Annotated in this window: 53 protein-coding genes (1 of these 53 cut by a window edge); 30 read left to right on the plus strand and 23 right to left on the minus strand. The window is 61.5% G+C overall.

Features of this window, described 5'->3' with window-relative positions; all coding sequences use genetic code 11:
- Positions 1–213 precede the first annotated feature (213 nt).
- The 3 genes from rpmE to KGA88_RS13865 all read left to right on the plus strand — a co-directional run bounded on the left by rpmE (position 214) and on the right by KGA88_RS13865 (position 2,707).
- Positions 214–432, plus strand: coding sequence for a 50S ribosomal protein L31 (gene rpmE, locus KGA88_RS13855; RefSeq protein WP_007989302.1), 219 nt, complete (start codon positions 214–216; stop codon positions 430–432).
- A gap of 35 nt (positions 433–467) precedes the next feature.
- Positions 468–1,259, plus strand: a complete 792-nt coding sequence (locus tag KGA88_RS13860; RefSeq protein WP_110659698.1) for a thermonuclease family protein — start codon at positions 468–470, stop codon at positions 1,257–1,259.
- Between the two features lie 179 nt (positions 1,260–1,438).
- Positions 1,439–2,707 (plus strand): malic enzyme-like NAD(P)-binding protein, encoded by a 1,269-nt coding sequence (locus KGA88_RS13865; RefSeq protein WP_110659699.1) that lies wholly within the window; start codon positions 1,439–1,441, stop codon positions 2,705–2,707.
- A gap of 238 nt (positions 2,708–2,945) precedes the next feature.
- On the opposite strand, the gene KGA88_RS13870 is transcribed toward KGA88_RS13865, so the two are convergent.
- On the minus strand, positions 2,946–5,387 hold the full coding sequence (locus KGA88_RS13870) for a penicillin-binding protein 1A (RefSeq protein ID WP_411740845.1): 2,442 nt from the start codon (positions 5,385–5,387) through the stop codon (positions 2,946–2,948).
- Positions 5,388–5,603: 216 nt separating this feature from the next.
- Between KGA88_RS13870 and KGA88_RS13875 the strand changes: the two genes are divergently transcribed.
- From KGA88_RS13875 to gspM, 23 genes are all read left to right on the plus strand, one after another.
- Positions 5,604–6,668: a pilus assembly protein PilM gene (locus KGA88_RS13875; protein WP_223591712.1), complete on the plus strand. Its 1,065-nt coding sequence runs from the start codon at positions 5,604–5,606 to the stop codon at positions 6,666–6,668.
- The gene (locus KGA88_RS13880) at positions 6,668–7,234 is read left to right on the plus strand and encodes a PilN domain-containing protein (protein ID WP_110659702.1); all 567 of its coding nucleotides are present in this window, start codon (positions 6,668–6,670) and stop codon (positions 7,232–7,234) included. The genes KGA88_RS13875 and KGA88_RS13880 overlap by 1 nt, the downstream gene beginning before the upstream one ends.
- Positions 7,231–7,854: a type 4a pilus biogenesis protein PilO gene (locus KGA88_RS13885; protein WP_223591720.1), complete on the plus strand. Its 624-nt coding sequence runs from the start codon at positions 7,231–7,233 to the stop codon at positions 7,852–7,854. Before KGA88_RS13880 ends, KGA88_RS13885 begins: the two co-directional genes overlap by 4 nt.
- Complete coding sequence (locus KGA88_RS13890) at positions 7,851–8,378, plus strand: pilus assembly protein PilP (protein ID WP_110659704.1); 528 nt, start codon at positions 7,851–7,853, stop codon at positions 8,376–8,378. The genes KGA88_RS13885 and KGA88_RS13890 overlap by 4 nt, the downstream gene beginning before the upstream one ends.
- Positions 8,379–8,391: 13 nt before the next feature.
- Positions 8,392–10,443, plus strand: a complete 2,052-nt coding sequence (gene pilQ / locus KGA88_RS13895) for a type IV pilus secretin PilQ (protein ID WP_223591723.1) — start codon at positions 8,392–8,394, stop codon at positions 10,441–10,443.
- Between the two features lie 4 nt (positions 10,444–10,447).
- A complete protein-coding gene (aroK, locus tag KGA88_RS13900; protein ID WP_015093141.1) occupies positions 10,448–10,966 on the plus strand; it encodes a shikimate kinase AroK in 519 nt (172 codons plus the stop codon).
- Between the two features lie 150 nt (positions 10,967–11,116).
- A complete protein-coding gene (gene aroB, locus KGA88_RS13905; RefSeq protein WP_223591725.1) occupies positions 11,117–12,217 on the plus strand; it encodes a 3-dehydroquinate synthase in 1,101 nt (366 codons plus the stop codon).
- A 10-nt stretch (positions 12,218–12,227) separates the two neighbouring features.
- Positions 12,228–13,817, plus strand: coding sequence for an AAA family ATPase (locus KGA88_RS13910; protein ID WP_223591728.1), 1,590 nt, complete (start codon positions 12,228–12,230; stop codon positions 13,815–13,817).
- 350 nt (positions 13,818–14,167) lie between these two features.
- Positions 14,168–18,613, plus strand: a complete 4,446-nt coding sequence (gene gltB, locus KGA88_RS13915; RefSeq protein ID WP_223591737.1) for a glutamate synthase large subunit — start codon at positions 14,168–14,170, stop codon at positions 18,611–18,613.
- 32 nt (positions 18,614–18,645) lie between these two features.
- On the plus strand, positions 18,646–20,064 hold the full coding sequence (locus KGA88_RS13920; RefSeq protein ID WP_108216250.1) for an FAD-dependent oxidoreductase: 1,419 nt from the start codon (positions 18,646–18,648) through the stop codon (positions 20,062–20,064).
- A gap of 232 nt (positions 20,065–20,296) precedes the next feature.
- Entirely contained in the window at positions 20,297–21,364 is a 1,068-nt protein-coding gene (hemE, locus tag KGA88_RS13925) for a uroporphyrinogen decarboxylase (protein ID WP_110660865.1), read from the plus strand.
- 273 nt (positions 21,365–21,637) lie between these two features.
- On the plus strand, positions 21,638–23,104 hold the full coding sequence (gene gbpA / locus KGA88_RS13930; protein WP_110660864.1) for an N-acetylglucosamine-binding protein GbpA: 1,467 nt from the start codon (positions 21,638–21,640) through the stop codon (positions 23,102–23,104).
- 58 nt (positions 23,105–23,162) lie between these two features.
- Positions 23,163–23,717: a type II secretion system protein N gene (locus KGA88_RS13935; protein WP_223591739.1), complete on the plus strand. Its 555-nt coding sequence runs from the start codon at positions 23,163–23,165 to the stop codon at positions 23,715–23,717.
- An 8-nt stretch (positions 23,718–23,725) separates the two neighbouring features.
- A complete protein-coding gene (gene gspD, locus KGA88_RS13940; protein WP_223591749.1) occupies positions 23,726–25,642 on the plus strand; it encodes a type II secretion system secretin GspD in 1,917 nt (638 codons plus the stop codon).
- Between the two features lie 3 nt (positions 25,643–25,645).
- Positions 25,646–27,118: a type II secretion system ATPase GspE gene (gspE, locus tag KGA88_RS13945; protein WP_223591751.1), complete on the plus strand. Its 1,473-nt coding sequence runs from the start codon at positions 25,646–25,648 to the stop codon at positions 27,116–27,118.
- A 3-nt stretch (positions 27,119–27,121) separates the two neighbouring features.
- A complete protein-coding gene (gspF, locus tag KGA88_RS13950; RefSeq protein ID WP_223591753.1) occupies positions 27,122–28,330 on the plus strand; it encodes a type II secretion system inner membrane protein GspF in 1,209 nt (402 codons plus the stop codon).
- 120 nt (positions 28,331–28,450) lie between these two features.
- A complete protein-coding gene (gene gspG / locus KGA88_RS13955) occupies positions 28,451–28,933 on the plus strand; it encodes a type II secretion system major pseudopilin GspG (protein ID WP_223591755.1) in 483 nt (160 codons plus the stop codon).
- Positions 28,934–28,936: 3 nt separating this feature from the next.
- Positions 28,937–29,404 carry a type II secretion system minor pseudopilin GspH gene (gene gspH / locus KGA88_RS13960; protein ID WP_223591757.1) on the plus strand — a complete coding sequence of 156 codons (468 nt, stop codon included), beginning with the start codon at positions 28,937–28,939 and terminating at the stop codon, positions 29,402–29,404.
- Positions 29,397–29,780, plus strand: coding sequence for a type II secretion system minor pseudopilin GspI (gene gspI / locus KGA88_RS13965; protein WP_110661118.1), 384 nt, complete (start codon positions 29,397–29,399; stop codon positions 29,778–29,780). The genes gspH and gspI overlap by 8 nt, the downstream gene beginning before the upstream one ends.
- A complete protein-coding gene (locus KGA88_RS13970) occupies positions 29,773–30,315 on the plus strand; it encodes a type II secretion system protein GspJ (RefSeq protein ID WP_110661119.1) in 543 nt (180 codons plus the stop codon). Before gspI ends, KGA88_RS13970 begins: the two co-directional genes overlap by 8 nt.
- Positions 30,312–31,163, plus strand: coding sequence for a type II secretion system protein GspK (locus tag KGA88_RS13975; protein WP_223591759.1), 852 nt, complete (start codon positions 30,312–30,314; stop codon positions 31,161–31,163). The genes KGA88_RS13970 and KGA88_RS13975 overlap by 4 nt, the downstream gene beginning before the upstream one ends.
- Positions 31,160–32,266, plus strand: a complete 1,107-nt coding sequence (gene gspL, locus KGA88_RS13980; protein ID WP_223591761.1) for a type II secretion system protein GspL — start codon at positions 31,160–31,162, stop codon at positions 32,264–32,266. Before KGA88_RS13975 ends, gspL begins: the two co-directional genes overlap by 4 nt.
- Positions 32,263–32,694: a type II secretion system protein GspM gene (gene gspM / locus KGA88_RS13985; RefSeq protein ID WP_223591763.1), complete on the plus strand. Its 432-nt coding sequence runs from the start codon at positions 32,263–32,265 to the stop codon at positions 32,692–32,694. The genes gspL and gspM overlap by 4 nt, the downstream gene beginning before the upstream one ends.
- On the opposite strand, the gene KGA88_RS13990 is transcribed toward gspM, so the two are convergent.
- Complete coding sequence (locus KGA88_RS13990; RefSeq protein ID WP_110661123.1) at positions 32,687–33,967, minus strand: MFS transporter; 1,281 nt, start codon at positions 33,965–33,967, stop codon at positions 32,687–32,689. The genes gspM and KGA88_RS13990 overlap by 8 nt on opposite strands.
- Positions 33,968–34,085: 118 nt before the next feature.
- Between KGA88_RS13990 and KGA88_RS13995 the strand changes: the two genes are divergently transcribed.
- The gene (locus KGA88_RS13995; RefSeq protein ID WP_223591765.1) at positions 34,086–34,988 is read left to right on the plus strand and encodes a LysR family transcriptional regulator; all 903 of its coding nucleotides are present in this window, start codon (positions 34,086–34,088) and stop codon (positions 34,986–34,988) included.
- Positions 34,989–35,448: 460 nt separating this feature from the next.
- The gene (locus KGA88_RS14000) at positions 35,449–35,703 is read left to right on the plus strand and encodes a DUF6124 family protein (RefSeq protein ID WP_110661125.1); all 255 of its coding nucleotides are present in this window, start codon (positions 35,449–35,451) and stop codon (positions 35,701–35,703) included.
- A gap of 211 nt (positions 35,704–35,914) precedes the next feature.
- On the opposite strand, the gene KGA88_RS14005 is transcribed toward KGA88_RS14000, so the two are convergent.
- The 20 genes from KGA88_RS14005 to KGA88_RS14100 all read right to left on the minus strand — a co-directional run bounded on the left by KGA88_RS14005 (position 35,915) and on the right by KGA88_RS14100 (position 54,266).
- Entirely contained in the window at positions 35,915–37,141 is a 1,227-nt protein-coding gene (locus KGA88_RS14005) for a beta-ketoacyl-ACP synthase (protein ID WP_223591767.1), read from the minus strand.
- The gene (gene fabG, locus KGA88_RS14010; RefSeq protein ID WP_223591770.1) at positions 37,141–37,869 is read right to left on the minus strand and encodes a 3-oxoacyl-ACP reductase FabG; all 729 of its coding nucleotides are present in this window, start codon (positions 37,867–37,869) and stop codon (positions 37,141–37,143) included. The genes KGA88_RS14005 and fabG overlap by 1 nt, the downstream gene beginning before the upstream one ends.
- Positions 37,866–38,327 carry a hotdog family protein gene (locus tag KGA88_RS14015; protein WP_110660651.1) on the minus strand — a complete coding sequence of 154 codons (462 nt, stop codon included), beginning with the start codon at positions 38,325–38,327 and terminating at the stop codon, positions 37,866–37,868. The genes fabG and KGA88_RS14015 overlap by 4 nt, the downstream gene beginning before the upstream one ends.
- The gene (locus tag KGA88_RS14020) at positions 38,324–39,520 is read right to left on the minus strand and encodes a beta-ketoacyl-[acyl-carrier-protein] synthase family protein (protein WP_223591773.1); all 1,197 of its coding nucleotides are present in this window, start codon (positions 39,518–39,520) and stop codon (positions 38,324–38,326) included. The genes KGA88_RS14015 and KGA88_RS14020 overlap by 4 nt, the downstream gene beginning before the upstream one ends.
- On the minus strand, positions 39,517–40,134 hold the full coding sequence (locus KGA88_RS14025) for a hypothetical protein (protein ID WP_181432076.1): 618 nt from the start codon (positions 40,132–40,134) through the stop codon (positions 39,517–39,519). Before KGA88_RS14025 ends, KGA88_RS14020 begins: the two co-directional genes overlap by 4 nt.
- Entirely contained in the window at positions 40,134–40,859 is a 726-nt protein-coding gene (locus tag KGA88_RS14030) for a class I SAM-dependent methyltransferase (protein ID WP_223591777.1), read from the minus strand. Before KGA88_RS14030 ends, KGA88_RS14025 begins: the two co-directional genes overlap by 1 nt.
- Positions 40,856–42,103 (minus strand): NAD(P)/FAD-dependent oxidoreductase, encoded by a 1,248-nt coding sequence (locus KGA88_RS14035; protein WP_110660655.1) that lies wholly within the window; start codon positions 42,101–42,103, stop codon positions 40,856–40,858. The genes KGA88_RS14030 and KGA88_RS14035 overlap by 4 nt, the downstream gene beginning before the upstream one ends.
- Entirely contained in the window at positions 42,090–43,247 is a 1,158-nt protein-coding gene (locus KGA88_RS14040; RefSeq protein WP_110660656.1) for a sodium:proton antiporter, read from the minus strand. Before KGA88_RS14040 ends, KGA88_RS14035 begins: the two co-directional genes overlap by 14 nt.
- Complete coding sequence (locus tag KGA88_RS14045) at positions 43,247–45,586, minus strand: MMPL family transporter (RefSeq protein WP_223591784.1); 2,340 nt, start codon at positions 45,584–45,586, stop codon at positions 43,247–43,249. Before KGA88_RS14045 ends, KGA88_RS14040 begins: the two co-directional genes overlap by 1 nt.
- Positions 45,570–46,262 carry an outer membrane lipoprotein carrier protein LolA gene (locus KGA88_RS14050; protein ID WP_411740846.1) on the minus strand — a complete coding sequence of 231 codons (693 nt, stop codon included), beginning with the start codon at positions 46,260–46,262 and terminating at the stop codon, positions 45,570–45,572. Before KGA88_RS14050 ends, KGA88_RS14045 begins: the two co-directional genes overlap by 17 nt.
- Positions 46,262–46,687, minus strand: coding sequence for an acyl-CoA thioesterase (locus KGA88_RS14055; protein ID WP_223591795.1), 426 nt, complete (start codon positions 46,685–46,687; stop codon positions 46,262–46,264). Before KGA88_RS14055 ends, KGA88_RS14050 begins: the two co-directional genes overlap by 1 nt.
- Entirely contained in the window at positions 46,680–48,224 is a 1,545-nt protein-coding gene (gene hutH / locus KGA88_RS14060) for a histidine ammonia-lyase (RefSeq protein WP_223591803.1), read from the minus strand. Before hutH ends, KGA88_RS14055 begins: the two co-directional genes overlap by 8 nt.
- The gene (locus tag KGA88_RS14065; protein WP_223591806.1) at positions 48,205–49,146 is read right to left on the minus strand and encodes a glycosyl transferase; all 942 of its coding nucleotides are present in this window, start codon (positions 49,144–49,146) and stop codon (positions 48,205–48,207) included. The genes hutH and KGA88_RS14065 overlap by 20 nt, the downstream gene beginning before the upstream one ends.
- Positions 49,143–49,877 carry a glycosyltransferase family 2 protein gene (locus KGA88_RS14070; RefSeq protein WP_110663307.1) on the minus strand — a complete coding sequence of 245 codons (735 nt, stop codon included), beginning with the start codon at positions 49,875–49,877 and terminating at the stop codon, positions 49,143–49,145. The genes KGA88_RS14065 and KGA88_RS14070 overlap by 4 nt, the downstream gene beginning before the upstream one ends.
- Positions 49,878–50,032: 155 nt before the next feature.
- Positions 50,033–51,712: an acyl-CoA synthetase family protein gene (locus KGA88_RS14075; RefSeq protein ID WP_223591808.1), complete on the minus strand. Its 1,680-nt coding sequence runs from the start codon at positions 51,710–51,712 to the stop codon at positions 50,033–50,035.
- A complete protein-coding gene (locus KGA88_RS14080; RefSeq protein ID WP_110659669.1) occupies positions 51,709–52,254 on the minus strand; it encodes a hypothetical protein in 546 nt (181 codons plus the stop codon). Before KGA88_RS14080 ends, KGA88_RS14075 begins: the two co-directional genes overlap by 4 nt.
- Complete coding sequence (locus KGA88_RS14085; protein WP_007992314.1) at positions 52,251–52,505, minus strand: acyl carrier protein; 255 nt, start codon at positions 52,503–52,505, stop codon at positions 52,251–52,253. Before KGA88_RS14085 ends, KGA88_RS14080 begins: the two co-directional genes overlap by 4 nt.
- Before the next feature lie 9 nt (positions 52,506–52,514).
- Positions 52,515–52,775: a phosphopantetheine-binding protein gene (locus KGA88_RS14090; RefSeq protein WP_110659670.1), complete on the minus strand. Its 261-nt coding sequence runs from the start codon at positions 52,773–52,775 to the stop codon at positions 52,515–52,517.
- Positions 52,756–53,565, minus strand: a complete 810-nt coding sequence (locus KGA88_RS14095) for a lysophospholipid acyltransferase family protein (RefSeq protein ID WP_223591810.1) — start codon at positions 53,563–53,565, stop codon at positions 52,756–52,758. Before KGA88_RS14095 ends, KGA88_RS14090 begins: the two co-directional genes overlap by 20 nt.
- Positions 53,541–54,266, minus strand: coding sequence for a beta-ketoacyl synthase chain length factor (locus tag KGA88_RS14100; protein WP_110659672.1), 726 nt, complete (start codon positions 54,264–54,266; stop codon positions 53,541–53,543). Before KGA88_RS14100 ends, KGA88_RS14095 begins: the two co-directional genes overlap by 25 nt.
- 356 nt (positions 54,267–54,622) lie before the next feature.
- On the opposite strand from KGA88_RS14100, the gene KGA88_RS14105 reads away from it, so the two are divergent.
- Complete coding sequence (locus tag KGA88_RS14105; RefSeq protein ID WP_015093167.1) at positions 54,623–55,393, plus strand: ParA family protein; 771 nt, start codon at positions 54,623–54,625, stop codon at positions 55,391–55,393.
- A 144-nt stretch (positions 55,394–55,537) separates the two neighbouring features.
- Here KGA88_RS14105 and trxC read toward each other — a convergent pair whose 3' ends face one another.
- A complete protein-coding gene (gene trxC, locus KGA88_RS14110; protein WP_108230706.1) occupies positions 55,538–55,972 on the minus strand; it encodes a thioredoxin TrxC in 435 nt (144 codons plus the stop codon).
- 244 nt (positions 55,973–56,216) lie between these two features.
- Between trxC and KGA88_RS14115 the strand changes: the two genes are divergently transcribed.
- A protein-coding gene (locus KGA88_RS14115) for a type II toxin-antitoxin system HigB family toxin (RefSeq protein ID WP_411740844.1) crosses the window boundary here: on the plus strand, positions 56,217–56,362 show its 5' portion. 100 nt of this gene lie beyond the right edge of the window; the window shows 146 of its 246 coding nt (coding positions 1–146); its start codon is at positions 56,217–56,219; its stop codon lies off the right edge, out of view.

Here is a 56,362-nt window from a genome sequence, read left to right on the forward strand (position 1 = left end):
GCGTGTCAGTCAACATTTAAGTCGCCTGACACGCCGCTTTCGCGAGCAAGCCCGCTCCCACATTGGAATGCGTTTGAGGCCGGGAGCCTAGCAGACGGTCGGTAGAAGCGACAGCTTGCGTGAATGGGATTGTCTGGTAGAATCCGCGGCCTAATTACGTGCGGTATTCAACAATAGTGTTGGGTGGCGGCACGCTAGCCCGAGGAAAACACCATGAAAGCTGATATCCATCCAGAATACCCAGCAGTTGCTGTTACCTGCAGCTGCGGCAACAAGTTCGAAACCCGTTCGACCTTCGGCAAAGCCATGGCGATCGACGTTTGCAACGAATGCCACCCGTTCTACACCGGTAAGCAGAAGACTCTGGACACCGGTGGTCGCGTACAGAAGTTCGCCGACCGTTTCGGTGCTTTCGGCGCGAAAAAGGCCTAAGGCCGATCAACTTGGGAAGCCGCTACGGTTTTTCCATGCTGATGAAAAAGGCGTCCCTCGCGGGCGCCTTTTTTGTGTCCGCGATTTGGCTGTCTGGCGCGCAGGCCTTTTGCCCGACGCCAAGCGGCCTGACGCCCGTCGCGGTGCAGCGGGTGGTGGATGGCGACACCCTGCGCCTGAGCGATGGTCGCAACGTGCGCATGATCGGCTTGAATACGCCAGAGCTGGGCAAGAAGGGCCGTTCCGACGAACCGTTTGCCGTGGCCGCACGCAAGCGCCTTGAAGCCCTGGTGGCGGCGAGCGACGGTCAGGTTGGCCTGCTGCCGGGCAAAGAAAGCAAAGACCATTACGGCCGCACCCTGGCCCATGTCTACGGTGCCGATGGCGCCAACCTCGAAGCGCAAATGCTCGCCGAAGGCCTGGGTTTTCTGGTGGCCGTGGCGCCGAATGTCGATCTGGTCGCCTGTCAGCAAGCGGCTGAGCTCAGTGCGCGCCAGGCTGGCCTGGGGTTGTGGCGGCAGTCACCTGTACTGAAAGCGGAGCAGATCTCCGCTTCAGGTTTTGCTGTGCTCAGCGGTCGTGTGAGCAAGGTGCAGCGCAATCGCGGTGGGGTTTGGATCGAGTTAGAGGATTCGGTTGTATTGCGTGTTGCACCCAATCTGTTGACGCGTTTCGATGTGAATTCGCTGGAAGGCCTCAAGGGCAAGCAGGTCGAGGCGCGTGGCTGGGTGTTGGATCGTTCGCGCAAGGGCGGACTCAAGAATGGCCAGGCACGTTGGATGTTGCCCTTGACCGACCCGGCGATGCTTCAAGCAGCGCAGCGATAAAAAATTGTAGACATTTTTTCTGTCGATTGTGAACAGTCTATCCCTTGTGTTCCGCGGCTCTTGGCCCAAAGTCGTAAGGCCGGGCGCTTGACAGGGGTGACCAGCCAGTCTTGTGGGGACTTTGCGAGGCGCGTATCCTCGCTGACCAGTCTGTCCAACAGTAAAAGCGGAATGCCAAAATGTCTGATCTGAAAACTGCCGCTCTCGAATATCACGCCAATCCTCGTCCAGGGAAGCTGAGTGTCGAGCTCACCAAGGCCACCGCTACCGCCCGCGACCTGTCGCTGGCCTACAGCCCCGGCGTAGCCGAACCAGTACGCGAAATCGCCCGCGATCCTGAGCTGGCCTACAAATACACCGGCAAAGGCAACCTGGTTGCAGTCATTTCCGATGGCACCGCGATTCTCGGCCTGGGTAACCTCGGCCCATTGGCTTCCAAGCCAGTGATGGAAGGTAAAGGCGTACTGTTCAAGCGCTTCGCCGGCATCGACGTTTTCGACATCGAAGTCGATTCCGAAAGCCCGCAGGCGTTCATCGACACCGTCAAGCGCATCTCCATCACCTTCGGTGGCATCAACCTGGAAGACATCAAGGCACCAGAGTGCTTTGAAATCGAACGCGCTCTGATCGAGCAGTGCGATATTCCGGTATTCCACGACGACCAGCACGGCACCGCTATCGTGACCGCCGCCGGCATGATCAACGCCCTGGAAATCGCTGGCAAAACCCTGGCGGAAGCCAAGATCGTTTGCCTGGGTGCCGGCGCTGCCGCTATCTCCTGCATGAAGTTGCTGGTGAGCATGGGCGCCAACATCGAAAACATCTACATGGTCGACCGTACCGGCGTGATCCACTCCGGCCGTGACGATCTGAACCAGTACAAGGCTGTGTTCGCTCACGCGACCGACAAGCGCACCCTGGCTGACGCCCTGCAAGGCGCTGACGTGTTCGTAGGCCTGTCCGGCCCGAACCTGCTGAGCCCTGAAGGCCTGCTGTCGATGGCGGCCAACCCGATCGTGTTCGCGTGCTCGAACCCTGATCCGGAAATCTCCCCGGAACTGGCGCACGCCACGCGTAACGACGTGATCATGGCCACCGGCCGTTCGGATTACCCGAACCAGGTCAACAACGTACTGGGCTTCCCGTTCATCTTCCGTGGTGCCCTGGACGTTCGCGCCAAGCGCATCAACGAAGAAATGAAAGTGGCTGCGGCCAACGCCCTGCGTGAACTGGCCAAGCTGCCGGTGCCTCAGGAAGTGTGCGACGCCTATGGCGGCATCAAGCTGGAATTCGGTCGTGAGTACATCATTCCGAAGCCAATGGATGCCCGTCTGATCACCCTGATCTCCGATGCCGTGGCCAAAGCCGCCATCGAGACCGGTGTGGCGACCCTGCCGTATCCGAAGAACTACCCGCTGAAAAGCGTGGATGACGTGTTCAACGGCTAAGCCGTTGTAGCGCTTCAACGAAAAGCCCCGGCTTGTGAGAGTCGGGGCTTTTTTGTGTTTGAAGGTTTTGTGCCAGCTGTCAGGGCCTCTTCGCGAGCAAGCCCGCTCCCACAGTTGACCGCATTACCCTGTGGGAGCGGGCTTGCTCGCGAAGAGGCCGGATCAGCCACCTCAAAACCTTCAGGCAATAAAAAGCCCCGCACTTCTTTCGAAGGCGGGGCATTTTAATTTGCTGCTATCAGAACAAATCGATCGGCGCCGCTTCATCCGCTGGCAGAGGGCTGCCTGGCGCATTGCCGTTGCCCAGTTCGTTGACCGACGGTGGCGTATCTTCGGCCTTGAACAGCTCGAAGTAGGCCCCTGGCGTGCCCGGCGTGGCTGCGCGGCCGCTGACCGGGTCGACGCGCAGGCTGAGGATGCCTTCCGGCTCCGGCTGCGTATGCGGCGGTTTGCCTTTGAGCGCAGGGCCCATGTAGTTCATCCAGATCGGCAGCGCGACGGTACCGCCGAACTCCTTGCGGCCCAGGCTTTCCGGTTGATCGAAGCCAGTCCATACGGTGGTCACGTAATCGGCGTTGTAGCCGGAGAACCAGGCGTCCTTGGATTCGTTGGTGGTGCCGGTCTTGCCGGCAATGTCAGGGCGGCCGAGGGCCAGTGCGCGACGGCCGGTGCCGAGCTTGATCACGTCCTCAAGCATGCTGTTGAGGATGTACGTGGTGCGCCCGTCAACGATGCGTTCGGCCACGGCGGGTGCTTGTGGCGTCGGCGCAGTGCCTGGGACTTCACCCGGTGTAGCGTTGACCGTGAAGGCCTGAGGGGCGGTTGGCGCGGCAATGCCATCACTGGCAGCGCCGCCCTGAGGCACGCTCGGCGGGTTGGCGACGAACAGCGTGTCGCCGTTGCGGCTTTCGATCTTGTCGATGATGTACGGGGTGATCTTGTAGCCGCCGTTGGCGAAGGTGCTCCAGCCGGTGGCGATCTCCATTGGCGTCAGGGTCGCGGTGCCCAGCGCCAGGGACAGGTTGGGTGGCAGGTCCTGCTTGTTGAAGCCGAAGCGAGTGATGTAGTCGATGGTCTTGCCGACGCCCATCGCCTGCAGCAAGCGGATCGATACCAGGTTGCGCGATTTGTACAGTGCTTCACGCAGGCGGATCGGACCGAGGAAGGTGTTGGTGTCATTCTTCGGACGCCAGACCTTGTCCAGGTACTCGTCGACGAACACGATCGGTGCATCGTTCACCAGGCTGGAGGCGGTGTAGCCGTTATCCAGTGCGGCGGCGTAGACAAACGGTTTGAAGCTCGAGCCTGGCTGGCGCTTGGCCTGCAATGCGCGGTTGTAGTTGCTCTGCTCGAAGGCGAAACCGCCGACCAGCGAACGAATGGCGCCGTTCTGTGGGTCCAGGGACACCAGTGCGCCCTGGGCCTGCGGGATCTGGCTGAACTTCAGCGAGTTGTCCGGCTGACGCTGCACGCGAATCAGATCGCCGACCTGGGCCACGTCCGAGGGTTGCTTCGGATTGGCGCCCATGCTGTTGGTATTCAGGAACGGCCGGGCCCATTTCATGGTGTCCCAGCTCACGTGTTCCTGGCCGGTGCGGGTCAGCACTTGCAGGCCGCTCTTGTCGACCAGGGTCACGATGGCCGGTTCCAGGCTGCTGATGGTGCGTTGCTTGGTCAGCTCGATCGCCCAGGCTTCGCGAGTCTTGCCCGGCAGGCGCGACTCAGGCCCGCGATAGCCGTGGCGCTGATCGTAGGTCATCAGGCCTTCGTGGACTGCGGTGTTGGCCAGTTCCTGGAGGTCGCTCGGCACCGTGGTGGTGACGCGGAAGCCTTCGGTATAGGCGTCGCTGCCATAACGTCCGACCATTTCGGCACGGGCCATTTCGGCGATGTACGGGGCGTTCACTTCCGGAGTCGGCACGTGATAGCTGGCGTTCAGCGGCTCGTTGATCGCGGCGTTGTAGTCGGCCTCGCTGATTTTCCCGAGCTTGTACATGCGCCCCAGGATCCAGTCGCGACGTTCCTTGCTGCGTGCCGGGTTGGCCAGCGGGTTGAAGCGTGACGGCGCCTTGGGCAGGCCGGCAATCATCGCCATCTGCGCCAGGCTGACATCGCGGATCGACTTGCCGTAATAGACCTGCGCCGCCGCCTCGATGCCATAGGCGCGGTTACCCAGGTAGATCTTGTTGACGTACAGCTCAAGGATCTCGTCCTTGGTCAGCTGCCGTTCGATCTGCAGGGCCAGCAGGATCTCGGTGGTCTTGCGCGAAAAGCTGCGTTCGCTGCTCAGGAAGAAGTTCTTCGCCACCTGCATGGTGATCGTGCTGCCGCCAGACTGGATGTGTCCGCTTTTTACCAGCTGGGTCGCGGCACGCATCAGGCTGCTCGGATCGACGCCGTAGTGGTTGGCGAAATTGTCGTCTTCAGCACTTAGTAACGCATTGATGAAGTTGGGGGGAATGTCGGCGAAACGGATCGGTGTGCGGCGCATTTCGCCGAATTCTGCGATCAACTTGTTATCGCTGCTGTAGACCCGCAAAGGGATCTGCAACTGGATGCTTCTCAGCGCCTCCACGGACGGCAGCCCGGGACTAAGGTAGAGGTACGCCCCGCTCAGACCCAGAAGGAGTCCGCAGAAAACCGCGACGATGGACCAACCGAAAAATTTCAGCAGACGAATCAAGGCTTTTGGATATCCAGGGCAAAAATGAATTGGGCTACAGGGCTCAGGCTAAATGAGAACGACCCGCGCTTGAGCAAATGCGGAAAAAAACGCTGGGCATTATAAGCATTTTTCTGATCGGGAGCGTGGCCGACGCTTCTGTCAAGACGGGCGGATTGAACGCAATGGACATTGCACAGTCCGTAACTCACGGAAAGTCATAGGGAATTGGTAGTGCCAGGACTCTTCAACAAAAAAACCAGTACGCTCCTCGGAATCGATATCAGCTCCACCTCGGTGAAGCTTCTGGAATTGAGCCGTCAGGGTGAGCGCTACCGGGTCGAGGCTTATGCGGTCGAGCCGTTGCCCGTCGGCGCGGTGGTCGAAAAGAATATCGCTGAACTCGAAGGCGTGGGGCTGGCCCTCTCGCGCGCGCTGGCCAGGGCCAGAACCGGCCTCAAGAACGTGGCCGTGGCCGTGGCAGGCTCGGCGGTGATCACCAAGATCATCGAGATGGATGCCGGGCTTGGCGAAGACGAGATGGAAAACCAGCTGAAGATCGAGGCCGATCAATACATTCCCTATCCCCTGGATGAAGTCGCGATCGACTTTGAAGTCCTGGGCACCTCCGTGCGCAACCCGGAACGCGTCAACGTGCTGCTCGCCGCTTGTCGCAAGGAAAACGTCGAAGTCCGCGAGGCCGCCCTGACCCTGGCGGGGCTGACCGCTCGCGTGGTCGATGTCGAGGCCTACGCGCTGGAGCGCTCATTCGGGTTGCTGGCCACTCGGCTCGCGGTCTCCGGGGAGCCTTTGACGGTCGCCGTGGTGGACATCGGCGCCACCATGACCACCCTGAGCGTGCTGCACAGCGGGCGGATTATCTACACCCGTGAACAACTGTTCGGCGGTCGGCAGCTGACCGAGGAAATCCAGCGTCGCTATGGCCTGACACTGGCGCAGGCGGGTCTGGTGCAAAGGAAGGGCGGCCTGCCTGATGACTATGCCCGTGAGGTCTTGCAGCCATTTCAAGAGGCACTGGTGCAGCAGGTGTCGCGCTCGCTGCAGTTCTTCTTTGCCAGCGGCCAGTACAGCGCCGTCGACCATATCCTGCTGGCCGGCGGTACCGCGGCGATCCCGGGACTGGACCGTTTGATCGAGCGGCAATTGGGCACGCCGACCCAGGTCGCGAATCCTTTCTGCGACATGACTCTGGGCAGCAAGGTCAATGGTGCTGCCCTGGCGAGTGATGCCCCGGCGCTGATGATCGCCTGTGGTCTTGCCCTCAGGAGCTTTGACTGATGGCCCGGATCAACCTTCTACCTTGGCGCGAAGAGCGGCGTGAAGCCCGCCGCAAGCGCTTCCTGCTGGTTCTGGTGGCTGCAACGGTGGGCATGATCGGCGTGGTGCTGGTTGTCAACCAGGTCATCAGCGGTGTCATCGACCGGCAAATCGCCCGTAACGACTATATCGGCAAGCAAATCGCTGTGGTCGATGAGCGAATCACACAGATCAATGACCTCAAGACGCATCGTCAGCAACTGGTCGAGCGCATGCGCATCATCCAGGACCTGCAAGGCAATCGCCAAGTCAGCGGGCGAATATTTGACCAGTTGGCGCGAGCCCTGCCCGAAGGCGTGTATTTCACCGAAGTGAAAATGACCGCAAAGACCTTGTCCATCACCGGCGCCGCGCAATCGAACAATCGTGTTTCAGAGTTGATGCGCAATCTCGAGGCATCAGACTGGTTCGATGCGCCGAGCCTGACTGAAGTCAAGGCCGCAGCTGCCGGTCAGGTGGCGCAGGCCAATGTCTTCCAGTTGACCGTTCGCCAGACCCAGCCTCCGGCACCGGAGGGGGGGCAATGAGTCCATCCGAATGGTTCGAAGGGCTGCGCAAGATCGACATCAGTGAGCTCGATACCAGCAACATGGGTTCCTGGCCGCTGGCGATCAAGTTTCTGGTGGCTGGTTTACTCATGCTTCTGGTGCTGGTCCTGGGCTACAACTTTTCCACGCGCGACCTTCAGAGCCAGCTCGATCTCAAGCGTGAGGAAGAGTCGATGCTCAAGGAGCAGTTCGCTGACAAAGCCCGCATGGCGGCGAATCTGGATCTCTACACCCGGCAATTGAAGGAGATGGAGAACGCCTTCGGCGTGCTATTGCGGCAACTGCCCGGCGACACCGAAGTGCCCGGCTTGCTGGAAGACATCACCCGTACCGGTCTGGCCAGCGGCCTTGAGTTCGAAGAGATCAAGCTGCTGCCGGAGGTTGCCCAACCGTTCTACGTCGAATTGCCGATCCAGATCACGGTCAGCGGCGATTACCACGACCTGGCCACCTTCGTCAGTGGTGTGGCCGGGTTGCCGCGAATCGTCACCCTGCACGATTTCGACCTTGCCCCCGTCAGCCCCCAGGGTGCTCCAAAACTGCGCTTGAGCATCCTCGCCAAGACCTACCGCTACAGCGACAAGGGGCAGCATCAATGAGCCTGGCACGTTGTTTTTCGGCGGTGCTGCTGCTGTCTGCCCTGTCCGGTTGTGGCGCAGGCGATGACTACGACGATCTGGATGAGTACATGAGCGAAATGCGCCTGCGCGGGCCGGGCAGGATTGAACCAACGCCGGTAATCCGGTCTTACCCGGCGTTCACCTACAACGCGGCGAATCTGCGCAGCCCGTTTTCGCCGCAGATCAGCACTGACCTGGCGGCTCGACGCAAGGGATCACATAACGTCAAGCCCGACCCTGATCGGGTCAGGCAATACCTCGAGGGTTTCAACATCGAGCAGTTTGAAATGGTCGGCACCCTTTCCAATGCGGCGGGCTCCTATGTCCTGCTGCGCGGGGCGGGCGGGGTGCACCGGCTGAAAGTCGGTGATTACCTTGGGCGCAACGACGGACGGATCGTTGCGATCAGTGGCTCGCAGGTCGATGTGGTGGAAATTGTCCCTGATGGTCAGGGCGCGTGGTTGGAGCGCCCCCGGACCATCCCTTTGAAAGAGCACTCATAGTGGAACTCGAAAAATGAACAGGATTTTCTCCACCGTCGGCCTTTCGCTATGGATAGCGATGTTGTCGCCGATGGTACAAGCGGTCAATCTCAAGGCGCTGGATGTCGCCGCGCTGCCGGGAGACCGTGTCGAGTTGAAGTTGTCGTTCGATGAACCGCCTCCGGTACCCCACGGATACATGACGGAGTCGCCGGCCCGGATTGCGCTGGACTTGCCGGGTGTCGCCAGCCAGCTGGCCAGCAAGACTCGCGATCTGGGCAGCGGAAATGCCCGCAGTGCAACGGTGGTGGAGGCCGGGGACCGTACGCGATTGATCATCAACCTGAGCCAGCCAGCCTCCTACGACTCACGAATTGAAGGCAACAATCTGCTGGTGGTTGTCGGGCAGGGTATCAAGCCGTCGGCCACGGCAATGCCGGTTCCGGCACGAGCCGCTGCAACGCCGGGCAAGGCCATACGGGGGGTGGATTTTCAGCGAGGCACACAGGGCGAGGGCAATGTGGTGATCGACTTGTCGGATCCGTCGATTGCGCCCGACATCCAGAAGCGCGACGGCAAGATCCTTGTCGGGTTTGCCAAGACCCGATTGCCCGAGCCGTTGCGTGTGCGTCTGGATGTGAAGGATTTCGCCACGCCAGTGCAGTACGTCAATGCCAGCGCGAGCGGCGATCGAGCCATCATCAGCATCGAGCCCGGTGGCGCGTTCGATTATTCGACCTATCAGACTGACAGCAAGCTCACGGTCAGCGTACGCCCGGCGACGGTCGACGACCTGCAAAAGCGCAATGCCGGGCAACAGGTCTATAGCGGCGAGAAGCTTTCGCTGAACTTCCAGGACATCGATGTGCGTTCGGTGCTGCAACTGATCGCCGATTTCACCAACCTCAACCTGGTGGCCAGCGATACGGTGCAGGGGGGAATTACCCTGCGCTTGCAGAACGTGCCGTGGGATCAGGCGCTGGATCTGGTGCTTAAAACCAAGGGGCTGGATAAGCGCAAGATCGGCAATGTCCTGCTTGTTGCGCCGGCCGATGAGATTGCTGCCCGTGAGCGTCAGGAACTGGAATCACAAAAGCAGATCGCCGATTTGGCTCCGTTGCGCAGGGAGCTGTTGCAGGTCAATTACGCCAAGGCGGCGGACATTGCCAAGCTCTTCCAGTCGGTGACCAGTGCCGAAGCGAAACCCGACGAGCGGGGGTCGATCACCGTCGATGAGCGCACCAACAACATCATTGCCTACCAGACCCAGGACCGGCTTGATGAGCTGCGCAGGATCGTCACGCAGCTGGATATTCCGGTGCGTCAGGTCATGATCGAGGCGCGAATTGTCGAAGCCAACGTCGACTATGACAAAAGCCTAGGGGTGCGTTGGGGTGGTTCGGTACGGAAGGGGAACTGGAACACTTCCGGGGTCAATAACGGGCTCAATGCTTCGTCGACCATCGGCACGCCCGGCAGTACCAGTACCAACTCACCGTTCGTCGACATGGGCGCGGTCAATAACACCTCGGGGATCGGCATCGCGTTCATCACCGATAACGTCTTGCTGGACCTGGAGCTGTCAGCCATGGAGAAAACCGGCAACGGGGAAGTCGTCTCGCAACCCAAGGTGGTCACGTCCGACAAGGAAACCGCCAAAATCCTCAAGGGCACCGAGATTCCCTACCAGGAGGCCAGCTCCAGTGGCGCGACTTCGGTGTCGTTCAAGGAGGCGTCGCTGTCGCTGGAGGTGACGCCGCAGATCACGCCCGACAACCGGATCATCATGGAGGTCAAGGTGACCAAGGACGAACCGGACTACCTGAACAAGGTCCAGGATGTACCACCCATCAAGAAAAACGAAGTCAACGCCAAGGTCCTGGTCAACGATGGCGAGACCATCGTCATTGGCGGAGTTTTCTCAAATACCCAGAGCAAGGTTGTAGATAAGGTGCCATTTCTTGGCGATGTGCCGTATCTTGGCCGCCTTTTCCGGCGTGATGTGGTTTCGGAGAAAAAATCCGAGCTGCTGGTGTTCCTCACTCCGCGTATCATGAACAATCAGGCGATTGCTGTGAGTCATTGATTCTGTGCGAAATTTGATTCTTGTTGGACCGATGGGCGCTGGAAAAAGCACCATCGGCCGGTTGCTGGCCAAAGAGCTGCGCCTGCCATTCAAAGATTCCGATAAGGAAATTGAATTGCGCACGGGCGCCAATATCCCATGGATCTTCGATAAAGAAGGCGAACCGGGCTTTCGTGATCGCGAGCAGGCAATGATTGCCGAGCTGTGCGATTACGACGGTGTGGTGTTGGCGACAGGTGGTGGCGCGGTCATGCGCGAAGCCAATCGTCGGGCACTGCATGCCGGTGGGCGAGTGGTTTATCTGCATGCCTCGGTCGAGCAGCAGGTCGGCCGCACGGCCCGCGACCGCAATCGGCCATTGCTGCGTACTGCCGATCCGGCCAAGACCCTTCGGGATCTATTGGCGATCCGCGATCCGCTTTATCGGGAAATTGCCGACCTGGTGGTCGAAACCGATGAGCGGCCGCCGCGAATGGTCGTACTCGACATTCTAGAGCGCCTGCAGCAGTTGCCACCCCGTTAAAGCGCCGGGCGAAATGCGCTATCCTCGGCGTCCCGCCATGATCGCGCAAGGTTGTGGCGCATGGCTACCGGACGGCGTCACACCAGCAGAGGCCGTGGACATTCGTTAATTCAAGGCAGGACGCCTGATTCATCTTCACTGTGGGGACACATGCAGACACTCAAGGTCGATCTAGGCGAGCGCAGCTACCCGATTCATATTGGCGAAGGTTTGTTGGATCAGCCTGAGCTGCTGGCCCCGCACATTCGCGGACGGCAGGTAGCAATCATCTCCAACGAGACTGTTGCGCCGCTCTATCTGGAGCGTCTGACCCGCAGCCTGGCGCAGTTCTCGGTGATTTCCGTGGTGCTGCCCGACGGCGAAGCCTTCAAGACCTGGGAAACCCTGCAACTGATTTTCGACGGCCTGCTGACTGCACGGCATGACCGCCGCACCACGGTGATCGCCCTCGGTGGCGGTGTGATCGGTGACATGGCCGGCTTCGCCGCTGCCTGCTACCAGCGCGGCGTCGATTTCATCCAGGTTCCAACCACGTTGCTGTCGCAGGTCGACTCCTCGGTGGGCGGCAAGACCGGGATCAACCATCCGCTGGGCAAGAACATGGTCGGCGCCTTCTATCAGCCGAACGTGGTGCTGATCGATACCGCCAGCCTCAATACCCTGCCGGCGCGCGAACTGTCCGCCGGGTTGGCTGAAGTCATCAAGTACGGGTTGATCTGTGATGAGCCGTTCCTGACCTGGCTCGAAGACAATGTCGATCGCCTGCGCAGTCTGGACCAGCCAGCCCTGACCTACGCCATCGAGCGTTCCTGCGCGGCCAAGGCGGCGGTGGTCGGTGCCGATGAAAAAGAGACGGGCGTTCGTGCCACATTGAACCTGGGTCACACGTTTGGCCACGCCATCGAAACCCACATGGGCTATGGTGTGTGGCTTCATGGTGAAGCGGTGGCTGCTGGCACCGTAATGGCGCTGGAAATGTCCGCGCGACTGGGCTGGATCAGCGAGCAAGAGCGCGATCGCGGCATTCGACTGTTCCAGCGTGCGGGACTGCCGGTCATTCCGCCAGAAGAGATGACAGAAGCCGATTTCCTCGAACATATGTCCATTGATAAAAAAGTGATCGACGGTCGTTTGCGCCTGGTGCTGCTGCGCCGCATGGGTGAAGCGGTGGTGACCGACGATTATCCGAAAGAGGTTCTACAGGCCACGCTGGGGGCAGACTACCGCGCCCTGGCCCAGCTTAAAGGTTAATAAGAACGCGATGACTAGTTTGCATGCCGACGAGGCTTTCCTCGGCCATTTCCAGTTGAGTCATGACCCTTTTGCTCCACGGGTGCCTGGCTTCAAATTTTTTCCGGCCCAGCGCAAACCCGTGCTGGGGCAGTTGCATCACCTGGCCCGTTACAGCCAGTTGCTGCTGGTGGTCACGGGTCCCGAGGGCAGTGGCAAGACCCTGTTGCGCCAGGCCCTGGTCGCCAGTACCAACAAGCAGTCGGTACAGAGTGTGGTGGTGTCCGCCCGCGGCGCTGGCGATGCGGCCGGGGTGCTGCGTCAGGTAGCCCAGGCGCTGAACGTCGCCCAGGCTGATGCCGACGCCATTTTGGCCCAGGTGGTGCAGCTTGCCCTGACCGGGCAGGAAGTCTATCTGCTGGTCGATGACGCCGAGCAACTCGACGAGTCCGCGCTCGAGGCGCTGATGATCCTGGGGGCCGGCGCGCCTGAAGGTCGCCCGCACGTATTCCTGTTCGGTGAAACCTCGCTGATTGCCCAGCTTGAGGCTTTGCATCTCGAGGAAGAGCGCTTCCATGTCATCGAGCTGCAGCCCTACACCGAGGAAGAAACCCGCGAATATCTGGAGCAGCGGCTCGAAGGCGCTGGTCGCGGTATCGAACTTTTCACCGCGGATCAGATCTCTGATATTCACGAAAGCTCCGAAGGTTGGCCTGGCAGCATCAATCAGGTCGCCCGCGATGCAATGATCGAAGCCATGATCGCCAGCCGCTCAGCGGTCAAGCGTCCAAAAATGGGGTTCAATATGCCGAAGAAACACGTATTGGCGATTTCCGCCGTGGTCGTGGTCGCGGTAGCTGCCGCCTGGTTGATGCCGGGTCGCAGCAAGGCACCGACCACGGGTGCACCGGCCAACGAACAGGCGCAACTGCCGCTTGGTCAGGGTCAGCCAACAGCTAATGGCGGTGCTCCAGCCGTCGAATTCGCTGGCAATACACAGCCGATGCCATTGCCGTTGGTCGGTAACTCGCAACCAGTCATGCGTGGTCCACTGGCTGAAGCCGCGGGCGGCATCACCGAAGGCGATGATGGCGTGCCGGTTGAAGGTTCCAGCGCTACGCCGCCGACGGTGACCACCACTGCGCCACCTGTGGGCGTTCCTGCCGGCCCTGCGCCGACACCTGCGGCCAAGCCGACGCCTGCGCCAACTCAGGTCGCTACCGCCAAGCCAGCGCCGGTTCCAGTGGCCAAGCCTGCTCCAGCGCCAGCCAAGCCGGTCGTTGCTGCGCCAGCCAAGCCAGCCGAGAAACCAGCCCCGGCGGCCAAAGCGGCCGGTGGTACCTGGTACGCCGGTCAGGCACCGGGCAACTACGTGGTGCAGATCCTTGGTACCAGTTCTGAGGCGAGCGCGCAAAGCTTCGTCAAAGAGCAGGGCGGCGAGTACCGTTACTTCAAGAAAGTCCTCAACGGCAAGCCGCTCTACGTGATCACCTACGGCAACTTCGCCAATCGTGATGCAGCCGTTTCTGCCATCAAGGCCTTGCCAGCGAAGGTTCAGGCTGGTAAACCTTGGCCTCGCACTGTCGCCAGCGTCCAACAGGAACTGGCAACAACTCGCTGAAGATTCGGCGGCCTTACCCAGGCCGCCTCTCCAAGCACCTCAAAAATTTCTACGAGTGCGCGCCGCCTTCCAGGCTGCGTGCCTTGTGGTGTCTGCGTTACAGTAGTCTTTGAGTCGTTGCGGTCAAAATTAAAAAAGTTTTGACTAGCACAGCAGATCGCTTTAAACCTTTCACAAATGCGACATGAATTTGCGACATTTCGTCGTCAAATTTGTGAGCCTCTGTGTCGCTGTGTACAATGACCACCCTTTTGCCCCCGCTAAGCCGGCGTACGTTCGGCGCGGAATGCAAGTGGTTGAATTGAAAAGAAATTTGCCTCGAAAAGAGGCAGCCTGGTGAGAAAGTGTCTATGAAAGCAGGTCTGTACCAACCAGATGAATTCAAGGATAACTGCGGTTTCGGCCTGATAGCCCATATGCAGGGCGAGCCCAGTCATACCCTTTTGCAAACGGCCATCGAGGCCCTGACCTGCATGACCCACCGCGGTGGGATTAATGCCGACGGCAAGACCGGTGACGGTTGCGGTCTGCTGATTCAGAAGCCGGACGTGTTCCTGCGAGCCATCGCCCAGGAAACCTTCGGCGTCGAACTGCCCAAGCAATATGCCGTGGGCATGGTCTTCTTCAACCAGGACCCGGTCAAAGCCGAAGCCGCTCGCGAGAACATGAACCGCGAGATCCTCGCCGCTGGCCTGCAGCTGGTCGGCTGGCGCAAAGTGCCGATCGACACCAGCGTCCTCGGCCGCCTGGCCCTTGAGCGCCTGCCGCAGATCGAGCAGGTGTTCATCGGCGGTGAAGGCCTGAGCGATCAGGACATGGCCGTCAAGCTGTTCACCTCCCGTCGTCGCTCGTCCGTGGCCAACGCCGCTGACACCGACCACTACGTCTGCAGCTTTTCGCACAAGACCATTATTTACAAAGGCCTGATGATGCCGGCGGACTTGACCGCCTTCTATCCGGACCTGAGCGATGAGCGCCTGCAAACCTCGATTTGCGTGTTCCACCAGCGCTTCTCCACCAACACCCTGCCGAAATGGCCGCTGGCCCAACCGTTCCGCTTCCTGGCGCACAACGGCGAGATCAACACCATCACCGGCAACCGCAACTGGGCCGTGGCCCGTCGCACCAAGTTCACCAACGATCTGATGGACCTGGAAGAACTCGGCCCGCTGGTCAACCGCGTCGGTTCCGACTCCTCGAGCATGGACAACATGCTTGAGCTGATGGTCACCGGTGGCATCGACCTGTTCCGTGGCGTGCGGATGATCATTCCGCCTGCGTGGCAGAACGTCGAGACCATGGACCCGGATCTGCGTGCGTTCTACGAATACAACTCGATGCACATGGAACCGTGGGACGGCCCGGCCGGCGTGGTAATGACCGACGGTCGCTACGCGGTGTGCCTGCTCGACCGGAACGGTCTGCGTCCGGCGCGCTGGGTCACCACCAAGAACGGTTTCATCACCCTGGCTTCGGAAATCGGTGTCTGGAACTACCAGCCTGAAGACGTGATCGCCAAGGGCCGTGTGGGCCCTGGCCAGATCTTTGCCGTGGACACCGAAACCGGTCAGATCCTCGACACCGATGCGATCGACAACCGTCTGAAGTCCCGTCATCCGTACAAGCAATGGCTGCGCAAGAATGCCCTGCGCATCCAGGCGACCATGGAAGACAACGACCACGGTTCGGCGTTCTACGACGTCGATCAGCTCAAGCAATACATGAAGATGTACCAGGTCACGTTCGAAGAGCGCGACCAGGTGCTGCGTCCACTCGGCGAGCAAGGCTACGAAGCCGTGGGCTCGATGGGCGACGATACGCCGATGGCCGTGCTGTCCCAGCGCGTGCGCACGCCGTACGACTATTTCCGCCAGCAGTTCGCGCAGGTCACCAACCCGCCGATCGACCCGCTGCGTGAAGCCATCGTCATGTCGCTGGAGATCTGCCTCGGTGCCGAGCGCAACATTTTCCAGGAGTCGCCGGAACACGCTTCGCGCGTGATCCTCAGCTCGCCGGTCATTTCCCCGGCCAAGTGGCGCTCGCTGATGAACCTCGATCGCCCGGGCTTCGAACGCGCGATCATCGACCTCAACTACGACGAAAGCGTCGGCCTCGAAGCGGCAATCCGCAACGTCGCCGATCAGGCTGAAGAAGCCGTGCGCGCCGGTCGTACCCAGGTCGTGCTGAGTGACCGTCACATTGCTCCGGGCAAGCTGCCGATCCACGCTTCCCTGGCTACCGGCGCGGTGCACCATCGCCTGACCGAAAAAGGCCTGCGTTGCGATTCCAACATCCTGGTGGAAACCGCGACCGCTCGCGATCCGCATCACTTCGCCGTGTTGATCGGTTTCGGCGCCTCTGCCGTTTATCCGTTCCTGGCCTACGAAGTGCTGGGCGACCTGATCCGTACCGGTGAAGTCTTGGGCGACCTCTACGAGGTGTTCAAGAACTACCGTAAAGGCATCACCAAGGGCTTGCTCAAGATCCTGTCGAAGATGGGCATCTCGACCATTACTTCGTACCGTGGTGCGCAGTTGTTCGAGGCCATCGGCCTGTCCGAGGAAGTCTGCAACCTGAGCTTCCGTGGCGTGCCAAGCCGTATCAAGGGTGCGCGTTTCGTCGACATCGAAGCCGAGCAGAAAGCCCTCGCTACCGAAGCCTGGAGCCCGCGCAAGCCGATCCAGCAGGGTGGCCTGCTGAAGTTCGTCCACGGTGGCGAGTACCACGCCTACAACCCGGACGTGGTCAACACCCTGCAGGCCGCCGTGCAGCAGGGCGACTACAGCAAGTTCAAGGAATACACGTCGCTGGTGGATAACCGCCCGGTGTCGATGATCCGCGACCTGCTGAAAGTCAAAACACTCGACACTCCATTGGACATCAGCGAGATCGAACCGCTGGAATCGGTGCTCAAGCGCTTCGACTCCGCCGGTATCTCGCTGGGCGCCCTGTCGCCGGAAGCTCACGAAGCCCTGGCCGAAGCCATGAACCGCCTGGGTGCGCGTTCCAACTCCGGCGAAGGCGGCGAAGACCCGGCACGCTACGGCACCATCAAGAGCTCGAAAATCAAGCAAGTCGCCACCGGTCGTTTCGGTGTGACCCCGGAATACCTGGTCAACGCTGAAGTGCTGCAGATCAAGGTCGCCCAGGGCGCCAAGCCGGGCGAGGGCGGTCAATTGCCAGGCGGCAAGGTCAACGGTCTGATCGCCAAGCTGCGTTACGCAGTGCCGGGCGTGACCCTGATTTCGCCGCCGCCGCACCATGACATCTACTCGATCGAAGACTTGTCGCAGCTGATTTTCGACCTGAAACAAGTCAACCCGAAGGCACTGGTCTCGGTGAAGCTGGTAGCGGAAGCGGGCGTCGGCACCATCGCCGCCGGTGTGGCCAAGGCCTACGCGGACCTGATCACCATCTCCGGCTACGACGGCGGTACCGGTGCATCGCCGCTGACCTCGATCAAATACGCGGGCGCTCCGTGGGAACTCGGCCTGGCCGAAACCCACCAGACCCTGCGCGGCAACGACCTGCGCGGCAAAGTCCGGGTTCAGACCGACGGCGGCCTGAAAACCGGCCTCGATGTGATCAAGGCAGCCATTCTCGGCGCTGAGAGCTTCGGCTTCGGCACCGCGCCAATGATCGCCCTGGGCTGTAAATACCTGCGCATCTGCCACCTGAACAACTGCGCCACCGGCGTTGCAACCCAGAACGAGAAGCTGCGCAAGGATCACTACATCGGTACCGTCGACATGGTGGTGAATTTCTTCACCTACGTCGCCGAAGAAACCCGTGAGTGGCTGGCCAAGCTGGGCGTGCGCTCCCTCGAAGAGCTGATCGGTCGCACCGATCTGCTGGAAATCCTCGAAGGCCAGACCGCCAAGCAGCATCACCTGGACCTGACCCCGTTGCTGGGCAGCGACCATGTGCCGGCGGACAAACCGCAGTTCTGCGGCGTGGAACGCAACCCGCCGTTCGACAAGGGCCTGCTGGCCGAGAAAATGGTCGACATGGCCACCTCGGCAATCAACGACCTGAGCGGCGCCGAATTCGACCTGGAAATCTGCAACTGCGACCGTTCCATCGGCGCACGGATCTCCGGCGAAATCGCGCGCAAGCACGGCAACCAGGGCATGGCCAACGCACCGATCACCTTCCGCTTCAAAGGCACGGCCGGGCAGAGCTTCGGCGTGTGGAACGCCGGCGGCCTGAACATGTACCTGGAAGGCGACGCCAACGACTACGTCGGCAAGGGCATGACCGGCGGCAAGCTGGTGATCGTTCCGCCGAAGGGCAGCGTCTACCGTACCCAGGACAGTGCCATCATCGGCAACACCTGCCTGTACGGCGCTACCGGCGGCAAGCTGTTCGCCGCGGGTACCGCTGGCGAGCGTTTCGCCGTGCGTAACTCCGGTGCCCACACCGTAGTGGAAGGCACTGGCGATCACTGCTGCGAGTACATGACCGGTGGTTTCGTCTGCGTCCTGGGCAAGACCGGTTACAACTTCGGCTCTGGCATGACCGGCGGTTTCGCCTACGTGCTCGACCAGGACAACAGCTTCGTTGACCGGGTCAACCACGAACTGGTGGAAATCCAGCGGATCAGCGGCGAGGCGATGGAAGCCTACCGTAGCCATTTGCAACGCGTGCTGAACGAGTACGTCGAGGAAACCGACAGCGAGTGGGGTCGTGAGCTCGCCGAAAACCTCGATGATTACGTGCGTCGTTTCTGGCTGGTCAAGCCCAAGGCTGCCAACCTGAAGTCGTTGCTTTCCAGCACCCGTGCCAACCCGCAGTGATATGCGCCTGAAGAGTTTGATGAGGTTTTAAAATGGCTGAACGTCTGAATAATGACTTCCAGTTCATCGAGGTCGGGCGCAAGGATCCGAAGAAGAAACTGTTGCGTCAACGCAAGAAAGAGTTCGTGGAAATCTACGAACCCTTCAAACCCCAGCAGTCGGCCGACCAGGCCCACCGTTGCCTGGGTTGCGGTAACCCGTATTGCGAATGGAAGTGCCCGGTGCACAACTTCATTCCCAACTGGCTGAAGCTGGTGGCCGAGGGCAACATCCTCCAGGCCGCCGAGCTGTCGCACCAGACCAACACCCTGCCGGAAGTCTGCGGCCGGGTGTGTCCGCAGGACCGTCTGTGCGAGGGTGCCTGCACCCTCAACGACGGCTTCGGCGCGGTGACCATCGGTTCGGTGGAGAAGTACATCACCGACACCGCGTTCGCCATGGGCTGGCGTCCGGACATGTCCAAGGTCAAGCCGACCGGCAAGCGTGTCGCGATCATCGGTGCCGGGCCTGCGGGTCTGGGCTGTGCCGACGTGCTGGTGCGCGGCGGCGTGACCCCGGTAGTGTTCGACAAGAACCCGGAAATCGGTGGCCTGCTGACCTTCGGTATCCCCGAGTTCAAGCTGGAAAAGACCGTGCTGAGCAATCGCCGCGAAGTCTTCACTGGCATGGGTATCGAGTTCCGCCTCAACACCGAGGTGGGCACGGACGTGACCATGGAGCAACTGCTCGAAGAATACGATGCGGTATTCATGGGCATGGGCACCTACACCTACATGAAGGGCGGCTTTGCCGGTGAAGACCTGCCGGGCGTGTACGACGCGCTGGACTTCCTGATCGCCAACGTCAACCGCAACCTGGGCTTTGAAAAGTCGCCGGAAGATTTCGTCGACATGAAAGGCAAGAAGGTCGTGGTTCTCGGCGGCGGCGACACGGCGATGGACTGCAACCGTACGTCGATCCGCCAGGGCGCCAAGTCGGTGACCTGCGCCTATCGTCGTGACGAAGCGAACATGCCTGGCTCGCGCAAAGAGGTGAAGAACGCCAAGGAAGAAGGCGTGAAATTCCTCTACAACCGCCAGCCGATTGCCATCGTTGGTGAAGACAAGGTCGAAGGCGTGAAGGTGGTCGAGACCCGTCTCGGCGAGCCGGATGCCCGTGGCCGTCGCAGCCCCGAGCCGATCCCGGGTTCCGAAGAGATCATCCCGGCCGATGCCGTGGTCATCGCGTTCGGTTTCCGTCCGAGCCCGGCGCCGTGGTTCGAGCAGTTCGAGATCCAGACCGACAGCCAGGGCCGCGTCGTGGCGCCCGAGCAAGGTCAATACAAGCACCAGACCAGCAACCCGAAAATCTTCGCCGGTGGCGACATGGTGCGCGGTTCGGACCTTGTGGTGACGGCGATCTTCGAAGGCCGTAATGCCGCCGAAGGGATCCTGGATTATCTGGGCGTCTAATCCACGCCTGACCCTGTAGGAGCCGGCTTGCTGGCGATGAACGATAACGCGGTGTACCTGATACACCGCGTCGTCTGCATCGCCAGCAAGTCGGCTCCTACAGTGATTTGTGGTGTTGCAAAGATATATTCCACCGCGACAAATTGACCCGATAGACAAAAGGCTGACCTGCATCCGTGCCTTTTGCGCCCGGCTCTGAGAAAATGTCCGCACTTTTTTTCCGGATGCCGACATGACTGCCCTGAAGAACGACCGTTTCCTGCGCGCCCTGCTCAAGCAACCCGTTGACGTCACTCCTGTATGGATGATGCGTCAGGCCGGTCGCTACCTGCCTGAATACCGCGCCAGCCGTGCCAAGGCCGGCGATTTCATGAGCCTGTGCATGAACCCGGCGTTCGCTTGCGAAGTCACGATGCAACCGCTCGACCGCTATCCACAACTGGACGCGGCGATCCTCTTCTCCGACATCCTGACCATCCCGGATGCCATGGGCCAAGGCTTGTACTTCGAGACCGGCGAAGGTCCACGCTTCAGGAAAGTCGTCAGCACCCTGGCTGATATCGAAGCCCTGCCGATTCCTGACCCGCAGAAAGACCTGGGTTACGTGATGGACGCGGTCAGCACTATCCGTCGCGAGCTGAACGGCCGGGTGCCGCTGATCGGCTTTGCCGGCAGCCCATGGACCCTGGCGACCTACATGGTCGAAGGCGGCTCGTCGAAGGACTACCGCAAGACCAAGACCATGCTCTACGACAACCCGCAAGCCTTGCACCTGCTGCTGGACAAGCTCGCGCAGACGGTTACGAGCTACCTCAACGGCCAGATCATGGCCGGTGCGCAGGCGGTACAGATTTTCGACAGCTGGGGCGGCAGCCTCTCGGCGGCGGCCTATCAGGAATTCTCCCTGGCCTACATGAAGAAAATCGTCAGCGGCCTGATCCGCGAACACGAAGGCCGCAAGGTGCCGGTGATCCTGTTCACCAAAAACGGCGGCCTGTGGCTGGAAAGCATCGCCGACGCCGGTGCTGATGCACTGGGCCTGGACTGGACCTGCGACATCGGTAGCGCCCGCACCCGTGTCGGCGACAAGGTCGCGCTGCAAGGCAACATGGACCCGACAGTGCTTTACGCCAAGCCGGAAGCCATTCGCACCGAAGTCGGCCGCATCCTCGCCAGCTACGGTAAGGGCAGCGGCCATGTGTTCAACCTCGGCCATGGCATCACACCGGAAGTCGACCCGGAACACGCCGGTGCGTTCCTGCGCGCAGTGCATGAATTGTCGGCGCAGTATCACGAGTAACGGTCAGCGCCGTTTCCAGAAGCCTGTCCCGCCTTGTGCCGGACAGGCTTTTTTATGCCCGACAGAAAACTGCCCGAGTAAAGCGTTTCCTTTCTTGTCGGAAAGTCGAATGAGCAGACTTTTCCCGCTTGGTTCGATGATTACTCCTACATAGAACTCTTGGTCATCCCAGTAAGGTTCCAGACCCCTGTTCAGCGCAGCGTTGAACAATAACGAAGCAAACATCGCCGCCTGCAAGGCGCCTTGTTTTCAATAAGTAGTCTGGAATAGATCATGAAAATTACATTCCATAAGAGAAGTGCATTAACGGCCTGCACTTCATCGATGATCCTGTTATCGGCAATGTTGGCCTCTCAAACCGCTTCCGCCCATGGCTATCTGGACGTTCCGCCGTCACGCGCACTGGCCTGTCAGAAAGGCTTGAACACCAACTGCGGTGGCGCGCAGTACGAGCCGCAGAGCGTCGGTGAAACCTTCAAGGGCTTTCCGGCCGGCGTCGGCGGTGCTCCCATGCAGGGCCCGGTCGATGGCAAGATCGCCAGCGGCGGTCACGCGCTGTTTTCCGCCATGGATGCACAGTCCGCCACCCGCTGGCACCTGACGGAAATCAAGGATCGCAACATCGATTTCGAATGGCGTTACACCGCTGTCCATCCGGCTACCAAGCACGAGTATTTCATTACTCGCGACGGCTGGAACCAGAACGAGTCGCTCAAGCGCGCCACCTTCGAAAGCACGCCGTTCTGCACCGTCGATGGCGCCAACCAGTTGCCGACGTCGGGTGCCAAGCACAACTGCACCCTCCCGTCTGACAAGTCCGGCCAGCACGTCATCCTGGCCATCTGGACCGTCGGCGACACCGACGCCGCGTTTTACAACGTCGCAGACGTGAACATCCTTGCCGAACCGGACCTGCCGGGCGGTTGGTCTCCGGTAGGCAGTATTGCGCCATCGACCACGTTGCTGGTGGGTGACAAGGTCAAGGCCCGCGCGTTTACCGCCAAGGGTGAGAGTCCGGACTACAGCGTAGTCATCAATATCGATACCGCTGAGGAAGGCACACCGCAAAACTGGGCGTTCAAGCTGGCCGAAAAAATCAACCAGACCCACACCCTGGTTCGCGCCGGTATCCGTGACGAGAGCGGCGATGTTGTCCCGGTCAAGGGCACCAACCGCCTCTACGTGCAAAAAGAAAGCGGCGTAGTTCGCTACGAAGTGCAACTGGGCATGATGGAAGACGCCGCTGCGCGCATGGCGGTGGCCTCGCAGCAAGCCGAATACGTTCTGGATAAAGGCCGGGCCAAGGTCGAGTTCGGCATGATTTCGAACCGCCCGATGAACGTCGAAGCGACCTTGCTCGATCAGAACAACAAACCGGTAGGTGCCACGTCCGCACAAGTAGCCAGTGGCTCCACCTGGCTGTCTCTGGATGTGCGCAGCAATCCTGGCGCACACACACTGACCTTGGTCGGCACCACCCTGGATGGCCGCACCACCCGTCAGGACACCCAGACCACCCAGATAACCGGTGAAGGCGCGGGCATCGAATACGATTTCGTGTTCCCTGAAGGCATCAGCGGCTATACCGCCGGCACCAAGGTGTTGCAACCGAAGACCGACGAAGTCTTTGAATGCAAGCCTTTCCCTGAGTCGGGTTACTGCAAGCAGTACAGCCCTTCCGCCAGCCATTATGAGCCGGGTGCCGGTTCTCACTGGCACATGGCGTGGGACAAGTTGTAAGTCCTCGCAACTGGCTTCAGACGCCCTGGAAAAGGTCGCCTGAAGCCAGGTGCTTCTGTTGAGTAGCGAGTTGAAAATGAAGGTTCCGAGCTTCTCCGGACAGCGCTTTCGGGCATGCCTGATCAGCGCTTGCTGGCTCGTTTTGCCAGTGGGCGGCGCGGTGTTTCTGGCATGGCAGGAAAGGGATTTTCGCGAGCAAATGGCGTCACCGTCGCCCGACATTGCAACCCAGTTGACGGTGCCCACGCGTGAACCGCTCGAAACCGCATCGATTGCCATCGTGTTCGGCCTGACGACGCAGGCCGTACCGCGGCCTAGCGCCGAGCCGCTGACGTTGCAAGCGAGCTTTGTCAGCAGCGGTTTATCCAAGGCACTACTGGCCAATGCACAGGGTGCTCGTCTCTATCAGGTGGGTGAGCGCTTGCCTGGCGGCAGCGTCCTGCGTCGTATCGAGACCCACCAGGTTGCACTGTGGAACAAGGGGCGAGAAGAGCTGCTGACGCTCGTACCCCCAGGCGCACGTTTTCTGAAGGGACTCGAATCAGCCGTCGACTCCCAGCCGGTTTCCACGACCACGCGTTTTTTACGCCCGCTCCCCGGGCAACCAGAGTGAAGAATTTCATGACCAGCTTCGTCGGCGCGCATCGGTTGCGCTGCATACTTGTGCTTGCCGTTTTGGCGGCAGCAGCCTTTTCGGGCACGCTTCGCGCCGAAGAAAAATGGCAGCTGGCGATGAACAACGCAGAGCTGCGCGACATCGTCGAAGAGATCTCCGACATTCTGGGGACCACGGTGGTGCTGGACCCCAAAGTCTCCGGTCGAATCACCGTCATGTCCCGGCAGGCCCTCGATCGTGAAGGGGTGCGCCGGTTGTTCTATTCGGTACTCGACGCCCATCACTTTACGGTGATCGATGAGGGCGACCGGATTCTCATCACCCCGGTCGCCGAGGCCAAGACACGGGCCGGCCAGGGCACGGTAAAAACCACCACGGCGTCGCAGTTCGTAACCGAAGTCATAGGCCTGAATACCAGCAGCGCTTCCGACATTGCCGGGCTGGTACGGCCGCTGGTCTCAGCCAATGGTTATATCGGTCCTTCGGTGTCGGCCAACGCCTTGGTGCTGACCGATACGGCCGCCAATGTGAAACGTATCGCCCGGGTGATCCGTGAACTGGACTTGGGCCAGAGCAACCCGCCTGCGGTGGTTGAGCTCAAGCATGCCCAGGCGCGCGATGTCGCGCCGGTGATCGAGGCCTCCATGGGCAAGCGCAATGCCGAGTCAGCGATACAGGTATTGGCCGACACCCGGACCAATCGCCTGATTTTCATTGGCCCGCCGGTCGTTCGCCAGCGCTTGATCGAACTGGCCCGAGGTCTCGATACGCCGGCCACCACCACGCTCGACAATGCCCGGGTGATTCGCCTGCGTCACAGCGATGCCAAGCAGTTGGCCGAGATTCTGGAGTCGATGGGGCAGGGCAGGAAGCAGACATCCGCCGTCGGCAGCGCCAAGGACACGTCCGGCGGTGCAACCTTCATGATCAAGGCCGATGAAAGCCAGAACGCGCTGATACTGATCGCCGAGCCGGCGCAGGTGCGCACCATCGAAAGCATCGTGCGTCAGCTGGACCAGCCACGGGCCCAGGTATTGATCCATGCCGCCATCGTCGAAATTTCCGGCGACATCGCCGAGGCCGTCGGCGTGCAGTGGAACCTCAACACGGGTGACGCCAAGGGCTTCATAAACTTTCCCGGCACCGATATTCCGATTGTCGGTGGGCTGAGCTTCGACGAGAAAAGATCGGCGCCGGAAGGGGCGATCCTGCAGCTGGGCGGCGACCGCTTCGGTGCGCTGATTTCGGCCCTGGCCCGCAACACCCACAGCAACCTGCTGTCCACGCCGAGCCTGTTGACCCTGGACAATCAGGAAGCCGAAATCATCGTCGGCCAGAACGTGCCGTTCAAGACCGGCTCCTATGCCACCAACAGCAACGGCGCGGAGAATCCGTTTACCACCGTCGAGCGCAAGGACGTCGGCATCAGCCTGAAGATCAAGCCTTACATCAACGAGGGCTCGACGTTGCGCCTGGAGGTCGAGCAGGAAGTGTCGGACATCGCACCGTCGGTGTCGGGCATTGATTCCTCGGACCTGATCACCAACAAGCGAGCGCTCAAAAGCACCATCCTCGCCGACGATGGCGAAATCATCGTGATCGGCGGCCTGATCAGGGACAGCGTGCGCACCCAGAAAAGCGGCGTGCCGCTGTTGCGGGACATTCCCTACCTCGGCGCGATGTTTCGCTGGAGCCGTGACACCCAGACCAAAAGCAACCTGATGGTGTTCTTGCGGCCGACCATCGTGCGCAGCAAGGAAGACCTGTCCCAGGTCAGCCAGCAGCGTTACAACGCGCTGCGTGACTTGAGCAAATCAGGGGCGGGGGAAAACAACTCGTTGTTGCTGCCATCCGAGGCACGCGGGTTGTTCGAACCGGCCACGGATGCGCCAGTGTTCGATTTGCGCAGCAAGGCGCAGTAATCCATGAGCGAACCCTGCGAGCAATTGCCCTTCGGCTTCGCCCGGCGTTTTGGCGTGTTGCTGGAGCATGACGGCGCGTCGCTGCGCCTTGCCATGCGCAGCGACGCGCCGCTCACCGCCTTGGCGGAAGCGCACCGGGTGTGCGGGTCGACGCTGCCGATTGTCATCGTCGACGGCGAAGAATACGCCTCGCGCCTGGCAGCAGCCTATCGCGAGGGGCAAAGCGCGGTGGAGCAGGTAGCCCAAGGACTGGACGAAGAACTGGATTTGCTCAGCCTGGTCGATCAGGTGCCGCAAACCGCCGACCTGCTGGAGCAACAGGGCGATGCTCCGATCATTCGCCTGATCAACGCGCTGCTCGGTGAAGCAGTGCGCGAGCACGCCTCGGACGTGCACCTGGAAACCTTCGAGCAGTATCTGTCGGTGCGCATGCGGGTGGATGGCCAACTGCGAGAAATACTCAGGCCCAAGCGTGAGCTGGCGACGCTGCTGGTGTCGCGGATCAAGGTCATGGCGCGCCTGGACATCGCGGAAAAGCGCGTGCCCCAGGATGGGCGAATGGCCTTGCGCCTGGCCGGGCATGAAGTCGATGTGCGGGTCTCGACGCTGCCTTCGGCCCACGGTGAACGGGTGGTGTTGCGCCTGCTCGACAAGCAGGCCGGGCGCCTCGACCTGCATCGGCTGGGCATGCCGGACGATACCCTCGCGGCCTTGCGCCAGTTGTTGCACAAGCCCCACGGCATCCTGTTGGTGACCGGGCCGACCGGCTCCGGCAAGACCACCAGCCTGTACGCCGCGCTGAGCAGTCTGAATGACCAGACCCGCAACATTCTCACGGTCGAAGATCCGATTGAGTATCACCTGCCGGGTGTCGGCCAGATGCCGGTCAATCCGAAAGTCGACATGACCTTCGCCCGGGGCCTGCGGGCGATTTTGCGTCAGGACCCGGACGTGGTGATGGTCGGTGAAATCCGCGACCGCGAAACCGCCGAGATCGCAGTGCAGGCGTCCTTGACCGGGCATCTGGTGTTGTCGACCTTGCACACCAACAGTGCGGTTGGCGCCGTCACGCGGTTGGTCGACATGGGCGTCGATGCCTACCTGTTGGCGTCCTCGCTGGTGGGCATCCTGGCCCAGCGCCTGCTGCGCACCTTGTGCCCTCATTGCAAGGTTTCGTACATCGCTGATGCGGCGGCCTGTCGGCGCCTGGGGCTCGACACCGCCACGCCGCACACCCTGTTCAAGGCCTCGGGCTGTGAGCACTGCCAGCACGGCTATCGCGGGCGCATCGGCATTTACGAACTGATCAGCGTGACACCCGGCGTCTCGGCGCTGATCCATCAGGGCGCCAGTGAACAATTGCTGATTGAAGAGGCGCGCAAAGCTTCGCGCAGTCTGTTTCGCGACGGGCGTCAACGGGTGCTGGGCGGTATGACCAGCCTCGACGAATTGCTCCGTGTGACGCAGGAGGACTGATCAGTGCCGACCTTCGATTATCGCGCCCACGATGCCCAAGGCAGTTCCTGCAAGGGGCGGCTGGAAGCCGATGGCCCCCGCCATGCGCGGCAACTGTTGCGTGAACGTGGCCTGTGGCCGCGAGCATTGAGCGAAGTGAAAGTCAGCAACAGCTCGGGCAAACAACCCCGTGCCGGGCGTCTGAGTGCGGCTGATCTGGCACTACTGACCTTGCAACTGTCAACGCTGGTTCAGGCCGGGTTGCCGCTGGAAGAAGCACTCGAAGCGGTGGCAAAACAGAGCTCAAAACGCAAGGTCGCAGGCCTGCTCTCGGCAGTCAGGAGCCGGGTGATGGAAGGCCAGGCCCTGGCCTCGGCACTGGGGCAATTTCCCAGGGCCTTCCCCGAGTTGTTCCGTGCCACCGTGGCCGCCGGCGAACGCTCGGGGCATTTGGGCCATGTGCTGGAGCAATTGGCGGCCTACACACAGGCCCGCCAGGCCTCGCGGCAAAAGATCCAGATGGCCCTGGTGTACCCGTTGATCCTGATGCTGGCCAGCACGGCAATCGTCGGTTTTCTGCTCGGCTATGTGGTGCCGGATGTGGTGAAGATCTTCGTCGACAGCGGCCAGCCATTGCCCTGGCTGACCCAGGCATTGATCGGCGTGAGCAACGGGCTGCGTAACCATTTCCTGTTGTTGATGAGCGTGCTGGCCACGCTGTTCGGCCTGTGGCGCTGGAGCTGGCATCAGCCGCAGTGGCGCCTGCGCTGGCATCGTTGGGTGCTGAATGCGCCAGTCATCGGTGAAGTGCTGCGTGCCATGGAGGCTGCGCGGTTTGCCAGCACCCTGGCGATCCTCGGTAAAAGTGCCGTGCCGTTGGTCGACGCACTGGAAATTGCCGCCGCGGTCATCGGCAACCTGACCATCCGCGCGCGGATGGTCGATGTCGCTCGTACCGTCCGCGAGGGCGCAACGCTGACCCGTGGTCTGGAACAGAGCGGCGACATCCCGCCGATGATGCTGCACATGATCGCCAGCGGTGAACGTGCTGGCGAACTCGACCGCATGCTGGCCCGGGCCGCCGAACAACAGGAAAGCAGCCTCGCCGCGCGCATTGCACTGGTGGTGAGCCTATTCGAACCGGCCATGCTGGTGCTGATGGGCGGCGTCGTGCTGCTGATCGTCATGGCCATCCTGCTCCCGATTCTCAGCCTCAACCAATTGGTGAATTGATCCATGCAACCTGTCCGCAAAAACCTCCGTTCCCAGTGCCAAGCTGACCCATCAAGACAACGTCGAGACGAACGCGTGGCGAGGGAGCTTGCTCCCGCAGGCGCGCGCAGCGGCCCCGAAATGGGACGGCTACGCCGTCCAACGGGAGCAAGCTCCCTCGCCACGGGCGCGGTGTCGCGCCAACGCGGTTTTACCCTGATCGAAATCATGGTGGTGGTGGTCATCATCGGCGTGCTGGGGGCCATTGTGGTGCCGCAGTTCATGAGCCGCCCTGATCAAGCCAAGGTCACCGCCGCCAGAATCGATATCCAGGCCATCGCTACCGCCCTGGAAATGTATCGCCTCGACAACACCCATTACCCTTCGACCCAGCAAGGCCTGGAAGCGTTGGTCAAGCGTCCCTCGGGACTGCCCGCGGCACGCGGCTGGAACCCGCAGGGTTACCTCAAGAGCATGCCGGTCGACCCGTGGAGCACGCCTTATCAATACATCAATCCGGGTGTGCGATCGGCCGATGGTACCTACGACCTGTATTCCCTGGGTGCCGATGGCGTGGCGGGTGGGGAGGGGTTTGCCGCCGAAATCGGTAATTGGGGTCATTGAGCCGTGGGCTACCGTTGCCGGGGATTCACGTTGTTGGAGCTGATGATCGTGATTGTCATGGTCGGCTTTTTGCTGGGCATGGTGACCTTCGCCGGTGGGGGCAATCCCGCGCGCAAGGTCAGGCAGGAGGCTGAGGCGATGGTGCAGGTGATCCATCAATTGCGCGAGCGTGCGGTATTCGAGGGCCAGGAGTACGGCTTGCGGCTGAGTACCGATGGCCACCGGGTGATGCGCAAGGGTGTTCATGGATGGGAGCCGGTGAAGGAACTTGCTGACTGGCCCCTGAGTGTGCGGGTGCGTTTTCGGCATGACGGCTATGCGGTAGACCTGGACGCGGATGAAGGACCGCCGCAATTACTGATATTCAGCAACGACGAGACCAGTGTCTTCACCCTGACGTTTGAGTCCAGCAATGGGACCTGGCTAAGCCTGTCCGGAGATGGCCTCGGCGAGGTGGCGATCGATGGTTAGCCGACCCTCCTGGTCGTCCATGGGCGGTTTCACGTTGCTGGAAATCATGGTCGCCTTGGCGATCTTCGCAACATTGGCGGCTGCCGTGCTTTCAGCCAGTCAATACGTGGTGAAGCAGCGCGGCGCCGTTGAGGCGCGGCTGTTCGCGGCGTGGCTGGCGGACAACCGGCTGAACGAGTTGCGTCTGCAACCCGGACTGACGACCGGGCAGCAACAACGGGTGGTGTCCATGGATCAGCGAGACTGGCTGCTGGATCAGCACATCAGCGCCACCCGCGATCCGCGTTTGCTCCAGGTCGAGATTCAGGTCAGTCCTGTGAACAGTGCGCATGCGTTGCATCGTGCCAGCGCCTGGATACTCGCGGGCCATGAGTAGGCAGCGCGGGTTCACCTTGCTGGAGCTGGTCATCGCCCTGGCCATCTTCGCCGTGCTGGGGCTGGCCAGTTGGGGCTTGTTCGATAGCGTGGTGCGGGTGCAACAGGGCGCGACGGCCCACGAGCGAGAACTCAGGAGCCTGCAACGAGCAGTGGCGGTGATCGAGCGGGATCTGCTGCATGTCACAACCCAGCCAATGGTGCTCGCACCGCCGCTTTTGCAGTTCCAGCGCAGTCACTGGCGCAATCCCCTGGACCAACCGCGCAGTGAACGCCAGGCCCTGACGTATCGACTCGACGGTGGCGTGCTGTGGCGTGAAAGCCAGGGGGAAGGCTCAGAACTCGTGCAACGGCAAAAACTGCTCGAAGGCGTTCGCGAGTTGAGCTGGCGTCTGTTCGACAGCGAGTCCGGCTGGGTCGCTCATTGGTCGGCCGGGCAGGACGCGAAGGCGCCCCAGGCGCTGGAGGTGCACGTCTCGGTCGGGCGCTTCGAATCGATCCGTCGGGTGTTGCCGATGCCGGGTGCATTGCCATGAACGGGCAGCAACGCGGCATTGCGCTGATCAGTGTATTGCTGGTTCTGAGCCTGGCGTTGCTGATCACCGGTGGCCTGTTGCGCAGTCACCACCTGTCGCTGCAAAGCAGTGGGCAACAGTTGCAGCAACTGCAGTTGCGGCAACTCGCATCGGGCGGGGAAACCTGGGCGTTGATGCTGTTGCGCGACGCGTTGCAGGACGCGAAAAAACCCGTCGAACGCTTGCAAGGCTGGACTGACATGGCGCCTGATTTCGAGGTTGACGATGGGCAGATCCGCATCGATATCGATGACCTCGCCGGGCGCTTCAATCTCAATGCGTTGTTACGCCAGGGCCAGGTGGATCAGGTCACCCTCAACCGTTGGGCGCGTCTGCTTGAACTGCTCGAACTTCCTCCTCTGCAACTGAGTCAGGTCGGGCCATTACGGGAGCTGAGCCAGCTGCGCTTGCTACCTGGCATTGACGCTCACCTGTTGCAGCGGCTGGAACCCTGGGTGGCGCTGCTGCCCACCGACGTCGCCTTGAACATCAACACCGCACCGGCGCTGCTGTTGAGAACGCTCGGCAAGGTGGACGCCGCGACCGCCAACGCGCTGGCGCTTCAGGCCACAACAACGCCCTGGACGAGCGTCCAGGCGTTTACGCAGGACCCGTTGCTCTCCGGACAGGGCTTGAGCAGTCACGGACTTGGCACCCATAGCCGCTGGTATCGGATCAGCGTGCAGGTGACCCGGGGCGGGCGCGCACTGCACCTGGCCACGGATGTCGGGCACGACCCCGAGACTCAACAGCTGTCTATGTTGCAGAGACGTTTTCTTCCCATGAGTACCCACGAGAGACCGCGATGAACACTTGGCTTTACCTGACCGCCGAGGGCCAGGATGCGCCATCGAGCCTTTGGCCCTGCGTCCTCTGGTCGCCAACCGGTCAACGCCAGCCGATGCCCCTGAATCAGGCCGCTTCGGCATTGCAGGGGCAGGCAGTCGATGTGCTGCTGCCCATGGAAATGTGCGCCTGGGTTCGCAGCGAGCCATGGCCGGCGCGGCGCGGACCCGAGGCCCAGGCCATCGCCTTCGCCGTGGAAGATCAACTGAGTGAAGCGCTGGAGAGGGTGCATTTGAGCGTTGGCGCTCGTGATCGTGACGGCTGCTACCCGGTCATGGTCATTGATCGCGAACGGTTGGCCGCCGTGCTCGCTTTGCTGCGTGAGGCGGGTGTTGAGGTGCGCGGGGCGTTCGTCGATGCCGATGTGTTGTCCGGCGATCAGCCTTGCGGTACCTGGTGGTTCGGTCGTTGGTTGTTGGGTGGCGGTCTGTCGGCGCGCCTGGCGCTGTCGCAGCAACACCTGGCACTGCTCGCCCCGTCCTTACCCAAGGACATGCAATGGCTGGACGAACGTGAGGCCCCCGCTGTCATCGACCAATGCCTGAGCGGTCGTCCAGCCCGGGCCATCAACCTGCTGCAAGGCGCATTCGCCCCGCGCGGCAAACGTCTGCCCTGGCGTGCCGGCGGGTGGGCGCTGTTGATGCTGGCGCTGTTGACCTGGGGGGCCAGCGAGACGCGGATCCGCTTCCTCGACAGCGAAGCTCACCGCCTCGCCACCCAGAATGAACAGCGGTTCAAGGCGCTTTACCCGCAACAGGGCCGCATCGTCGACATGGCTGCGCAACTCAAGGCCCTGCAAAACAGGCCTGTCGAATCGCAAAATACCCGGATTGCCGGACTGGTCCAGTTGATTGAACAGGTGGTTGGCGCCAGTCCGGTCGAGGTCCAGCGTATCGAGTTTCGAGCAGGCGAAGGCTGGAAAATCCAGCTGACCGCCAGCGGCTTTGCCGAGCTGGAGCAGTTGCGCGAACGAGGACGACAGCAAGGTATGCCCATCCGGCTCGACAGCGCGAACAAAGCCGCTGACCGAGTGTACGCCACCCTCACCGTGGAGGACGAGGCATGAAACAGATGTGGCTTGGAATTTCCCCGCGAGAGCAGCGGCTGTTACGGGTGTTGGGCGTCTTTTTGCTGACGGTTGTGGCTTTCAGCCTGATCTGGCAACCGACCCGGCAGCGCCTGGAAACAGTCGAGCGACAATATCAACAGCAAATGGCGCTCGCCGCGCAACTGCAGCAGGCGTTACCGCACAGCCATGCCCCCGTCGACAGCGCTCAACCGCTATCGCTGCGCATCAGCGAAAACGCCGCGGCGGTGGGGCTGGAGATCCGTCAGATGGAGAGCGAAACCGATCTGCTGCGCGTGACCCTCAGTGGTAACGCGCAGCCCTTGATGCAGTGGCTCGACGGCATCGAGCGCGACGGTGTCGCGTTGCAATCGCTGACCCTGGAAAAACGTGACGATGCCCTGGAGGCGCGACTGGTGCTCAAGTAGCCGAGGTGTGCTGAGGCAACAACGGCAACTTCGCCAGTTTCAAGGCCGTCAGCAGCGCAATCACCAGCAGCGTGCCGATGAACAGCCCGATCCCGTTCCACCCGCCCATGTGCCAGAACACGCCACCTGCCGTTCCGGCGATGCTCCCACCGGCGTAATAGCTGAACAGGTACAGCGACGACGCCTGCCCCTTGGCCTTGGTGGCGCGGCGGCCGATCCAGCTGCTGGCCACCGAATGGGCACCGAAGAAGCCGAAGGTGAACACCAGCATGCCGATGATCACCAGCGGCAGCGGTGTGAACATCGTCAGGGCCAGGCCGGCGATCATCAGCGCGATGGTGCTCCAGAGCACTTTGCGGCGACCGAGTCTGTCGGCCAGCGAGCCGATTTTCGCCGAGCTGTAGATGCCCGACAGGTACACCACCGACAGCAACCCGACGAAGGCCTGTTCCATGTGGTACGGCGCGGCCAGCAGGCGATAGCCGATGTAGTTGAACAGCGTGACGAACGCGCCCATCAACACAAAGGCTTCGAGAAACAACAGCGGCAGGCCGGCGTCGCGAAAGTGCATGGTGAAACCGTCGAGCAGGCTGCGCGGGTGCAGCGAGCGGGCGCGGAAGTTGCGCGACTCCGGGAGGATTTTCCAGAACACCGCCGCTGCAACCAGCGCCAGGCCACCGATCACCAGCATCGCCGTGTGCCAACTGACGAAGTCGATCAATACCCCGGTGATCAAGCGTCCGCTCATCCCGCCAATCGCGTTGCCACCGATGTACAAGCCCATGGCGAGGCCGATGTGCTGTGGGTGGATCTCTTCGCTCAAGTAAGTCATCGCAACCGCCGCCAGGCCGCTCAACGACAATCCAATCAGCGCACGCATCAGCAGCACACCGTGCCAGCTCGGCATCATCGCACTGGCCATGGTGCACAGCGCAGCGGCGAACAGTGCGGCCACCATCACCGGTTTACGCCCGATACGGTCGGAAATCGGGCCGGTGATCAGCAGGCCGATGGCAAGCATGCCGGTGGCGATAGACAGGATCAGGCTGCTTTGCGCCGCGTTGATGGAATATTCGTGGGACAGCAGCGGCATCATCGGCTGTACGCAATAGAGCAGGGCGAAAGTCGCGAAGCCGCCGCAGAACAACGCCAGCACCGTGCGCATGAACGCCGGCGTACCTTTTTCGATGTAGATCTCCGCCAGCTCAGCGGCGATAGCGTCCGGCGCTGAAGGTGAAACTTCATGGGCGAGTGGGGCGACAGCAGTTTTCACGGGGGACCTCGGAGGACGCAGCCGGTCAGGCAATGAAAAAAGCATATAGCTGGCTAATGATTCAATCCAATATATTGTTCGACCTGTTTGATAGCTTTTACGACCTAATGGGGTTTCCATGGAATTGCGTCATCTGCGCTACTTCATCGCCGTCGCCGAAGAACTGCACTTCGGCCGCGCCGCACAGGTGCTGGGCATCTCGCAACCACCGCTGAGCCAGCAGATCCAGGCGCTGGAACAGGAAGTCGGCGCACGCCTGTTCGAGCGTACCAATCGTCGGGTCGAGCTGAGCGAGGCTGGCCGGCTGTTTCTGCAAGAGGCGCGGCTGGTGCTGGCGCAGGTCGACAAAGCGGCGGATGTCGCGCGACGGGCGCAACTGGGTGAGTTGGGTGAGCTGAAAATCGGCTTCACCTCGTCGGCACCCTTCAACTCGACCATTCCCCAGGCGATTTTCTCTTTTCGTCAGCGCTTCCCGGCGGTGCACCTGAACCTGCGGGAAATGAGCAGCACCCAGGTGGCCGATGCGCTGGTGGACGAGTCGATCGAAGTCGGCATCATGCGCCCGCTCGGGCTACCGGAATGCCTCAGCGTGGTCGAGTTGATGCGCGAACCGCTGGTCGCGGTACTCAGCTCCAAGCACCCGTTGGTAGAGGGCAGCGAGGAAGGTTTGTTCCTGTCAGCCCTGGCGCTTGAGCCCTTTGTGTTTTTTCCGCGCAGCTATGGCAGTGGCCTGTATGCGCAGTTGCTCAGCCTGGCGCGGGATGCCGGCTTCACTCCGCATTTTGCACAAGAGGCTGGAGAGGCGATGACCATCATTGGGCTGGTGGCGGCAGGGCTGGGTGTGTCGGTGATGCCGGCGTCTTATCAGCGGATGCGTATCGATGGTGTGGTCTATCGACCGTTGCTCGATCCGGCGGCGGTGTCGGCGGTTTGGCTGGTGCAGCGCAAGGATCAGAAATCGGCGATGGCCAAGGCGTTTGTGGAGTTGTTGACCAGTAAGGTTGAACCACTGCAATCGTGACTCTGTAGGAGCCGGCTTGCTGGCGATGGCGGCGGATCTGTCGACATAGATGTCGCCTGTCAGTCCGCTATCGCCAGCAAGCCGGCTCCTACAGGTCCATCATCTTTTCAGCGGTGTTTGTGGGACGTTTCCGAAGCATGCGCCGGGCAGCTACAGCGCCTTGCGTCAGGGCCTACAACTACTCCAGAATCCGCCGGCTTGTGCGCTTTGAGGGCTATCGCTAACTTGATTCGTGTCACTGATGGTCAGTGATCGGGTTTAGCAGCCCGTGTCCACGATGAAGCGCATTTGCGCTCCTGATAGGCAGGTATGTCCATACCTGCCCTTGACGGTAGCTGTGCGCAGGGCGCCCTCGGGCGCGCCGGTTTCATCGTGGCCCGGTCTGCTAACCTGCGTACAGCTGCCACCCTTCTGATTCGTAGCGACTCGGTGTCGGCTTCACTTTTCTGGGCACTGAATCATGACCAAAAAAGCAAAAAATCCGCCGGACACTCCACGCCAACCCAGCAATATCTTCTTGATCGCCCCCGATATCGACAACCACACCCTGCTGGAATACGCCTGTGTTTCGCTGGCATCAGCCAATGCCATGGCGAGCGATTTCGCGAGGAGTTTGAACGGGTCGCAGAGCAACACCCTGCTGGGGATTCAGCAGTCGATCATGTTGGGGGAGTTGGCGGTGAATCGGGTGTTGGATAACCTTGATCCACCTTAGTAAATCAGAGCGCCAACACCACTAAAGCCGGACAGTTACAGAAGGAAAGCTGAGCTGTGTTCCTGTGGCGAGGGGGCTTGCCCCCGTTGGGCTGCGAAGCGGCCCCAAAACCAGTGCATCCGATCCGTCAGGTAGCTCCCGTAAGCCGAATTTACGACTGCTTCGCAGCCGAACGGGGGCAAGCCCCCTCGCCACATTTATTACGTGGGGCTCAAGACCAGCGCTTGAAAATCAGCGAAGTATTCACCCCGCCAAACGCAAAGTTATTGTTCATCACATACTGATTGCTCATCTGCCGAAACTCGCCGCGCAGGTAGTCGAGTTTGCCGCAATGCGGGTCGACTTCGTCGAGGTTGAAGGTGTGGGCGTAGAGGTCGCGGTTCATCATTTCGATGCTGAACCAGGACTCCAGCGCACCGCAGGCGCCGAGGGTGTGGCCGAGGAAGCTTTTCTGCGAACTGATCGGCATGTGTTCGCCGAACAGGCTGCTGGTGGCCAGGGTTTCGGCGATGTCGCCCTGTTCGGTGGCGGTGCCGTGGCCGTTGACGTAGCCGATGTCCGACGGTTTCAGCCCGGCATCTTCCAGGGCCAGTTCCATGGCTCGGCGCATGGTGATTTGTTCGGGACGGGTGGTGTGCTGGCCGTCGGCGTTGCTGCCAAAACCGACGATCTCGGCGTGGATGTGGGCGCCGCGCGCCAGCGCATGTTCCAGTTCTTCGAGCACCAGCATGCCGCCGCCTTCGCCGATCACCAGGCCGTCGCGTGCGGTGTCGTAAGGGCGCGGGCTGCGTTGTGGGGTGTCGTTTTTCAGGCTGGTGGCGTAGAGCGCGTCGAAGACCATGGCTTCAGTCGGGCACAGTTCCTCGGCGCCGCCGGCGAGCATCAGCGGCAGGCGGCCGAACTTGATGGCCTCGTAGGCATAGCCGATGCCTTGGCTGCCACTGGTGCAGGCGCTGGAGGTCGGGATCAGGCGGCCGGTGAGGCCGAAGAAGATGCTGATATTGGCTGCCGTGGTGTGCGGCATCATGCGCACGTAGGAGTTGGCGTTCAGGCCTTCGGCCACCGAGTTGAGCAGCATGTTGCCGAATGCCTTGATCTCGTCGGTGCTGCCGGTGGACGAGCCGCAGGCGACGCCCATGCGCCCGTCCTTGATCGTCTCGTCGCCCAACAGGCCGGCGTCGGCCAGTGCCAGCTCCGATGCTCCGACGGCCAGCCGTGACACCCGGCCCATGCTGCGCAGTTGCTTGCGGGTCCAGTGGCTGGGCACCTTGAAGTCATCGATGGGGCCGGCCAGGCGTGTGTTGAGTTCGGTAAAACGATCCCACTCGTCCATCCGGCGGATGCCGCTGCGGTTGGCCGCGAAGTTGCCGGCGATGGTGTCCCAGTCGCTGCCCAGTGAGGTGATGCCGGCCATGCCGGTGACGACGACGCGCTTCATCAGCACAGGCCTCCGTTGACGGCCAGAACCTGCCGGGTGATGTACGAGGCTTCCGCCGACATCAGGAAATTCACCGCGCCGGCCACCTCTTCAGGGGTGCCCATGCGCTGTGCGGGGATCATTTTCATCAGTTCTTCCACCGGCACGTTTTCGTCGAGCATGGCTGTGTCGATCAGGCCGGGTGCGACACAGTTAACGGTGATTTTGCGCTTGCCGAGCTCGATCGCCAATGCCTTGGCCGCGCCGATCAAACCGGCCTTGGAGGCGCTGTAGTTGACCTGGCCACGGTTGCCGATCAGCCCTGACACCGAAGTGATGCAAACAATCCGCCCGGCGGCGCGGCGCCTGATCATCGGCATCATCACCGGATGCAGCACGTTGTAGAAACCGTCGAGGTTGGTGCGCATCACCACATCCCAATCGTCTTCACTCAAGGCCGGGAAAGCACCGTCGCGGGTCAGCCCGGCATTGAGCACCACGCCGTAATAGGCGCCGTGGGTTTCCACGTCGGCTTCGAGAATTTCCTTGCAGCGGGCGCGGTCGGCCACGTCGAACTGCAGGACGCGCGCACGACGACCCAAGGCCTCGACTTCGGCCTTGACGGCTTCGGCGTCGGCCAGGCCGTTGCGGCAATGCAGCACGATGTCGTGCCCAGCCTGGGCCAGGCGCAAGGCGATGGCGCGGCCGATGCCACGGCTGGAACCGGTGACCAGTACGAATTCAGTCATGACTGGACTCCTTCGGGTTCATGGAGATATTGAGCGGCCTGGGGTGGGCGATACACGTTCAGACGGGCGGTAACGTGAATGCCGGGGGCGTTGATGTGGCATTCGAACACGCCCATGCCGTTATCGTCTTCCAGGGAGCGAATGCCGTGGATGGTCAGCTCGGTACCGGCCGGAAAACTTTCGACGTTGCATTCGAACTTGCGGCTGCCGAGCAGGAAACCCAATTCCACCGCATCGCCGCGCTGGCGTGCATGGCAACCGGCGAAGGCGGCCACGCTCTGGGCCATCAGTTCAATGCCGACCCAGGCCGGCAGGCTGCCGTCGGGGAGATTGAACAGGCCATCGGGCTTGACGGTCAGGCGGGTGTAAATCTGCTCTTCATCGAACGCCAGGATCTGATCGATAAGGATCATGTCGCCAGCGTGGGGCAGCAGTTCGGCGAGCGGCCAGTCAATCATGGGGCGTCTCCGATAATCAGGCTGACGTTGTTGCCACCGAAGGCGAAGGAATTGCTCATCAGGTAGCGGGGTGCAATGGACGTCAGGCGCGTGGCCGGGGTCACCCATTGCAGCGGCGGCAGTTCGGGATCGGGCTGCTCGTCCCAGACGTGCGGCGGCAAGGCATGCTCGCGATTGTCCGGGCTCAGGCTCAACCAGCAGAACGCCGCTTCCAGCGCCCCGGCGGCGCCGAGGGTGTGGCCGGTCATCGGTTTGCTCGAGGAGCAGGACACGCCGGCCGGGAACAGCGTCGCCACGGCGTGGCTTTCCATGGCGTCGTTGTGTTGGGTAGCGGTGCCGTGCAGGTTCAGATAAGCGATCTGTTCCGGTTGCAGGTTGGCGCGGCCCAAGGCTTTGCGCATCGCCTGCAGGGCGCCTCGACCCGTCGGCTCCGGGGCGGAAATGTGATGTGCATCGGAGCTGGCGCCACTGCCGAGTAAGGCAATCGGCGGGCTGTCGCCGGCATCTCTGGTCATCAGGAACAGCACCGCCGCTTCGCCAATGTTGATGCCGTTGCGGTTCACCGAAAACGGATTACAGCGTTGTTCCGAGACGGCCTCCAGCGCCGAAAAACCATTGAGGGTCAGCTTGCACAGGGTATCGACTCCGCCACACAGCACCGCGTCGCAAATGCCCAGGTCCAACAGGCGCTGGGCGCTGATCAGGGCTCGGGCACTGGAGGTGCAAGCCGTGGAAATGACATAGGCCGGCCCACTCAATTGCAGCCACTCGGTGAGGAAGTTTGCCGGCGCACCGAGTTCCTGTTGCTGGTAGTCGTACTCAGGCGGGAACTGCTTGTCGCGCAGGTAATGCGCCAGGCCCTGGCTGGCCTCGTCGATACCCGAGGTGCTGGTACCCAGCACCACACCGATGCGGTCGCGGCCGTAGGTCTGGATTGCACTGTCGATGCCCGGGCGGATTTGCAGCGTGGCTTCCAGCAACAACTGATTGTTGCGACTGTGATGACGCGACATGTCGGCTGGAAGGGTTGCCAATGTGCCCTGGACCGCGCCGACCGGCAACGAGCGTTCCGGTACCCATCCGGCGGTGTCGCGCATGCCGGAGCAGTCGCCGGCAAACAGGTTGCGGGCAACTTCCTGCTTGTCGCGGCCCAGCGCGCAGACCAAACCGAGGGCATTGAGGTAAGCCGTCATGGCGCTTCACCGCTGAGGGGGGTGACTTGATAAGTCGGGCCTTTCGGAAACTTCAATTCGAAATTATGTGGTTGTGCGTAGCGAATGTCCCAGCGCTCGGGCAGGGATCGTTGTGTGCCGTGCTGCCAGGCGTCGGGATAGTTGGCCGCCAGTTCATCTTTTGGTGTCAACGCAAACAGCAGCGCCGCGAACAGCTCGCGGGCTCGCGGATTGGGCGGCAGGAAGCCATCGGACTCCCAGGTTTTGTCGATCAATTTCTGCCGGGCCTGGGGAATGCCCAACAGGTCCATCATCGACCAGCGAATCCCCGATTCCTCGCGCTGGATCACCAGTACCCAGTCCTGGCGGTCGTCGGGCTGCAGGAGCTGGATGTGCAGTTGCAGCGGCAACGGCAGGTCCGGATTTTTCTCGGGCAGTGGGGCCCGACCGGCGCAGGCGCTCAGGAGCAGGGTTGTGGCGAGTAACAGAAATTTCAGCATGCCCGCTACCCCTGTAGGAGCGAGCTTGCTCGCGATGGCGGCGATACATTCGACATCAATGTTGACTGACCCACCGCTTTCGCGAGCAAGCCCGCTCCCACAGGTTTGATGTTTCAAGCGACTGGCAATGAACATCACACAGTTCCTTCAAAAGGTTTGCGCGCCACCACATTGACCAGGGTTTCTTCCCGTTGGCCAAAGGGTTTTGGTTTGCACACACCCAAGTGTTCGAGCAGGCCGAAATCCTTGGCGCGACTCCACCACAGGTACGGATAAGACACGTTTTGCGCGGTAAATTCGAAACCCTGCTGGCGAATCATTTGCAGATACTGCGCCGCGCTTTTCTGCACGTGCATGGGGTGGCGGAACAGCCAGCGGATCACCCAGGTATCAATGTAGGCCTCGGTGGATTCGGCGAACAGCAGATAACCGCCGGGCTTGAGCACACGGTAGAACTCGGCCAGTGTCTGTTGCTGTTCCACCAGGTGATGGAAGGTCTGGTGACAGAACAGCAGGTCGATACTGGCGTCCGGCAGGTCGAGGCTGGCGCAGTCGCCGCCGAGCAACTCCACTTCCATGCCCTGGCGGGCCGCTTCTGCGCGGCTCTGCTCCAGGCTGTGGGGATCGGCATCGAGGCCAATCAGGCGACCGGGCGCAAAGGCCTGGCGCAGCAGTGCGAATGACTTGCCCTGACCACAACCGGCATCCAGCAGTACCGCCTCAGCGGGCGGCGAGTCGCTGAACAGGCCGCGCAAATCGTCGATCGCCAACCGCAGCACATAGTGTTGCCAGATCCGGCTGCGCAGGAACCACAACCCGAAACGGGTTTCTTCGACGTAGTTGTCGCTCAAGTAGTTCATGAGGCTTCCCTTGCACAGAATTCCGATATCACCTTCAACCGGCGCCTGGCTTCGCTGACGAACGGGTTGCGCGGGTCCCAGGCATATCCGGCAAGGATGGAGCTGATCATCCCGCGAATTTCCTTTGAGCTGCCCTCATGGAAAATCACATCCTGGAAGGTCCCGGCGTACCAGCCTTCGACGTAGCAACGGAACGTGTCGACGCCGCGCTTGAGCGGTTCGGCGAACTCGGTCTGCCAGTCGACGGCTTCGCCTTGCAGCTGGCGGTGCAACACCCCGGCGGCCATGCTCGCCGACCGCATGGCGATGGTCACGCCGGAGGAGAACACCGGGTCGAGGAATTCCGCGGCATTGCCTAGCAGCGCGAAGCCCGGACCGTGCAGGGTTTTGACGTTGGCCGAGTAACCGCCGATGGTCCGGGCCTCGGTGTCCCACTGCGCATTTTGCAACACGCTGGCCAGGCTGGGCGTCTCGGCAATGAAGCTGCGCAGGCACTGGTCCAGATTGTCGCTGCGGCCGGCGAAACGCTCCTCGGCGGCGACCACGCCGACCGAGCAGCGCCCGTTGCTGAACGGGATGGTCCAGAACCACACGTCGCGCAGGGTCGGATGAGTGGTCACGAGGATCTTGCTGCGGTCGAAGGCAGGGTGGTCGATGCGGTCCTCGACGTGAGTGAAAACCGCCTGGCGCACCGGGAAGTTCGACGGCGCCTCGAGGTCGAGCAAGCGCGGCAGCACGCGGCCGTAACCACTGGCATCGAGCAGGAAATCAGCTGCGATGCGGTACTCGCTGCCGTCTTCGCGGCGCACGCCAAGCTGCGGTTTTTCCGGGGCAATGTCGACGCTGACGATGCTTTCGCCATAGCGGATCTCCACGCCTTGCAGCGCGGCCTGATCGGCCAGCAGCTTATCGAAATCGGCGCGCTGGACCTGAAAGGTCGTCGATTTGCCGTGGCTGAACGTCTCGCTGAAATCGAACGCGCTGTAGCGCTCGCCCCAGGCAAACGCGGCACCGGTTTTCAGCTGGAAACCCGCCGCGTTGACGGCGTCGAGCATGCCCGCTTCTTCGACGAAGTCCAGGCAGTGTGCCAACAGGCTCTCACCGATGGAAAACCGTGGGAAATGCTGGCGCTCGATCACCAGCACATCGTGCCCCTTGCGCTTGAGCAACGCAGCGGCGATGGCACCGGAAGGGCCGGCGCCGATGACCACGACCTGGCGGCATTCCATTTCAACGGTTGGCATGAGGGCTCCTTGCCGGGACAGCGGTTTTCAGGGGGATTCGGTGCATACCGGTCAGGGCTGGCAGCAGTGTAGCGATCAGGCCCATCAGCATCAGGGCAAAGTACAGCGGCGGGCTGATGAGTTGCTGTTGCAGCAGCAGGTTGAGAAAAACGATCTCGCTCAAGCCGCGGATGTTCAGCAGCACACTTTCCCGCCAGCGACTGGCGCCCGTGAACGAGGCACCGGCCCAGCCGAGGCCGAGCCAGTTACCCAGCAGTTTGCTCAGCATCGGCAACAGCAGCAGGGCCAACAGTTGCACCCAGCCGAGGCTGTCGATCGCGCTGTGCACGTTGATCTGCACGATGCCGAACGTGAGGATCAGCGGGATGGCGATGTACGTCTGTAAACGGCTCATCCAGATGGCCGGCAGCGGCAGGACCAAGGGTGCTTTCAGCGCGGCCATGATCAGCACATAGCCGATGCCGAAAATCAGCGCATTGAGCTTGTAGTGCTCGGCCACGACCAGCAGGGCGAAAAAGCACAGACTGTAAAGCCATGTCTGGCGCAAACCGAGCAGCCGTAGCAGCACCGGCAGGCAGGCGCCGGCCAGGGGCAGCAACAGGCTGCTCAGGTGCAGGCTGCCCTGGGCGAGGCCGAAGAGGGTCCAGCAGGCGAGGTCGATGAGGATCGCGGTCTGCACCAGGCGCCGGGTGGCGGCGGGTGGGTAATCGATGTGCCGCAGGTACAGGTACAGCACCGGAATTGCGGTGATGGCGAACAACAGGCCGACGGCCAGCGAGCTGATCCACGGTTGCGCCGGCAACAACCAGACGGCTGTGGCCAGGCCGCAGGCAAACGGAATGCAGAAGCTGGGCAGGGCGATCTTCAGGCTCTGGCGATCCAGGTGCAGGTCGATCACATCGCTGAGGATGTAGCCCAGCAACAGGGCAAAGCTCAGGCTGTAGAGGTTCTTCAACCAGCCCGGCGACACCAGCAGCGCACCGCTCAATTGCCATTGCGGCTCGATCCAGAAATACATCAGCAGCGGCAAGCCGAGGGTCGCCAGCAGCAACTGGCTGACGATGGGAATCAGACCGAAATGCCGGCCGACACGGGTCGCCACGGCGAACAACGCCAACGCCATCGCCCAGAACAGAACCACCATCACGCAGCACGCTCCACGACCGTAGCGCCATGTGCCTGTCGACCGGCCCACGGCGCGAGCAGGAAGCTGAAGATCAGGCCCAGGCTCACCGACAGTCCGAAGTTGCTCACCGCCGGGGTACTCGATACCGCCAGCAGGCCGAACGACAGCCAGGTGGTCAACGCCGCCAGTAGGGTGCCGAGCAGGCTCACCGCCGCGCCACCGACCTGTTCGCGCATCAGGATCGCATAATCGACGCTGATCGCCGTTACCAGCAACAGCCCGAACAGACTGAACAGGGTCAACGGCTGCCCGAGCCAGCCGAGGCTGGCCAGGCTGCACAATGCCGCCAGCAGCGGCAGGGACACGATACGCAACGCACCGCCGAGGCCGAACGGCAGGATCAGCACCAGCACGATCAGCACGCAGGAGGCGAGCTTCAATTCGGCGGCACTGATTTGGGTAGCCGCGAAGACGTTGTTCAATTCACCCAGTCGATCCACCAGTGTCACGCCGGGTAAGTCCTCGCCCTGGAGCCGCAGCAGGGCCGGGTTGTTGATGCCTTGCAGACTGACCATCGCCGCCACGCCGTCATCGGTCGGCCCCAGCCACAGGGGCCGGTAGGGCTCTGCCAGCGGGCCGGCCAACGCAGCATCGATGTCCTCGACAGGCAGTGCCTGTAGCTTCGTCAGCTCTGTTTGCAGTGCCTCGGCCGGCACGCCGACGTCGAGCAAGGGTTGCCAGAACGTTGGCAGTTTGTTCAATGCTGCACGCACCTGCTGCTGTTCGCTTGGCGGGCTGACCAACTGATTGAGCGACAGATAACCCTGGAGCTTTTCCAGGCCGATCAATTGATCCAGTCGTTCGCTCAGGGCGGTCTGGCGTTCGAGCAGTTGCTGCTGATTGTCGGCGCGTATCAGGAAGAACTGGCTGGTGGGTTGATAGCCGGTGATCCGCGCAATGGTGCGAGCTTCGTCGGTCAATTGTTGTGGTGCGCTGATCCACTGGCGAATGTCGTTCTTGCTGTTCAGCTGCAACAGGCCACCCACGCAAAAGGCGATCAGCAGTGCCAGCAAGACCGGTGTTTTCAGCTGCTTGAGCAGGGCTTCACGGCAGCCCAGCAAAAACTCGGACACCTGCAATGGCCATTGCGCCGGGCGCAGGTCTACCCCCTTGAGCAAGGCCGGCAGCAGGCACACGGCGGACAGATAGGCACCGAGCAAACCGGCGGCAGAGAACGCGGCAATCTGGGTCAGCGCCGGGAAGGGTGTCCAGGCCAGGGCCAGGTAACCGATGCCGCTGGTGATCAGGCTCAGGGTCAACCCGGGCAAGGTCAGGCGCAGGGCGGGCCAGCTGTGCCAGGGCTTGAGGCTCCAGCTCTTGGACAGGTAGTGCAGCGGATAGTCGACCGCGACACCGATCAGGCTCGAGCCCAGCACCAGCGTCATCACGTGCATATGGCCGAACAACGCCACGCAGGCCACCGCGCCGAAGAGCATCCCGACCAGCACCGGCACGAAGGCCAGCAACACGCGCCAGCGCCGGAAGGCCAACAGCAGCAGCAACAGAATCCCGACGGTGGCACCACCACCGACCCAGGTCATTTCCCGGGTGGCCTGCTGTTGCCCGTTGGCCGCGTACAGCAAGCCACTGGCGGCGAGCAGTTGCACTTCATGCCGGGCGGCTTCTTTGCGGCTGTGCTTGAGCAAGTCGGCCACCTGCAGTGGCAGGTTCATGTCGAAGGCGTTACCGGTGGTGCGCGCGCGCAGCAGCACCCAGCTCTTGCCATCGGCATCGGCGACCAGAGCGCCGCTGCCGATGTCCAGTTGCACGGAACCGCGTTGTGGCTGGCTGTTCTGGATACGCCCGGTCAGGCCCAGCCAGTCGTCCTGGCTCGGCACCAGGCTGTAACCATTGAACGGGTCGAACAACGCCTGCACCCGTTGCTGGATGAAGGTGTCGGGGTGTTCGATCAGCAGTTGCCGGTCCGCCGCCGAGAGCATCGCCAGGCGACCTTGCAGCAACTGCGTGCGCAGTGCCGGCAAGTCCGCTTGCAGGGTCCACTGGACCTTTTCGAACAAGCCGCTGGCCTGCCATTGCTCGCCGAGTGTCTGCGCCATGGCGACGGCCTGCTGGCGATCGGTATGACCGACCAGCACCAGCATTTCGCGATTCAGCGGCTCTTGCATGCGTTGTTCGGCGCGCAGTTCCAGGGCATCGGGCGCCGTGCCGGGCACCAGTTCCATCAGGTTCGCCGACAGTGGCGCGCCGTCACGCCATTGCCAGCCGGCGAGCGCCAGTACTGCCAGCAGCAGGATCAGGAACAGCCGTGGCAACCACCGTTCACTCGGCAAAGTCATGCTGCTCCGCGTCGCTCAATGGTTGGGCGCTGGTGCTGTCCTGCATGCGCAATAACGTACTGTCGCCCTGGGTTTCGAGCAGTTCGATGCTGTGCACCAGTTCTGCGCCGGTAATGTTGATCTGGTTGAACACCTGCTTGAGCAGCATCGAGCGCGGCACCAGTGTGAGCTTCCAGTTCTGTGCGTCGCCGCTCAGGGACAGTTCGAAATCCCGTTGCAGGCCACTGCTGTCGCCCTGCAGCACGGCGAGGAACAAACGGTTCTGCTCGGCACCGGCGCTTTTGCCCGGCAGCATCTGCCAGACACTGCCGTCACGCCGGGCAATGCCTTTGGCGCTGATGCGGTAGTCCTGTTGCAAGGGCGTTTTCAACAGCCACAACAGGCCGTGGTTCTTCGCCAGGACGAACGTGCCCTTGCTGGTCAGCGGCTGGGGCAGGGCACGCAGGTGTTTTTCCTGGATGAAGTTGCCGTGGATCACCTCGGGCTTGGCCAGTTGATCACTGAGTTGTTGCAGGTCGAAGGCATGGGCCAGTCCAGGAATGCCCAGTAGCACGCAGAAAACTGTAGGAGCGAGCTTGCTCGCGAAAAACCTGAGGGCGCTGCGGGGTGTCAGGTGCCCAGTGTCATCGTTAACGACCATCGCGGGCAAGCCCGCTCCTACAGGGGAACGGGACATCATGGCAGGGCCCTCTCAACCGCGTCGGTGAACACTTTCGGCGAGGTCAGTTGCATCTCGCGGCTGGCGAGGTCGACGGCGACTTGCACCGACATGGCCCGGGTCAGGCGTTCACCGGTTTGCAGATCGCTGATCAGGTAGTTGATCTTCAAGCGGTTCTCCCACTCCACCAGGTTGGCGCGCACGTTGAGTGTCTGGCCGAACACCGCGCCGCGCACGTAGCGCAATTGCAGGTCGATGACCGGCCACGCGTAGCCTGACTCGCTCATCGCGGTGTAGTTGTGGCCGATCCTGTCCAGCAGCGCGCAGCGGGCGACTTCCAGGTATTTGACGTAATGGCCGTGCCAGACCACGTGCATGCTGTCGACGTCAAAGAAGGGGACGACGATTTCCGTGTCGGTGTGCAGGAATCCCTTGCTACGCATGCAGCCTCCAGTGTTGTTCGGCGATGCGTTGCAGGCACAGGCGCAATTCGCCTTCCAACGCGCGGTCTTCGATGACCGGCGGGAAATCCTTGGCCAATTCTTCGTGCATGGCGGCCAAAGCGGGTGGCAGCGGTCGTGCATCTTCAGCCTGGCCACGCAGCCAGACGCCTTGGTTGGCCGCCAGCAGCGTAGCGGCCGCCACCTGTTCGGTGAGTTCCAGCACGCGGATCGCATCCCGGGCGGCGATGGTGCCCATGCTGACCTTGTCCTGGTTGTGGCATTCGGTGGAGCGCGAGAAGACGCTGGCCGGCATGGTGTTCTTCAGCGCTTCGGCGGTCCAGGCACTGGTGCCGATCTGCACCGCCTTGAAGCCGTGATTGAGCATGGCGCGGTCAGCCGTGGCGCCGGACAGGTTGCTCGGCAAACCATGGTTATAGCGCTCATCCACCAGCAGGGCGAGTTGCCGATCCAGCAGGTCGGCGACGTTGGCCACGAGGTTTTTCAGGCTGTCCATGGCGAAGGCGATGTGCCCGCCGTAGAAGTGCCCGCCGTGCAGCACGCGTTCGGCTTCGGCGTCGATGATCGGATTGTCGTTGGCGCTGTTGAGTTCGATTTCGATGAACGAACGCAGCCAGTTCAGGCTGTCGGCCAGCACGCCCAGCACATGGGGCGCGCAGCGCAGGGAATAGCGGTCTTGCAGGCGATGCAGCGGCGCGGTCGGCGCGTCGATGGCCAGGTCCTTGCGCAACCACGCGGCGACCTGCATCTGCCCCGGATGTGGCTTGGCCGCGAACAGGCGCTCGTCGAAGTGCTCCGGGTTGCCCTGCAGGGCGACCACGTTCAGCGCGGTGATGCGCGTGGCCAGTTGCAGCAGGTAATCGGCGCGGGCATAAGCCAGGCAGGCCAGGCCGGTCATCACGGCGGTGCCGTTCATCAATGCCAGGGCTTCTTTGGGACGCAACACCAGTGGCTGCCAACCAAGTTCGCGATGCACGTCGGCGGCTTGCCGGCGTTCGCCGCGGAACATCACTTCGCGTTCGCCGGACAGCGTGGCGGCAACGTACGACAGCGGCGTCAGGTCACCACTGGCGCCCACCGAACCTTCCTCCGGAATCAGCGGCAGGATGTCGTGCTCGAGGAACGCCTGCAGGCGCTCCAGCAGCTCTACGCGCACCCCGGAAACACCGTGGCACAACGACTGCAAACGCGCCGCCAGTACCGCGCGGGTGGCCTGGGCGTCGAGCAGTTTGCCCAGGCCGCAGCCGTGGAAGGTGTACAGATGACGGGGCAGCGCCTCGACGTGATGCAGCGGCACCGCGACCACGCAGGAGTCACCGTAACCGGTGGTCACGCCGTAGATCACGCCTTCCTTGTCCAGCAGAGAGTCGAGAAAACGCGCACCCTTGGCGATGCGCTCGCGGTAGGCGGGATCGCTTTGCAACTGCGTCGGCACTTTGCGGTTGGTCACGGCCAGCACGTCTTCAATGCGCAAAGGGCGTTCGCCGAAGGTTACCGGCTCAAGCGTTGGCGTCGTCATCGGTCTTCCAGAAAGGGTAAAAGTTGAACCATTGTTGGGGCGCTTCAAGGCAATAGTGACCCAAGCGTTCGGCGTAGCGGGACGCCCACTGATGAATGACCTGTTCGCGGTCGCTGCGCTTCCAGATGATTGCATCAGCGAAGGGTTCAATGGTCAGTCGATAGTCGCCGTCGGGCTTTTTCAGGCACAGCAGCAGGTTGATCGGGCATTTGAGCAGGCCGGCCAGCAGCCACGGGCCCTGGGGGAACCTGGCCGGATGACCGAGGAAGTCCACGGTCACGCTGCGCCCGCCATGCAGCGGCACGCGATCACCGGCAATCGCCAGCCACTCGCCGCGCTCCAGGCGTTCGCTCAGTTGCAGCATGACCCCGGGGTCGAGTTCGCTGACCTGAATCAGTCGCAGGTTGGTCGCGCCGGCTTCGCCCAGTAAACGGTTGAACTGTTCGGCGTGCTTGGTGTGCACCAGCACGTTCATCGTGACTTTCTCGCCGATTTCCGCCAGTGCGCGGCAGACTTCCAGATTGCCCAGGTGCGCGCCCACCAGCATCTGCCCGCGGGCTCCGCGCAACTGGTCGCGCAGCAGTGCCGGGTCGATGATTTCGATTTGTTCGATGCTCAGCTTGCCGTTCCACACGTCGAGTTTGTCGAGCATGGAATCGGCGAAAGCCATGAACTGGCCGAACACCCGCCAATGGCTCGGGCGCAATTCGTTGCGGCCGCTCCAGTCGGCCAGGCGTTGCTGGTATTGCCAGGCACTGTGGCGGGCGCTGCGGCCGAACAGGAAAAAGTACAGGACGATGCCGTACAGCACTGGACTGAGTACTCGACGGCCCAGCACTTTGGCGCCGAAGGCGGTGAGTTTCATCAGCCAGAAACTGCCGCGCTCTTCGCGGTCGGCCCAGTGCTGCTTATCTGCGTTCATGCCCGCCACCGTCGCCAGAGGATCACTGGCGCACGCAGCAACATGCCGAAGAACAGCCGCGTGTGCATGCTGGAAATCAGCACGTTGTCGTGGAACATACGAAAATGCGAAACGCCGTCCAGCGGGTAATGGACTTTGGTTTGCAGCCATGACATCGGCTGATTGCGCCAGGCCAGGCGCACGAGGATGTCCGAGTCGAAGTCCATGCGCTTGCCGATTTTCGCTGACTCGATCAGGTCAAGCACCGGGGGCAGCGGATAGACCCGGAAGCCGCACATGGAGTCGCGAATCTGCAACGACAGGGTGTTGATCCAGACCATGACGTGAGTCAGGTAGCGTGCATACAAACGGCCTTTCGGCACGCTGGCGTCATATTGCGGATAGCCGCAAATCACCGCCTGTGGGTGGCGGCGTGATTGTTCGATGAAGCGTTTGATGTCCTGCAAATCGTGCTGGCCATCGGCATCCACCTGCAAGGCATGGCTGAAGCCCAGGCGCGAAGCTTCACGCAAGCCGGTCATGACCGCGCCACCCTTGCCCTGGTTTTCGGCCAGGCGGATCAGGTACACCATTTCACGTTGAGCCAGGCGATCGAGTACCCGGGCACAGCGCGGGCTGCTGGCGTCGTCCACCAGAATGCAGGGCAGATGGCTGGTGATCAACGCGTCGACCACCGTGGTGATCGCGTCTTCGTGGTTGTACACCGGGACGATGGCGCAGGGACTATGCATGCGCTGAAACCTCCACAAAACCCTTGTGGCGAGGGAGCTTGCTCCCGCTGGGCTGCGAAGCGGCCCCAAAACCTTTGTGCACTGGTTTAATGGCGAGCGCTTCGCACTCGAACGGGAGCAAGCTCCCTCGCCACAAAAAGCCTGTTTGCCACAGGTTATGCATGCGCCGTCTCCAGCAAGATCCGTCCGCTTGAGCAGGTGGCGGTTTCGTTGCGATAGGCGAAATACAATTTGCCGCGTGCCGGGTCGAAGCGCAGGTGCAGCTGGATTTCATCGCCCGGGCGCACCAGTTGCTGGAATTTCAAGACCTCCATGCCGGCGAATTTTTCCGGCAGGTTCATCAGTTGCCGGCCCAGGCTCAGCGCCCAGTCCACCTGCACCACGCCAGGCAACACCGGCGCCTTGGGGAAATGACCGCTGAAATAGGCCAGGTCCGGTGGCACGGCCAGTTGCAGGCTCCACTCGCCATTGCTTTCGACTTGCTCCAGCACCTCCGGGGCTTTGGGACGGGGTGTCAGCAGCAGGGCATCGACGTCGGCCTGGGGCAGTTTGCCCTGAGTGTTCAGCGGCAGTTGGCGCAGCAGGCGCCAGCGTCTTGGCAGGGCCAGGGCTTCGCAGTGTTGGCTCAGGTGTTGGCGCAATTGCTCGGTGACGGTGCGTCGGCCTTGATTGCGCAGGGCATGCAGGCCGGATTCAGTCAGAACCAGCAATACGCCGAGCGAGGCGCGGTTTTCCTGGACGACCCCCAGACGCGCCTCAGCAACCCAGTCGTGGGCCATCAGGGCTTGTTCCAGCATCGGCAGCGAGATGCGTTTTTCTTCCAGTTTGACGATCCGGTCCAGTCGTCCAAGCAATTCGAAGCGACCATCGACGGCGATGTGCGCTGAATCGGCAGTGTGTTCGACGTGGCCGACAGGCAAGTAGGGTGAAGCGATCAGCAGCGCGTCATCAATGTCTTGGGTCAGCGTGACACCCGCAAACGGCCGCCAGAGTTCAGCGCCCTGACGCCAGGCGATGCCGCCGGTTTCCGAACTGCCGAAAATTTCCGTTGGCCATTGCCCCAGGCGCTCATGCAGGTCCTGTGCGGCCTCGACCGGCAATGCGCCGCCCGAGGAAAACACTCGACGTACGCAGCTCAGGGCAGGCCAGTCGAGGTTGTCGCCCATGCGCTTGAGCAGCGCCGGACTGGCCACCCAGGCGAAGGCCGGGTGCTCGCGGCTGGCGCGTTGCAGGTCTTCCGGAAAGGCCAACTGCCGACGTACGAACGGGCGTCCGGCGCACAGCGGCCACAACACCCGAAACAGCAGGCCGTAGATGTGCTGGGTGGCGACGCTGCCGATGATGCACGCCGGGCCCAGGTCGGCGCCCCACAGCTGTTCCAGGGCTTCGACTTCATTGGCCAGTTGGCGCAGGTTCTTTTCGATGCGCTTGGGTTCGCCGCTGGAGCCGGAGGTGCACAGGCTGAGTCGGCAGTTATCCAGGTCCAGCGCGGCGGCACCGAGTGGCGGCTGCTGGAAATCGCCAAGGTGCGCATCGTCGGGCTGGTCGCTCAGCCACAGATCGACTTCGCTTGACCAGCGTTGGCGGGTCTGCGCTTGCAGGTCGGACGGCAGCAGCACGCTGACCCCGGCACGCCAGGCGCCAATCAGCGCGACCGCGAGGTCGGCGGCATCCTCAAGGTGCACGGCCATCTGCCGTACCCCCCGGGCCTGCAAGCCGGCAGCCAGGCGCAGCGCCTGTTCGCACAGTCGGGCGTGATCCAGTGCCGGAGCAGTCGTTACGGCGCGCTCGGGCTGAGCCTTGAGCAGCAGGTGCTCAAGTTTTATCCAATTCATGGGCGGCCTCGTACCCTTTGTCGTATGAGCCATTCGATGGCAAACATCAGGCCTATCAAGCCGTAGGAAATCAGGCCGGTGTACAAGGTCCACCAGCTCAGCGGCGCCCAGAGGGTCAGGGCGGCGGCACACAAACCGTTGCAAAGAAAAAAGACGCTCCAGGCGACGGTCACCTGGCGGGTATAGCGAATGCCCTCGGCCGGCAATTGCGGTTCGCGTACCCGGGCCAGGCGTTCGACTATCGGTGGGCCGAATGTCAGGCTCGATCCGAACAGCACCAGCATGAAGCTGCTGATCAACACCGGATACCAGCGCAACAGCGCCGGGCTGTCGAACAGTGCCAGCAACAGACAGAACACGATGGCCACCACCGCCATCCACAGGCTGCCAGGCTGCCGTTTGCCGGTCAGCGCCCGGGCCAGCCACAGTCCGCCCAGCAGCAAGCCGAACTGCCAGGGGGCGAAATGCTCCATGCCGAAATACACCGCAAAGGGATACAAAAGGCCTGCCAGCAGCAGGCCCAGGCCGATCATTCGACTCATGCGGCCGGTTGAACCAGACGGTAGACCGCCTCGACCACGTCACTGACGGTACGCACCGATTTGAATTCTTCGGCGGCGATTTTCTTGCCGGTCTGGCGTTTGATGTGATCAATCAGGTCGACTGCGTCGATGCTGTCGATTTCAAGGTCCTGATACAGGTTGGACTCCAGGCTCACACGCTCGGGGTCCAGCTCGAAGAGCTCGACCAGGGCATCGCGCAGGGTGTTGAAAATGTCATCACGAGTTTGCATGGTCCGGTCTCAAGCTGCCTGTTTTGCGGTGACGAACGCCGCAAGGCTCGCCACGTTACTGAAGTGATTACGGGTGTCCTTGGCATCGGCATCGATTTTGATGCCGTACTTTTTCTGGATGGCCAGGCCCAGTTCCAGGGCGTCTACCGAGTCCAGGCCCAGGCCTTCGCCGAACAGGGTCTGGTCATTGTCGATGTCGTCGGCACTGATGTCTTCCAGGCCAAGGGCGTCGATGATAAGCATTTTGATATCACGGTGCAGATCGCTCATCTTCGGCGAGCTCCTTAATAAAGTAAGAATGTAGATAATCGTTGAGCTTGCGCGAGGCTTGCGGAGCCGGCCCCTGCGCGGCGAAGGTCTGCGGGTCTATATCCGCACCGACCCGGAAACTGAAGTGCACGCGCCGCTTGGGGATGCGATACCAGGGCTCGGCCTTGGTCAGTGTGGTCGGGCTGACCTTGATAATGACCGGGGTGAGGATTTTCGCACCACGCAGGGCGATTGCCGCACCGCCCCGATGAAAGGCCGGCGCCTGGCCGGGCTGGGTGCGCGTACCCTCGGGGAAAATGATCAGGGTCTGGCCGTCTTTCAGCGCGTCGGCAGCGGCGTCGAGCATGTCCATGCTGCCGTCGTTGCTGATGTATTGGGTGCAGCGCAACGGTCCGCGGGTAAAGGGGTTTTCCCAGAGGCTTTGCTTGACCACGCAGTTGGCGTGACGCACCAGGCCGATCAGAAACACCACATCGATCAGCGACGGGTGATTGGCAATGATCATTTGCCCGGGACGACCGAGTTTTTCCGCGCCATCAATGGTGTAGGTCAGCACCCCGGTGCGGGCCATGAAGCGCACAAAAATCCAGAAGCAGCCGCTGACCGTCTGCCGGGCCCGCAGTCGATGGGTCCGGGCGTCGCCCGGCAGGCAGTTCAGCACAGGGAAAATCACCAGGCGCAGGCACAGGCCGCCCAACCCGAACAGGGCAAAGCTCGCGGCGGTGGCCAGCAAGCGCCAGTAATAGGCGTCGCGGTTTTTCTCGGTCACGGGTTGCGTTGCCAGGTCCATACACGATTTTTCCAGGCATGTTGGCAGGTGGTTTGCTGGCCGAGCAACGTACGCAACAGATTCAGCGCGTGTGGCCAGCGGGGTTTGGACAACGCATCCGTGGGCCTGTTCAGGGACAACCGCCAGTCGGTGCCGGGAGTGATCAGCAGACCGACGGCATAGGGGAAAGGCACGTCGTCGATCCAGGTCGAGTAAGCCTCGGGCGGCTGCTCTTCGGTGACCACCAGCAATACCGCGTGAGCGCCTTCAGCCAGTAGCGCGGCAGCTTCCAGCATGCCGTGTTCCAGGCCATCGCCTGCGGCAGCCAGGGCCGTCATTTCGCTGGTTTCACCGCGCATGATCGACCACAAACCAATAATGGCGTTATGCACGGACAAGCTGAACTGGGTCGGCGACAACGGCTGATCGGCGGCCAGATCACTGAGAATGTCGACGGTGCGGGGCGTTTCGCCATGACGGGAAACAAAGACCAATGGCAGATCCTGCCGACCTTCGGCCAATGGCCAGCCGACACTGAATGCCATTCGTGCCAGGCGGCTGAGCCGCCGACGCTGCATGGCTGGCAGGAACGAAACGTCGGGAGCGGCATCGCTGTCCGGCAGCACGACCGGTTGTCGGCTCCAGGCCTGCCAATCGTTCACGCTATCAAGCCCGGGGGCCCAGGCGCGCCATTGGGCGATGTTGAAGTTGATCACAGACATTCATCCCACCCTCACGGGCTTACTTGACGCGGGGGAGTGGCCGAGAACCGAGACTCACCCTGCGTGGCGTCTGGCGCCGAGTGGCGCGCATTATCCCGGTGCCGGGAACGTGTAGCAAATGCTGGTTACATTTTGCTCAGCAAGATGAAGCGGCTGGCTCGAAAAAATTGGACGACTGGTAATTATTCACAAGAATATTTCCCCGTCTGTCGGTTCCGGCGACAAACCAGCGGGGTGTTCAGGGCTTTTCAAGCAAGAGAAGGCAACTGACTGTGTAGTCCCTTTGCCGGCGAGGTAGCGAAGCAACACCGTGGACCACTACACTCGGTCATTCTTTGATACACGGAGGTTTTGACATGCGGCGCGTGGTGTTCAATCAGAAAGGTGGCGTTGGTAAATCCAGCATTGCCTGCAATCTGGCGGCGGTCAGTGCCAGCGAGGGTTTTCGCACCCTGTTGGTGGACCTCGACGCCCAGGCCAACTCCACTCAGTACCTGACGGGGCTCACTGGTAGCGACATCCCGATGGGCATCGCCGATTTCTTCAAGCAGACGCTGTCTTCCGGGCCGTTCTCCAAGAAAAATCAGGTCGACATCTACGAAACCCCGTTCGATAACCTCCATGTCATTACCGCCACCGCCGAACTGGCGGACTTGCAGCCAAAGCTTGAAGCCAAGCACAAGATCAACAAGCTGCGTAAATTGCTTGAAGAGCTGAGCGAAGACTACGACCGGATTTACCTCGATACCCCGCCAGCGCTGAATTTTTATGCGGTTTCAGCATTGATTGCCGCCGATCGTGTGTTGATTCCCTTCGATTGCGACAGCTTTTCACGCCAGGCACTGTACGGACTGATGGCGGAAATCGAAGAGTTGAAGGACGACCATAACGAAGGTCTGGAAGTCGAGGGCATCGTCGTCAACCAATTCCAGGCCCGCGCCAGCCTGCCCCAGCAAATTCTCGACGAACTGATTGCCGAAGGCCTGCCGGTGTTGCCGGTGTACCTGGCCAGCTCGGTACGCATGCGCGAATCCCACCAGGCCAATACGCCGCTGATCCATCTCGATCCACGGCACAAGCTGACGCAGCAGTTTGTCGAGTTGCACAACCTGCTGGAAAACGCCTGAACCGGGCTGACAACACAAAACAAATGTGGGAGCGGGCTTGCTCGCGAAGAAGCCGTTACATTCAACATCTAAGTTGACTGACGCGACGCCTTCGTCGGAACGCCGCCCGGAGCAAGCCCGCTCCCACATTGATTGGTGGTGGCTTCAGATTCCCTGGCTACGCAACCAACTCATCAACTGCGGTAACGGGAAAGCCCCGCTCTGCCGGGCGATCTCCCGGCCGTTCTTGAACAGTATCAGGCTCGGAATCGAGCGAATCCCCAATTGGGCCGACAACTGCTGGTTCGCCTCGCTGTCCAGCTTGGCCAGTCGGCACTTGCCCGCCAGTTGCCCGGCGGCCTGCTCGAACACCGGTGCAAACGACTTGCACGGCCCGCACCAGTCCGCCCATACGTCCACCAGCAGCGGCAGATCGCCCTTGATCTGGCTGGCGTAGTCGCCTTGCTTCAGTTCAAACGGCTTGTTCAGCAGGACTTCGGCCTTGCAGCGCCCGCATTTTGGATGGTCGTTGAGGCGCTCGGCGGGAATGCGGTTGAGGCCGTTGCAGTGGGGGCAGGGGATGAGGAGTGGGTCGGTCATGAGTGATATCCAATGGGAAGCTGATAACACCTAGTTGGAGACGTTTGCTCATGTTTTCAATCGCGCAGTGTCCAGCGTTAAAACTAGGCTGAGTCGTGCCGGGCCAGACCGCTGGTCCACTTCGGATTATCGCAACTTGCGATATTTTTGATCTGTGATTAACTCCCCATCGCAAAATGCGATAAGGATGTTGCATGCATGTTCTCACCGAAAAAGAGTACGTGAAGCCAAGGCCAAATGGCCAATGGCAGCCAATGCGCTGGATCATTGGTATCAATTAGCCAAAGGAAGCAAGCCGTCGGATTTTGCGGCGATGAGAGCCACATTCCCTGCTGTCGACAAGGTAGGTGAGCTTCATGTTTTCGATATCGGTGGCAACAAGCTGCGGTT

Source organism: Pseudomonas sp. A-R-19, assembly GCF_019956575.1.
In the GTDB taxonomy this organism is placed as follows: domain Bacteria; phylum Pseudomonadota; class Gammaproteobacteria; order Pseudomonadales; family Pseudomonadaceae; genus Aquipseudomonas.

Excerpts from the sequence above, each read along its gene's own strand:
- rpmE (WP_007989302.1), top strand. The coding sequence starts at position 214 with ATGAAAGCTGATATCCATCCAGAATACCCAGCAGTTGCTGTTACCTGC.
- KGA88_RS13860 (WP_110659698.1), top strand. The coding sequence starts at position 468 with ATGCTGATGAAAAAGGCGTCCCTCGCGGGCGCCTTTTTTGTGTCCGCG.
- KGA88_RS13865 (WP_110659699.1), top strand. The coding sequence starts at position 1,439 with ATGTCTGATCTGAAAACTGCCGCTCTCGAATATCACGCCAATCCTCGT.
- KGA88_RS13880 (WP_110659702.1), top strand. The coding sequence starts at position 6,668 with ATGGCCCGGATCAACCTTCTACCTTGGCGCGAAGAGCGGCGTGAAGCC.
- KGA88_RS13885 (WP_223591720.1), top strand. The coding sequence starts at position 7,231 with ATGAGTCCATCCGAATGGTTCGAAGGGCTGCGCAAGATCGACATCAGT.
- KGA88_RS13890 (WP_110659704.1), top strand. The coding sequence starts at position 7,851 with ATGAGCCTGGCACGTTGTTTTTCGGCGGTGCTGCTGCTGTCTGCCCTG.
- pilQ (WP_223591723.1), top strand. The coding sequence starts at position 8,392 with ATGAACAGGATTTTCTCCACCGTCGGCCTTTCGCTATGGATAGCGATG.
- aroB (WP_223591725.1), top strand. The coding sequence starts at position 11,117 with ATGCAGACACTCAAGGTCGATCTAGGCGAGCGCAGCTACCCGATTCAT.
- KGA88_RS13910 (WP_223591728.1), top strand. The coding sequence starts at position 12,228 with ATGACTAGTTTGCATGCCGACGAGGCTTTCCTCGGCCATTTCCAGTTG.
- gltB (WP_223591737.1), top strand. The coding sequence starts at position 14,168 with ATGAAAGCAGGTCTGTACCAACCAGATGAATTCAAGGATAACTGCGGT.
- KGA88_RS13920 (WP_108216250.1), top strand. The coding sequence starts at position 18,646 with ATGGCTGAACGTCTGAATAATGACTTCCAGTTCATCGAGGTCGGGCGC.
- hemE (WP_110660865.1), top strand. The coding sequence starts at position 20,297 with ATGACTGCCCTGAAGAACGACCGTTTCCTGCGCGCCCTGCTCAAGCAA.
- gbpA (WP_110660864.1), top strand. The coding sequence starts at position 21,638 with ATGAAAATTACATTCCATAAGAGAAGTGCATTAACGGCCTGCACTTCA.
- gspD (WP_223591749.1), top strand. The coding sequence starts at position 23,726 with ATGACCAGCTTCGTCGGCGCGCATCGGTTGCGCTGCATACTTGTGCTT.
- gspE (WP_223591751.1), top strand. The coding sequence starts at position 25,646 with ATGAGCGAACCCTGCGAGCAATTGCCCTTCGGCTTCGCCCGGCGTTTT.
- gspG (WP_223591755.1), top strand. The coding sequence starts at position 28,451 with ATGGGACGGCTACGCCGTCCAACGGGAGCAAGCTCCCTCGCCACGGGC.
- gspI (WP_110661118.1), top strand. The coding sequence starts at position 29,397 with ATGGTTAGCCGACCCTCCTGGTCGTCCATGGGCGGTTTCACGTTGCTG.
- KGA88_RS13970 (WP_110661119.1), top strand. The coding sequence starts at position 29,773 with ATGAGTAGGCAGCGCGGGTTCACCTTGCTGGAGCTGGTCATCGCCCTG.
- KGA88_RS13975 (WP_223591759.1), top strand. The coding sequence starts at position 30,312 with ATGAACGGGCAGCAACGCGGCATTGCGCTGATCAGTGTATTGCTGGTT.
- gspL (WP_223591761.1), top strand. The coding sequence starts at position 31,160 with ATGAACACTTGGCTTTACCTGACCGCCGAGGGCCAGGATGCGCCATCG.
- gspM (WP_223591763.1), top strand. The coding sequence starts at position 32,263 with ATGAAACAGATGTGGCTTGGAATTTCCCCGCGAGAGCAGCGGCTGTTA.
- KGA88_RS13995 (WP_223591765.1), top strand. The coding sequence starts at position 34,086 with ATGGAATTGCGTCATCTGCGCTACTTCATCGCCGTCGCCGAAGAACTG.
- KGA88_RS14000 (WP_110661125.1), top strand. The coding sequence starts at position 35,449 with ATGACCAAAAAAGCAAAAAATCCGCCGGACACTCCACGCCAACCCAGC.
- KGA88_RS14005 (WP_223591767.1), bottom strand. The coding sequence starts at position 37,141 with ATGAAGCGCGTCGTCGTCACCGGCATGGCCGGCATCACCTCACTGGGC.
- fabG (WP_223591770.1), bottom strand. The coding sequence starts at position 37,869 with ATGACTGAATTCGTACTGGTCACCGGTTCCAGCCGTGGCATCGGCCGC.
- KGA88_RS14015 (WP_110660651.1), bottom strand. The coding sequence starts at position 38,327 with ATGATTGACTGGCCGCTCGCCGAACTGCTGCCCCACGCTGGCGACATG.
- KGA88_RS14020 (WP_223591773.1), bottom strand. The coding sequence starts at position 39,520 with ATGACGGCTTACCTCAATGCCCTCGGTTTGGTCTGCGCGCTGGGCCGC.
- KGA88_RS14025 (WP_181432076.1), bottom strand. The coding sequence starts at position 40,134 with ATGTTCATTGCCAGTCGCTTGAAACATCAAACCTGTGGGAGCGGGCTT.
- KGA88_RS14030 (WP_223591777.1), bottom strand. The coding sequence starts at position 40,859 with ATGAACTACTTGAGCGACAACTACGTCGAAGAAACCCGTTTCGGGTTG.
- KGA88_RS14035 (WP_110660655.1), bottom strand. The coding sequence starts at position 42,103 with ATGCCAACCGTTGAAATGGAATGCCGCCAGGTCGTGGTCATCGGCGCC.
- KGA88_RS14040 (WP_110660656.1), bottom strand. The coding sequence starts at position 43,247 with ATGGTGGTTCTGTTCTGGGCGATGGCGTTGGCGTTGTTCGCCGTGGCG.
- KGA88_RS14045 (WP_223591784.1), bottom strand. The coding sequence starts at position 45,586 with ATGACTTTGCCGAGTGAACGGTGGTTGCCACGGCTGTTCCTGATCCTG.
- KGA88_RS14050 (WP_411740846.1), bottom strand. The coding sequence starts at position 46,262 with ATGTCCCGTTCCCCTGTAGGAGCGGGCTTGCCCGCGATGGTCGTTAAC.
- KGA88_RS14055 (WP_223591795.1), bottom strand. The coding sequence starts at position 46,687 with ATGCGTAGCAAGGGATTCCTGCACACCGACACGGAAATCGTCGTCCCC.
- hutH (WP_223591803.1), bottom strand. The coding sequence starts at position 48,224 with ATGACGACGCCAACGCTTGAGCCGGTAACCTTCGGCGAACGCCCTTTG.
- KGA88_RS14065 (WP_223591806.1), bottom strand. The coding sequence starts at position 49,146 with ATGAACGCAGATAAGCAGCACTGGGCCGACCGCGAAGAGCGCGGCAGT.
- KGA88_RS14070 (WP_110663307.1), bottom strand. The coding sequence starts at position 49,877 with ATGCATAGTCCCTGCGCCATCGTCCCGGTGTACAACCACGAAGACGCG.
- KGA88_RS14075 (WP_223591808.1), bottom strand. The coding sequence starts at position 51,712 with ATGAATTGGATAAAACTTGAGCACCTGCTGCTCAAGGCTCAGCCCGAG.
- KGA88_RS14080 (WP_110659669.1), bottom strand. The coding sequence starts at position 52,254 with ATGAGTCGAATGATCGGCCTGGGCCTGCTGCTGGCAGGCCTTTTGTAT.
- KGA88_RS14085 (WP_007992314.1), bottom strand. The coding sequence starts at position 52,505 with ATGCAAACTCGTGATGACATTTTCAACACCCTGCGCGATGCCCTGGTC.
- KGA88_RS14090 (WP_110659670.1), bottom strand. The coding sequence starts at position 52,775 with ATGAGCGATCTGCACCGTGATATCAAAATGCTTATCATCGACGCCCTT.
- KGA88_RS14095 (WP_223591810.1), bottom strand. The coding sequence starts at position 53,565 with ATGGACCTGGCAACGCAACCCGTGACCGAGAAAAACCGCGACGCCTAT.
- KGA88_RS14100 (WP_110659672.1), bottom strand. The coding sequence starts at position 54,266 with ATGTCTGTGATCAACTTCAACATCGCCCAATGGCGCGCCTGGGCCCCC.
- KGA88_RS14105 (WP_015093167.1), top strand. The coding sequence starts at position 54,623 with ATGCGGCGCGTGGTGTTCAATCAGAAAGGTGGCGTTGGTAAATCCAGC.
- trxC (WP_108230706.1), bottom strand. The coding sequence starts at position 55,972 with ATGACCGACCCACTCCTCATCCCCTGCCCCCACTGCAACGGCCTCAAC.